The organism is Devosia sp. YIM 151766, assembly GCF_030285925.1.
In the GTDB taxonomy this organism is placed as follows: domain Bacteria; phylum Pseudomonadota; class Alphaproteobacteria; order Rhizobiales; family Devosiaceae; genus Devosia.
Genome location: NZ_CP127251.1, coordinates 2708546 through 2765431, shown reverse-complemented (window position 1 = coordinate 2765431; position 56886 = coordinate 2708546). Strand labels below are relative to the sequence as shown.

At 61.0% G+C, this 56886-nt stretch carries 56 protein-coding genes, 3 tRNA genes, 1 pseudogene and 1 other annotated feature (1 of these 61 running past the window's edge); of the genes and pseudogenes, 15 read left to right on the top strand and 45 right to left on the bottom strand.

The genetic code is table 11. From position 1 onward, the window contains the following. The 3 genes from O9Z70_RS13625 to O9Z70_RS13615 all read left to right on the top strand — a co-directional run. Positions 1-452: the final stretch of a mechanosensitive ion channel domain-containing protein gene (locus tag O9Z70_RS13625; RefSeq protein ID WP_286019987.1), read on the top strand. It extends 1687 nt beyond the left edge of the window; 452 of the gene's 2139 nt are visible here — the last part of the coding sequence; its start codon lies beyond the left edge, outside the window; its stop codon occupies positions 450-452. A 422-nt stretch (positions 453-874) separates the two neighbouring features. Further along, positions 875-2080 carry a lytic murein transglycosylase gene (locus O9Z70_RS13620; RefSeq protein ID WP_286019986.1) on the top strand — a complete coding sequence of 402 codons (1206 nt, stop codon included), beginning with the start codon at positions 875-877 and terminating at the stop codon, positions 2078-2080. 171 nt (positions 2081-2251) lie between these two features. Then, on the top strand, positions 2252-3250 hold the full coding sequence (locus O9Z70_RS13615; protein ID WP_286019985.1) for an alpha/beta hydrolase: 999 nt from the start codon (positions 2252-2254) through the stop codon (positions 3248-3250). Positions 3251-3336: 86 nt separating this feature from the next. On the opposite strand, the gene bfr is transcribed toward O9Z70_RS13615, so the two are convergent. From bfr to O9Z70_RS13595, 4 genes are all read right to left on the bottom strand, one after another. Further along, positions 3337-3822, bottom strand: coding sequence for a bacterioferritin (bfr, locus tag O9Z70_RS13610; protein WP_286019984.1), 486 nt, complete (start codon positions 3820-3822; stop codon positions 3337-3339). After that, positions 3788-4099 (bottom strand): (2Fe-2S)-binding protein, encoded by a 312-nt coding sequence (locus O9Z70_RS13605; RefSeq protein ID WP_286019983.1) that lies wholly within the window; start codon positions 4097-4099, stop codon positions 3788-3790. The genes bfr and O9Z70_RS13605 overlap by 35 nt, the downstream gene beginning before the upstream one ends. A gap of 64 nt (positions 4100-4163) precedes the next feature. Continuing rightward, on the bottom strand, positions 4164-4871 hold the full coding sequence (locus O9Z70_RS13600; protein ID WP_286019982.1) for a DUF599 domain-containing protein: 708 nt from the start codon (positions 4869-4871) through the stop codon (positions 4164-4166). 66 nt (positions 4872-4937) lie between these two features. Further along, positions 4938-5975 (bottom strand): aldo/keto reductase, encoded by a 1038-nt coding sequence (locus tag O9Z70_RS13595; RefSeq protein ID WP_286019981.1) that lies wholly within the window; start codon positions 5973-5975, stop codon positions 4938-4940. 212 nt (positions 5976-6187) lie between these two features. Here O9Z70_RS13595 and O9Z70_RS13590 point away from each other — a divergent pair. From O9Z70_RS13590 to proX, 3 genes are all read left to right on the top strand, one after another. Beyond that, positions 6188-6264 (top strand) — tRNA-Met (locus O9Z70_RS13590). A gap of 529 nt (positions 6265-6793) precedes the next feature. Then, positions 6794-7459, top strand: coding sequence for a cysteine hydrolase family protein (locus O9Z70_RS13585; protein ID WP_286019980.1), 666 nt, complete (start codon positions 6794-6796; stop codon positions 7457-7459). Positions 7460-7468: 9 nt separating this feature from the next. Next, entirely contained in the window at positions 7469-8476 is a 1008-nt protein-coding gene (gene proX / locus O9Z70_RS13580) for a glycine betaine/L-proline ABC transporter substrate-binding protein ProX (RefSeq protein ID WP_286019979.1), read from the top strand. Positions 8477-8876: 400 nt separating this feature from the next. Here the strand turns inward: proX and O9Z70_RS13575 are convergent, their stop codons facing one another. Beyond that, the gene (locus O9Z70_RS13575; protein ID WP_286019978.1) at positions 8877-10355 is read right to left on the bottom strand and encodes a SulP family inorganic anion transporter; all 1479 of its coding nucleotides are present in this window, start codon (positions 10353-10355) and stop codon (positions 8877-8879) included. A gap of 65 nt (positions 10356-10420) precedes the next feature. Further along, positions 10421-10476: a sequence feature (sul1 is cis-regulatory element that is thought to sense ions involved in sulfur or methionine metabolism; They are found in Alphaproteobacteria), on the bottom strand. Positions 10477-10595: 119 nt separating this feature from the next. Between O9Z70_RS13575 and O9Z70_RS13570 the strand changes: the two genes are divergently transcribed. The 6 genes from O9Z70_RS13570 to arsK are packed head-to-tail and all read left to right on the top strand — an operon-like array spanning position 10596 to position 14977. Next, complete coding sequence (locus O9Z70_RS13570) at positions 10596-10952, top strand: ArsR/SmtB family transcription factor (protein ID WP_286019977.1); 357 nt, start codon at positions 10596-10598, stop codon at positions 10950-10952. Next, complete coding sequence (locus tag O9Z70_RS13565) at positions 10945-11472, top strand: arsenate reductase ArsC (protein WP_286019976.1); 528 nt, start codon at positions 10945-10947, stop codon at positions 11470-11472. The genes O9Z70_RS13570 and O9Z70_RS13565 overlap by 8 nt, the downstream gene beginning before the upstream one ends. Before the next feature lie 43 nt (positions 11473-11515). Then, a complete protein-coding gene (gene arsB, locus O9Z70_RS13560) occupies positions 11516-12586 on the top strand; it encodes an ACR3 family arsenite efflux transporter (RefSeq protein WP_286019975.1) in 1071 nt (356 codons plus the stop codon). A 26-nt stretch (positions 12587-12612) separates the two neighbouring features. Further along, positions 12613-13035 carry an arsenate reductase (glutaredoxin) gene (gene arsC / locus O9Z70_RS13555; protein WP_286019974.1) on the top strand — a complete coding sequence of 141 codons (423 nt, stop codon included), beginning with the start codon at positions 12613-12615 and terminating at the stop codon, positions 13033-13035. Next, positions 13028-13735: an arsenical resistance protein ArsH gene (gene arsH / locus O9Z70_RS13550; protein WP_286019973.1), complete on the top strand. Its 708-nt coding sequence runs from the start codon at positions 13028-13030 to the stop codon at positions 13733-13735. Before arsC ends, arsH begins: the two co-directional genes overlap by 8 nt. Positions 13736-13741: 6 nt before the next feature. Continuing rightward, entirely contained in the window at positions 13742-14977 is a 1236-nt protein-coding gene (gene arsK, locus O9Z70_RS13545; RefSeq protein WP_286019972.1) for an arsenite efflux MFS transporter ArsK, read from the top strand. Positions 14978-15045: 68 nt separating this feature from the next. Here the strand turns inward: arsK and O9Z70_RS13540 are convergent. The 31 genes and pseudogenes from O9Z70_RS13540 to O9Z70_RS13390 all read right to left on the bottom strand — a co-directional run. Beyond that, a pseudogene (locus O9Z70_RS13540) lies at positions 15046-15210 on the bottom strand (arginase family protein); the annotation flags it as partial. Positions 15211-15347: 137 nt separating this feature from the next. Further along, positions 15348-15638, bottom strand: coding sequence for a hypothetical protein (locus O9Z70_RS13535; protein WP_286019971.1), 291 nt, complete (start codon positions 15636-15638; stop codon positions 15348-15350). Beyond that, positions 15635-16423, bottom strand: a complete 789-nt coding sequence (locus O9Z70_RS13530; RefSeq protein ID WP_286019970.1) for a glycoside hydrolase family 108 protein — start codon at positions 16421-16423, stop codon at positions 15635-15637. Before O9Z70_RS13530 ends, O9Z70_RS13535 begins: the two co-directional genes overlap by 4 nt. A gap of 79 nt (positions 16424-16502) precedes the next feature. Beyond that, positions 16503-16634 (bottom strand): hypothetical protein, encoded by a 132-nt coding sequence (locus O9Z70_RS13525; RefSeq protein ID WP_286019969.1) that lies wholly within the window; start codon positions 16632-16634, stop codon positions 16503-16505. Continuing rightward, the gene (locus O9Z70_RS13520) at positions 16621-16956 is read right to left on the bottom strand and encodes a hypothetical protein (RefSeq protein ID WP_286019968.1); all 336 of its coding nucleotides are present in this window, start codon (positions 16954-16956) and stop codon (positions 16621-16623) included. Before O9Z70_RS13520 ends, O9Z70_RS13525 begins: the two co-directional genes overlap by 14 nt. Before the next feature lie 119 nt (positions 16957-17075). Continuing rightward, entirely contained in the window at positions 17076-19781 is a 2706-nt protein-coding gene (locus tag O9Z70_RS13515; protein ID WP_286019967.1) for a DUF2793 domain-containing protein, read from the bottom strand. A gap of 9 nt (positions 19782-19790) precedes the next feature. Further along, positions 19791-23756, bottom strand: a complete 3966-nt coding sequence (locus O9Z70_RS13510; protein ID WP_286019966.1) for a baseplate multidomain protein megatron — start codon at positions 23754-23756, stop codon at positions 19791-19793. A 6-nt stretch (positions 23757-23762) separates the two neighbouring features. Beyond that, positions 23763-24227, bottom strand: a complete 465-nt coding sequence (locus O9Z70_RS13505) for a C40 family peptidase (RefSeq protein ID WP_286019965.1) — start codon at positions 24225-24227, stop codon at positions 23763-23765. Next, complete coding sequence (locus O9Z70_RS13500; protein WP_286019964.1) at positions 24224-25108, bottom strand: phage/gene transfer agent baseplate hub protein; 885 nt, start codon at positions 25106-25108, stop codon at positions 24224-24226. Before O9Z70_RS13500 ends, O9Z70_RS13505 begins: the two co-directional genes overlap by 4 nt. Before the next feature lie 3 nt (positions 25109-25111). Beyond that, a complete protein-coding gene (locus O9Z70_RS13495; RefSeq protein ID WP_286019963.1) occupies positions 25112-25738 on the bottom strand; it encodes a DUF2460 domain-containing protein in 627 nt (208 codons plus the stop codon). After that, the gene (locus O9Z70_RS13490) at positions 25738-27831 is read right to left on the bottom strand and encodes a phage tail tape measure C-terminal domain-containing protein (RefSeq protein WP_286019962.1); all 2094 of its coding nucleotides are present in this window, start codon (positions 27829-27831) and stop codon (positions 25738-25740) included. The genes O9Z70_RS13495 and O9Z70_RS13490 overlap by 1 nt, the downstream gene beginning before the upstream one ends. Further along, positions 27821-27961, bottom strand: coding sequence for a DUF7697 family protein (locus O9Z70_RS13485; protein WP_286019961.1), 141 nt, complete (start codon positions 27959-27961; stop codon positions 27821-27823). Before O9Z70_RS13485 ends, O9Z70_RS13490 begins: the two co-directional genes overlap by 11 nt. 80 nt (positions 27962-28041) lie before the next feature. After that, positions 28042-28497, bottom strand: coding sequence for a phage-derived protein YdaY family protein (locus tag O9Z70_RS13480; protein WP_286019960.1), 456 nt, complete (start codon positions 28495-28497; stop codon positions 28042-28044). Beyond that, entirely contained in the window at positions 28497-29435 is a 939-nt protein-coding gene (locus O9Z70_RS13475) for a phage tail tube protein (protein ID WP_286019959.1), read from the bottom strand. Before O9Z70_RS13475 ends, O9Z70_RS13480 begins: the two co-directional genes overlap by 1 nt. A 13-nt stretch (positions 29436-29448) precedes the next feature. After that, a complete protein-coding gene (locus O9Z70_RS13470; protein ID WP_286019958.1) occupies positions 29449-29886 on the bottom strand; it encodes a hypothetical protein in 438 nt (145 codons plus the stop codon). Between the two features lie 4 nt (positions 29887-29890). Continuing rightward, entirely contained in the window at positions 29891-30529 is a 639-nt protein-coding gene (locus O9Z70_RS13465; RefSeq protein ID WP_286019957.1) for a DUF6441 family protein, read from the bottom strand. Continuing rightward, the gene (locus O9Z70_RS13460) at positions 30526-30840 is read right to left on the bottom strand and encodes a head-tail joining protein (protein WP_286019956.1); all 315 of its coding nucleotides are present in this window, start codon (positions 30838-30840) and stop codon (positions 30526-30528) included. Before O9Z70_RS13460 ends, O9Z70_RS13465 begins: the two co-directional genes overlap by 4 nt. Before the next feature lie 12 nt (positions 30841-30852). Then, positions 30853-31218, bottom strand: a complete 366-nt coding sequence (locus tag O9Z70_RS13455) for a DUF2190 family protein (protein ID WP_286019955.1) — start codon at positions 31216-31218, stop codon at positions 30853-30855. A gap of 74 nt (positions 31219-31292) precedes the next feature. Further along, positions 31293-33350 carry a prohead protease/major capsid protein fusion protein gene (locus O9Z70_RS13450; RefSeq protein WP_286019954.1) on the bottom strand — a complete coding sequence of 686 codons (2058 nt, stop codon included), beginning with the start codon at positions 33348-33350 and terminating at the stop codon, positions 31293-31295. 13 nt (positions 33351-33363) lie between these two features. Further along, positions 33364-34914, bottom strand: coding sequence for a phage portal protein (locus O9Z70_RS13445; protein ID WP_286019953.1), 1551 nt, complete (start codon positions 34912-34914; stop codon positions 33364-33366). Between the two features lie 5 nt (positions 34915-34919). Continuing rightward, positions 34920-35126: a phage head-tail joining protein gene (locus O9Z70_RS13440; RefSeq protein WP_286019952.1), complete on the bottom strand. Its 207-nt coding sequence runs from the start codon at positions 35124-35126 to the stop codon at positions 34920-34922. Next, positions 35126-37117, bottom strand: coding sequence for a phage terminase large subunit family protein (locus O9Z70_RS13435; protein ID WP_286019951.1), 1992 nt, complete (start codon positions 37115-37117; stop codon positions 35126-35128). The genes O9Z70_RS13440 and O9Z70_RS13435 overlap by 1 nt, the downstream gene beginning before the upstream one ends. Next, positions 37104-37676, bottom strand: a complete 573-nt coding sequence (locus tag O9Z70_RS13430; protein ID WP_286019950.1) for an elements of external origin — start codon at positions 37674-37676, stop codon at positions 37104-37106. The genes O9Z70_RS13435 and O9Z70_RS13430 overlap by 14 nt, the downstream gene beginning before the upstream one ends. Before the next feature lie 156 nt (positions 37677-37832). Continuing rightward, the gene (locus O9Z70_RS13425; protein WP_286019949.1) at positions 37833-38558 is read right to left on the bottom strand and encodes a phospholipase D-like domain-containing protein; all 726 of its coding nucleotides are present in this window, start codon (positions 38556-38558) and stop codon (positions 37833-37835) included. Further along, a complete protein-coding gene (locus O9Z70_RS13420; RefSeq protein WP_286019948.1) occupies positions 38555-38749 on the bottom strand; it encodes a DUF7220 family protein in 195 nt (64 codons plus the stop codon). The genes O9Z70_RS13425 and O9Z70_RS13420 overlap by 4 nt, the downstream gene beginning before the upstream one ends. Beyond that, entirely contained in the window at positions 38749-40104 is a 1356-nt protein-coding gene (locus O9Z70_RS13415) for a site-specific DNA-methyltransferase (RefSeq protein WP_286019947.1), read from the bottom strand. The genes O9Z70_RS13420 and O9Z70_RS13415 overlap by 1 nt, the downstream gene beginning before the upstream one ends. Positions 40105-40190: 86 nt before the next feature. Continuing rightward, positions 40191-40264: transfer RNA gene (locus O9Z70_RS13410), tRNA-Met, on the bottom strand. A 445-nt stretch (positions 40265-40709) separates the two neighbouring features. Further along, positions 40710-41186 carry a DUF6362 family protein gene (locus tag O9Z70_RS13405; RefSeq protein ID WP_286019946.1) on the bottom strand — a complete coding sequence of 159 codons (477 nt, stop codon included), beginning with the start codon at positions 41184-41186 and terminating at the stop codon, positions 40710-40712. Positions 41187-41206: 20 nt separating this feature from the next. Next, entirely contained in the window at positions 41207-41908 is a 702-nt protein-coding gene (locus O9Z70_RS13400) for a helix-turn-helix domain-containing protein (protein ID WP_286019945.1), read from the bottom strand. 371 nt (positions 41909-42279) lie between these two features. Continuing rightward, positions 42280-42612 carry a hypothetical protein gene (locus O9Z70_RS13395; RefSeq protein WP_286019944.1) on the bottom strand — a complete coding sequence of 111 codons (333 nt, stop codon included), beginning with the start codon at positions 42610-42612 and terminating at the stop codon, positions 42280-42282. Next, on the bottom strand, positions 42609-42857 hold the full coding sequence (locus O9Z70_RS13390; RefSeq protein WP_286019943.1) for a helix-turn-helix transcriptional regulator: 249 nt from the start codon (positions 42855-42857) through the stop codon (positions 42609-42611). The genes O9Z70_RS13395 and O9Z70_RS13390 overlap by 4 nt, the downstream gene beginning before the upstream one ends. Before the next feature lie 369 nt (positions 42858-43226). Here O9Z70_RS13390 and O9Z70_RS13385 point away from each other — a divergent pair, with 369 nt between their 5' ends. Further along, positions 43227-43808: a hypothetical protein gene (locus O9Z70_RS13385; RefSeq protein WP_286019942.1), complete on the top strand. Its 582-nt coding sequence runs from the start codon at positions 43227-43229 to the stop codon at positions 43806-43808. 160 nt (positions 43809-43968) lie between these two features. Here the strand turns inward: O9Z70_RS13385 and O9Z70_RS13380 are convergent, their stop codons facing one another. Together O9Z70_RS13380 and O9Z70_RS13375 are read right to left on the bottom strand one after the other, a co-directional pair. Beyond that, positions 43969-45099 (bottom strand): glycosyltransferase family 4 protein, encoded by a 1131-nt coding sequence (locus tag O9Z70_RS13380; protein WP_286019941.1) that lies wholly within the window; start codon positions 45097-45099, stop codon positions 43969-43971. Between the two features lie 52 nt (positions 45100-45151). Further along, positions 45152-46429, bottom strand: a complete 1278-nt coding sequence (locus O9Z70_RS13375; RefSeq protein ID WP_286019940.1) for a glycosyltransferase family 4 protein — start codon at positions 46427-46429, stop codon at positions 45152-45154. 59 nt (positions 46430-46488) lie between these two features. On the opposite strand from O9Z70_RS13375, the gene O9Z70_RS13370 reads away from it, so the two are divergent. Beyond that, positions 46489-47484, top strand: coding sequence for an EpsG family protein (locus tag O9Z70_RS13370; RefSeq protein ID WP_286019939.1), 996 nt, complete (start codon positions 46489-46491; stop codon positions 47482-47484). Between the two features lie 20 nt (positions 47485-47504). On the opposite strand, the gene O9Z70_RS13365 is transcribed toward O9Z70_RS13370, so the two are convergent. The 7 genes from O9Z70_RS13365 to O9Z70_RS13335 form a co-directional block, all read right to left on the bottom strand. Next, on the bottom strand, positions 47505-48614 hold the full coding sequence (locus tag O9Z70_RS13365; RefSeq protein ID WP_286019938.1) for a glycosyltransferase: 1110 nt from the start codon (positions 48612-48614) through the stop codon (positions 47505-47507). After that, a complete protein-coding gene (locus O9Z70_RS13360; protein WP_286019937.1) occupies positions 48607-49644 on the bottom strand; it encodes an ATP-grasp domain-containing protein in 1038 nt (345 codons plus the stop codon). Before O9Z70_RS13360 ends, O9Z70_RS13365 begins: the two co-directional genes overlap by 8 nt. 15 nt (positions 49645-49659) lie before the next feature. Continuing rightward, complete coding sequence (locus O9Z70_RS13355; protein WP_286019936.1) at positions 49660-50853, bottom strand: lipopolysaccharide biosynthesis protein; 1194 nt, start codon at positions 50851-50853, stop codon at positions 49660-49662. Between the two features lie 98 nt (positions 50854-50951). Then, the gene (locus O9Z70_RS13350; RefSeq protein ID WP_286019935.1) at positions 50952-51986 is read right to left on the bottom strand and encodes an NAD-dependent epimerase; all 1035 of its coding nucleotides are present in this window, start codon (positions 51984-51986) and stop codon (positions 50952-50954) included. 24 nt (positions 51987-52010) lie between these two features. Beyond that, positions 52011-53312 carry a Vi polysaccharide biosynthesis UDP-N-acetylglucosamine C-6 dehydrogenase TviB gene (gene tviB, locus O9Z70_RS13345; protein WP_286019934.1) on the bottom strand — a complete coding sequence of 434 codons (1302 nt, stop codon included), beginning with the start codon at positions 53310-53312 and terminating at the stop codon, positions 52011-52013. Between the two features lie 215 nt (positions 53313-53527). Continuing rightward, entirely contained in the window at positions 53528-54895 is a 1368-nt protein-coding gene (locus O9Z70_RS13340) for a UDP-glucose dehydrogenase family protein (protein ID WP_286019933.1), read from the bottom strand. 253 nt (positions 54896-55148) lie between these two features. Beyond that, entirely contained in the window at positions 55149-56405 is a 1257-nt protein-coding gene (locus O9Z70_RS13335; RefSeq protein WP_286019932.1) for a tyrosine-type recombinase/integrase, read from the bottom strand. Positions 56406-56620: 215 nt separating this feature from the next. On the opposite strand from O9Z70_RS13335, the gene O9Z70_RS13330 reads away from it, so the two are divergent. Then, positions 56621-56745, top strand: a tRNA-OTHER gene (locus O9Z70_RS13330). Positions 56746-56886: the final 141 nt, after the last annotated feature.

Sequence of the window (56886 nt, the reverse complement as noted above, 5' to 3'; positions counted from 1 at the left end):
GCACGGTGGAAAAACTGACGATCCGCTCGGTCACCATCCGCGACATGAGCGGCACCATCCACCTGATCCCGTTTTCCTCGGTGGATCAGGTCTCCAATATGGTGCGGGGCTTCTCCTTCTATGTCGCCGATGTGGAAGTGGCCTATGACAATGACATCGAGGCAGTGAAACAGGCGATGCGCGACGCTTTCGAGGTGGTGATGCAGAGCGAGCACAAGACTGTCATTCTCGACGATCTCGATCCGCCGGTGCTGGTGGCCTTCACCCAGACCTCGATGAAGCTGCGCGCCCGCATCAAGACGCTGGCCGGCCAGCAATGGGGAGCGGGGCGGCTCTATTCCGAAACCGTCTGGCGGCTGTTCGCCGAACGGCACATCCGCAAGCCAACGCCGCGCGTCTCCTACGTGCCGGGCCTGCCGGCACCGTGGAATGCGGATGAAGGCGGCGATTGAGCACCATGATTGCCGGCACCTTCACCGGCCGCTGGCGCCTTCCTCCGAGTGGTGACAAGTCCCAGCGCTTCCGGAGGCGGCAGCTTGCTTTGGCGACAGGGGGCGGCGGTTCCTGCGCCTCCCTCCCCCTTGAGGGGAGGGATTGAGGGTGGGGGTGCCGGCGCGGGGGCGAGGCTACCGCTGTGGGACAACTTGGTTCGAAGTGTCCGCTATTAAACACCCCCAAGGGGATGACACCGGGAAACCATATCGGCGCCCCAACGCTTTCGTGATCGTGAACGAGGCCAGCCAAGCTTTGCCTTAAGGCGATCTTAATTGAAGCGGTTAAAATAGAGATACGCGCTGTGGGGGCGGCGGCGTCCACCATGTCGGCATGCGGGCCGGCATGACGTGACTTAGTCTTTGCGTATCACGAGGCCGAAATGTCCCTTTCGTTCAACGTCCCCGTCGCCTTATCCCGGCTGGCCCTTGCCGCGTCCCTGACGCTGGCATCCATTGTCGCCGTCCAGGCCAGCACCGCGGATTTCGTGCGCGGGCTCTGGCCCGAGGCCGAGCGGGCCGGCGTCAGCCGCCAGGCTTTCGAGGCGGCCTTTGCCAGCTATAGCCCCATTCCGCAGGTGATCGAGCTGACGCGCTCGCAGCCGGAATTCTCCCAGACGGTGCAGCAATATATCGACAAGCGCGTCACCAGCGCCCAGGCCAATAAGGGCAGGGCGATGCGGGCAGAATGGGCGCAGACCCTGGCCGGGGCGCAGCAGCGCTATGGGGTGCAGCCGGAAATCGTGCTGGCCATCTGGGGCATGGAAACCAATTTCGGCGGTTTCATGGGCGGCAATAATACTATCCACGCCCTGGCGACGCTGACGCAGAATGGCTATCGCGCCGATTTCTTCCGCAATGAGCTGGTGACGGCTTTGCGCATCATCACCGATGGGCATGTCAGCCCCAATGCCATGGTCGGCTCCTGGGCCGGGGCCATGGGCCATACCCAGTTCATGCCATCGAGCTTCATGCGCTATGCCGTCGATTATAACGGCGATGGCAAGAAGGATATCTGGAATTCGGTGCCCGACGCCCTTGGCTCCACCGCCAATTACCTCAAGAGCTTCGGCTGGCGGCCGGGCGAGACCTGGGGCTATGAGGTCAAGCTGCCGCAAAACTTCGACTTTGCCGGCGCCCGGCAATTGGACAAGGCGCCGCTCAGCCAATGGCAGCGCCTCGGCATCACTCGCGTCTCCGGCCGCGACTTCCCCCGCGCCGGCGACATGGCCCGGCTCTATCTGCCCGCGGGGGCCGCGGGGCCGGCTTTCCTGCTGCTGCCCAATTTCGATGTGATCAAGCGCTACAATAATTCCGACAGCTACGCGCTGGCCGTGGGTCATCTGGCCGACCGCATCATCGGCGGCGGCGATTTCGCCACGCCCTGGCCGGCCGGCGATTATTCCTTGACCAAGGCGCAGCGGGCCGAGGCGCAGACCCTGCTCAATCGCGCCGGTTACGATGCGGGATCCCCCGATGGGGTGGTCGGACCGAGGACGCGGGCGGCGGTGATGAGCTATCAGCAGCGCGCTGGCCTGCCGGCTGACGGATATGTGTCCGGTTTGCTGCTCGAACGGCTGAAACGTTAGCGTCAACGTTAACAATCTGTTAGCGAACTCGGCGCAAAGTGACGGCGCTTAAGCAGAGGGCAGGCAAGCGACCGCGAGCGGCGCGCCTGCCCTCGCCCATTGCGGCGCCATAATCTCCCCGGTTTGTTCCGCTATTCCCCCAGCCAGATTCAGCCATAGATTTTGCTCATCATGCCCGCTCTGCCTCGCGCCCTGGCCGCGCTTCTTCTCCTGGTTTTCCTTGCTCCCGGCGCGGTTTCGGCCGCCTCGATCATGGACCCGTTCAATATTCCCCCCGCCATGGATGCCGGCACCGCCAAGGTGGGCGACGGCATCGCCTATGCCGATGGCCTGCGGCACAAGCTGGACATCTATGCCCCGGAACAAAGGGGCGCGCCGGCGCCGGTGGTCTTCTTCATCTATGGCGGCGGCTGGAGCCGGGGCGACCGGGCCGATTATCAGTTTGTTGGCAGGGCCTTAGCGGCGCGGGGCTTTGTCACCGTCATCGCCGATTACCGGCTGGTGCCGGAAGTGCACTATCCGGACTTTCTCGAGGACAGCGCCAAGGCGCTGCGCTGGGTGCAGGACAATATCGCCAATTATGGCGGCGACCCCAATCGCCTGTTCCTCTCCGGCCATTCCGCCGGCGCTTACAATGCCGTCATGCTGGCGCTCGACCCGTCGTTCAGGCAGGATTACGGCGTAACGGTTCCCATTCTCGCCGTTGCGGCGCTTTCGGGCCCTTATGACTTCTATCCCTTTGAATATAATGAAGTTCGCGACGCGTTCGGCAATGCTCCCAATCCGGAAGGCACCCAGCCGATCAATCTGATCACCGCCGATGCGCCGCCGATGTATCTGGCAACGGGCACCAGCGACCCGATTGTGCGCATGCAGAATACCAATCGCTTCGCCGATCGGCTCCGGGCCCAGGGCGTTTGGGTGACGACGCAATATTACGAGGGTTTCGGCCATATGGAGCCGGTGATCGCCATGGGGGCGCTGTGGCGCTGGCGCATGCCGGTACTCGACGATATGGTGTCGTTCTTCCAGCGTTTCGGGGCTTTCCCGAGCGGAGTGCCCTATGCCGCAGTGGTGCCAGAGGCGCCCGAAATGCTGCCCGATTCGGTGATGCCGACCGACGAGGTCATCCGCCAGATCAACGCCATGTTCCAGCCGATCGAGGAATAGGACTCCGCCCGGCGGAATCGCAATGGGTCCTAACTCTTTGATTAATTGGCATGACGCCCGAACCGTGGGTCCGGGCGTTTATCACTTCATTCGGCTTCGTCGGCCGGGGCGGAATTGAGCTGGCCGTATTTCTCCACCCCGATCTTGTCGAGCAATTCGAGCTGGGTTTCGAGAAAGTCGATATGGCCTTCCTCATCGGCGAGGAGTTCCTCGAACAGGTTCTTGGAGACATAATCGCCGAGTTGTTCGCAGAGTTCGCGGCTGGCCTTATAGGCGGCGCGGGCATCGTATTCGCCGGCAAGGTCGGCCTCGAGCACTTCCTTGATCGTCTGGCCAATGCGCAAGGGGGCGACGCGCTGCAGGTTGGGATGGCCTTCAAGGAAAATGATCCGCTCGATAAGCTTGTCGGCGTGGTGCATTTCCTCGATGGATTCGGCACGTTCCTTGGCGGCCAGGCGCTTATAGCCCCAATCGTCGAGGAGCCGGTAATGGACCCAATATTGGTTGACCGCGCCGAGCTCGAGGAACAGGGCCTCGTTAAGCCGCTCGATGACTTGTGCTTCGCCTTTCACGACGTACTCCAATCCGTTGCTTTTTGAGCTTTTCGAGCCCGGACTGGATGTTCACCAGCTCAGCGGGCTCATGGGCTTGCTGTGCGTGGTAATTTTCGGTGACGCGCACGATAATGTCCACCACATTCGGCACACATCCGGAGCATTTCGCGCGGCGGTTGAGTTCGGCATAGACTTTGGCGGGAACGACCAATTGCCACGGATCGGCCTGGAGCAGGTCGAGCACGATGTCCTCGATCTCGGACGAGGTGATCATATTGCACTGGCAGACAAGCATAACGGGGCCAAGAAAGAGGTCTCAACGGGCCGGAATAAACGCCCATCATTCATGAATGTCAACGTCATAAATTGTCGCGTCGGGGGACCTCGGCGTCGCGACGGCGGCGGGCGGCGATGACCGCCGCGGACGCGGCGGTGCGGTGGGCGGAGGAAAAGAATTCCCGATGGGCGATCACCAGCACGGTGATGAGGCAGACCGCCAGGCCGACCCATTCGGAAACGAACCAGGCGACGGTGGAAATGGAGAAATAATAGGCGCGAATGCCACTGTTGAAATTCTTGGCGCCCAGCGCGTTCATGCGCGCTATGGCCTCTATTTCCTCTTCGGTGGTGCCATCGCGATCGAGGGCGCCGAGCATGATGCAGAAATGGTTGAACTGGCGCAGCGACAGGGTGAAGGCGAAAAAGGCCAGCACGAACATGGCCAACATGACCGCCAGATGAATCTGCACGTCGAGTAGCGAATAGCTGCGATAGGCGGATAGCGAATCCAGCGCCGCCATCAGCGCCGGCAATTGCCCGAAAACCGCAAAGACGGCGAGGACGAGCAAAGCCGAGGTCGAGGCCATGAAGCTGACCGAGCCCATGATATTGCCGGACAGGATGGCGTCGAACGGGCTTTCGCGCCGCGCTGCATTGGCGACCCAGCGGCGGCGCTGCATGTTCATGATGACCGAGAGCGAAGCCCGCCGCTTCTCCACCTGCGGCACGACGATATTGTAGGCGAAATAGACCAGGAGCGGAAAGAGAGAGGCGAAGAGCGTGGTCATGCGCAGGCGTTCCGGTGGCAACGAATGGGTCCGACTATATCGCCGCCAGCGCCGTTGACTACAGGTTCAGATCGGGCGGGGCAGCCGGCGATGCACCGCATCGATATCGGCCAGGACCTCTGGGGACAGGGTCAGATCGACGGCGCCGAGTACCTGCTGCAATTGCGCAGTGCTGGTGGCGCCGATAATGGTGGCGGTTGTGAAAGGCCGGCTGCGGCAGAAGGCGATGGCCATCTGCACGGGGTCGAGACCATGGCGCGCCGCCACGTCATGGTATTGTTTGGCGGCTTCCTCGGAATATTCGTTGAGCCGCCAGAAGCCCTGCTGGTAATCCTTGCGGCTGCCCTTGGGCGTGGCGCCGTCGAAATATTTGCCGGTCAGCAAGCCGCCGGCCAGCGGCGAGTAAGCCAGGAGCCCCACCTGTTCGTGATGGCTCAGCTCGGCCAGGTCGTGATCGAACATGCGGCGCACGAGATTATATTCGTTCTGCACCGAGACCAGGCGCGGCAGGCCATGCTGCTCGGCGAGGCGCAGCCATTGGGTGATGCCCCAGGTGGTTTCATTGGAGACGCCGACATGGCGAATCTTGCCCCCGCGCACGAGGTCGCCCAGCGTTTCCAGCATGTCGGCGAGATTGGCCAGAACATCGTCGGTGTCCTGCCGGCTGGGATCATAGGTCCAGTAATTCTCGAAATGATAATGACCGCGGCTGGCCCAGTGGATCTGGTAGAGATCGACATAATCGGTCTTGAGGCGCCTAAGGCTGGCCTCCAGCGCCTCGCGGATAGCGGCGCCGTCGGCACGCCTTCCGCCGCGCAGGAAACTGCTGCCGCCGCCGCCGATCTTGCTGGCCAGGATCCACTTGTCGCGGTCGTCATGGGTGGCGAACCAATTGCCGATGATCTCCTCGGTGCGGCCGCTGGTCGTGGGGCTGCCCGGCACGGCATAGAGTTCGGCCGTATCCATGAAATTGATGCCGGCATCGCGCGCCAGGGCGATCTGCGCATGGCCCTCGGCTTCGGTATTCTGGCTGCCCCAGGTCATGGTGCCGAGGCAGATATCGGTGACCTTGAGGTCCGAGCGACCGAGAGACTTGAATTGCATGCAGAAATTCCATTTGAGGCGGCAAGAAAAGCGGGCCGGACCCTAGACCAGCCGGGCCCGGCAGGGAAGGGCTCCAGCGGACTTTGCCGATGTTTCGTCGCCTCGATCTGCTATCTCTTCGCCAGACTGTCAAAAAACCTTCGCGGGGGGTTGAGGTCTGCCGCGTCACCCCCTATATAGCCCTCACACCCGGCGACAAGGCGGGTGTTTGACGCGGGATGGAGCAGCCCGGTAGCTCGTCAGGCTCATAACCTGAAGGTCGTAGGTTCAAATCCTACTCCCGCAACCAAAATTCCCCGCTTTATCAGTGGGTTACGGACAAGCCCCGGCTACGATGCCGGGGCTTTTCTTTTCAACTCAACACCACCTCAACATTTTGTCGCTCCATGAGGAAGGTGATTACGGCCGTGTTATTGCATTCGAGCTCGGCCTGAGATCTGACATTTGGTGCTGGACGCTGGCAGCTACCGCATGCGGACCAGATTGCGCATTTCGCCGCGGCAGACTGAGCAGCGCCAATGTCCGTTTGCGCCCCCGTGAGGCGCAAAGCCAACCGTGCGGATTAACTCGCCAAGAAGATTTGGTGCTTTGACGCCCAGCACCCGGGCTATGGCTTCGACCACATCAAGCGCGGGATTGCGCTTAGGACCGCTATCCTCCGAATTTTGACATGCCGGGCCATAATGCTACAAGCCCTGCAGGCCACCACGCGTTTCCCTCCCCGGTCGTGGCTTGGGGCATGAGCGTCTCCCTGAAAACATCGCTCTGTAAGAACATCGGAATTTGTTGGGAAAGGCGACACAAAGGACTTTTGACTTTTGACTAATACAAAAACGGCCCTGCTGGTCATCGATCTGCAGGAAGCCAATCGGCCAACAGGCGCTTGGCCGGTTTTCGACTACTCGGGGATCATTGATCGTTCAAAAACAGTGATCGAGGCGGCACGAGCGACAGGAATCCAAGTCATCTACACGCGCCATTGGCACGCTAAAGATGGATCTGACCTGCTCCGTTTCGAAGCGACCGGAGCCAATGGTGAGCCTACCCATTGCATCGAGGGTAGCGATTCAGCGCAAATCAGCCCCGAGGTCGCGGCCAAAGACGGCGACATCATCGTCGATAAGACCCGATATTCGGCATTCTTTGGCACTCGACTGGAAGCTGTGTTACAGCGCTTGGATATCGAGAACCTTATCGTCATCGGCGTCTGGACAGAAGCCTGTGTGGAAACCACGGTCAACGATGCGGTCTGGAAGGGCTATAAGGTCACGCTGGTAAAGGATGCCATGACGACCGCCACTCAGACGATGCACAAGTCTGCCGTTCTGAGCATGGCCAATTGGCTTTATGGCGGCGAGATCGTCACAGCCAAGCAGGCTGTCAGATCGATGAGGGGCGAAGCTTACGAGGGATGGACGTTTAAGGATCCCTCCCAGTTCCTTTTCGAAGCTGACACCATCGACCAACTTTACGAACAGATATAAGCGATCATCATGCACATCAATAGACGCGTTGGTGCCGTTGCTACAGCGGCGCTCCTCCTCAGTTCGTCTTACGGGCTGGCAGCAGAGATAAACCCCGCACGGGGAACCTGGGATTCTGGATGGTTTGACACCGAAGTCTATATCGCTGCATTGCGCGAACTGGGGCACTCGGTCAACGAACCCATAACGCTTGATGATGCTGTTCGATATCAGGCTCTCAGTCAACGGGACGCCGACTTTTCGGTGATGGAGTGGTTCCCACTGTTCAACGACCGCTTCGCAATGTTCGATAATCTCGAGATGGTCGGATATGTCATCCGGGGCGGCGCACTTGAAGGCTACCTGGTTGATAAGAAAACCGCCGATGAATACGGCATCACATCGCTAGCCGATTTTGCCGATCCCGAGATTTCGGCCCTCTTCGATCGCAACGGCGACGGCATTGCCGACATGGTAGCTTGTCCGCCGGGATGGGACTGCGGCCTTGTGATCGATCATCACATAACCGAGTTTGGTCTCGAAGAGCATATTGACCTTATCACTGCAGCTTATGACCCGGCGATGGCGGACGCCATAGCCGCTTACGAAGCTGGGGAGCCAATTCTTTTTTACACTTGGACGCCCAACTGGGTTCTCGGGGAACTGGTGCCCGATAAGGATGTGGTATGGCTCGAAGTTCCCTACTCATCTCTTCCTGAAGGACAATCAGAGTTCGAAGGCCACACGGCAATCGAAGGGGTCATTGGTTGTGCAAATGATCCTTGTGAAATGGGCTTTCCGGCCAACGACATCCGGCCAGTGGGCAATTCGGCATTCCTTGATGAAAATCCCGATGTCTACCGTCTCTTTGAAGTCATGGAGATACCGCTTGATGCGGTGGGCGAACAGAACGTTCGCATGAAGGAGGGTGAAAACAGCGCAGAAGACGTGCGCCGGCACGCCCAGGAATGGATTGCTGCTAATCGAGAGCTCTTCGACGGATGGATTGAAGAGGCTAAAGGCGCGCTTGAGCAGTAGTTCTGCAACAGCTCAGAACGAATGAGCTATGGCGGCTCCGGGGGTCACTCGGGGCCGTCGAGCGATGATTAGCATTGCTCCATATCCAGTGCCGGTTCGGAGTTGAGCACTCGCAAAAAACCAGAGATTGGCTCCATTGTTCCATGTACGGGCAAGACTCATCTAATCCCTTCTTGTGGCAGATGCGAAAGCACCGGCAGAAATCCATCCCACGCTTACATCATTCAGCAATCACAACTTGGCTGTGTCTGAGCCGTCCCGAACGCACCAAGGATTGCATATCAATCCATCATGGGAGCGGCAGAGGTCGACCCCATTCTTGCCGTTCGAGGACATCATTACCTAGCGTAAAAGCGGACGTTGCGAGCGATAAAGAGATCGCTCGCAACGTGGTCGGAAGCTAGTGTCCCAAGATCTTTTCCATCGCACCTGGCTGATCGTGTACGGCCAGCTTGTCCATGATGGTGGCACTGGCGTCGTTCATGCCGATTACCTCGACCACGGCACCGGCCCGCCGGAACTTGAGGACGGCCATATCGATGGCGTTGACGCCGGTCAGGTCCCATAGGTGCGCCGTGGTTAGGTCGAGGCGTACGGTGGACACCTTTTCCTCGAAGTCCATCGCGGCCAGGAAGTCCTCGGCGCTCGCGAAAAACAGCTGCCCTTCTACCCGGTAGGTGCGGACATCATCCTCTAGGGATGAAGTGACACGGAATATCTGGGAGACTTTCCAGGCGAAGAAAATGCCGGACAGCAGGACGCCGACCCCGACGCCGAGCGCCAGGTTATGGGTACCGACGACGGTCAAGACAGTCGCGAGCATGACGATGCTAGAGCGGCGGGGATGATGAACGAGATCGCGCAGCGACGACCAGCTGAAGGTGCCGATCGAGACCATAATCATGATCGCGACGAGCGCCGGCATCGGGATCAGGCCGACCCAGTCGCCCAGAACCAGCAGTATGAACAGCAGGATGGCACCTGCCGCGAAGGTGGACAGGCGCGTACGCCCACCGGACTTTACGTTGATGACCGACTGGCCGATCATGGCACAGCCGGCCATGCCGCCGAAGAAACCCGACGCGATGTTGGCGATGCCCTGGCCGATACTCTCGCGGTTCTTGTCGCTTCCGGTGTCGGTCATCTGGTCGACGATAGACGCAGTGAGCAAGCTTTCGAGCAGACCGACCGCCGCAACCGCGATGGAAGTCGGCAAGATGATCCACAACGTATCAAGGGTGAACGGGATGTTGGGCATTAACAGGGACGGCAAGGCATTGGGCAATTCGCCCAAGTCGCCGACGATGCGGGTGTCGAGGTTGAACACCATGGCTGCGACCGTCAGGGCCAGGATGCAGACCAGGGGTGACGGGATCACGCGGGTGACACGCGGGAACAGGTAAATGATCGCGAGACCTGCTGCGATCATGGCGTACGACTGCCAGGAGACGCCGATAATTTCCGGCAGCTGCGCCATGAAGATCAGGATGGCCAGCGCGTTGACAAAGCCGGTCATGACCGATCGGGATACGAACCGCATGATGTAACCGACGCGGGCAAACCCGGCTGCTATCTGGATGACGCCAGCCAGGATGGTGGTGGCGAGCAGGTATTCGACGCCATGCTCGCGGACCAGAGAGCCGAAGAGCACGGCGGTGGCAGCAGTGGCAGCCGAGATCATGGCCGGGCGACCGCCGGTGATGGCAATGACCATGGCGATTATGACGGAGGCGTAGAGCCCGACCCTGGGGTCGACCCCGGCGATGATGGAGAAGCCGATGGCTTCTGGGATGAGGGCAAGGGCGACGACGATACCGGCAAGGATGTCGCCACGAACGTTGGAGAGCCAGTTACGGCGAAAGTTTTCTATGAGTGTCATTGAGGTCCAGACGACAGGATGTTGCGGTCCGCTCGGAGCGGACGGGGACATGGTGCGTTTTTCTGGAGTGTCTGGCGGATTGGCGGCCAGAAGAGCCACCCGGGGTTTCACCGGGTCCATTTGAATAGTGGCTCAATCGCTCATTTTGCCGAGAAACGCAAGCGTCACCCACCGGGTCTGTCGCACACGCGTGTGGCATAAAGATTGACATATACTAGAAAAATCCATAAAGCTCGATATATGGAATCATCTCAGGCCATTGATGTCTTCGCTGCGCTGTCTCAGTCCACCCGCTTGGACGTGTTCCGTCTGCTCATGGAGCACGAGCCTGAGGGACTGGCAGCAGGTGAGATCGCCCGGCGCCTTGAAGTTCCGCAGAACACCATGTCATCACACTTGGCGATCCTGACACGAGCTGGCTTGATCGAAGCTGAGCGCCACAGCCGCTCGATCATCTATCGGGCAGTGGTCGAGCGTGTCCGAGAGATTGCCAGCTTCCTGGTCCAGGATTGCTGCGGTGGTCGCCCGGAACTTTGCGAACCCCTCGTCGCCGAATTCACCCCCTGCTGCTCTCCCAAGGAATCGAGCCATGTCTGATCGCGTCTATAACGTCCTGTTCCTGTGCACCGGCAATTCTGCTCGATCGATCTTGGGCGAGGCCATTCTCAATCACGTCGGTCAAGGCCGCTTCAAGGCATACTCGGCCGGCTCGGCGCCCAAGGGTGCTGTCCACCCGATGACGCTGGAAACGTTGACGAAGGTTGGCATTCCGACAGATAGCCTGCGCTCCAAGGCTTGGGACGAGTTCGCTGTGCCAGGCGCCCCGCAAATGGATTTCATCTTCACGGTGTGTGATAGCGCCGCCGGCGAAAGCTGCCCGATCTGGCCGGGTCAGCCGATGACAGCGCATTGGGGCATTGAAGATCCGGCCGCCGTCCAGGGCCCAGAGTTCAAGCAGCGAGCTGCGTTCGAGGACGCCCTGCGCTTCCTCCGCAATCGTATCGGCGCATTCATCAATCTGCCGATCGCCAGCATCGACCGCATGGTACTCAACTCCAAGCTTGAAGGTATTGGCGAGATGGATGGCACGACCACAAAGTCGTCCAAGGTCGCCTAAGCGGGCTCGCTTCAGCCTTATCCATCATACCCAGGAATAGCTTATGTCCATCATCGCAGCGCCCGGGCGCCTCTCCTTCCTTGACCGGTACCTTACCGTCTGGATTTTCGCGGCCATGGCACTTGGTCTGGCCTTGGGGTCATTGATTCCGGGCCTACCTGGTGCCCTCAATTCGATGTCGGTTGGGTCGACCAACATCCCGATCGCCATTGGCCTCATCCTGATGATGTACCCACCGCTTGCCAAGGTGAAGTACGAGGCCTTGCATGAGGTCTTTGCCGACAAGCGCGTACTGGCGCTCTCTCTGGTCCAAAACTGGATTATTGGGCCGGTGCTGATGTTCCTGCTGGCGGTGATCTTCCTGCGTGGCCATCCCGAATACATGACGGGATTGATCCTGATCGGGCTGGCCCGTTGCATCGCCATGGTCTTGGTCTGGAACAAGCTGGCAGGCGGCTCGAACCAATATGTCGCCGGGCTCGTCGCTTTCAACTCGATCTTCCAGATCCTGTTCTTTTCAACCTATGCCTGGTTGTTCCTGACCGTGCTCCCGCCCCTGTTCGGTCTCGAGGGCAGTGTCATCGATGTCGGGTTCTGGACCATCACGGAAGCGGTGCTGATCTATCTGGGCGTACCGTTTCTCGCAGGCTTCCTGACGCGGTTCTTCCTGATCCGAGCCAAGGGCAATGAATGGTATGAACAGGAATTCCTGCCCAAGATCAGTCCCATCACCCTGCTGGCGCTGCTGTTTACAATAGTGGCCATGTTCAGCCTCAAGGGTGGAGATGTGGTGCGCCTGCCGTTCGACGCTCTGCTGATTGCCGTGCCACTAACAATCTATTTCCTGATCCAGTTCACCGTCAGCTTCTTCATGGGTAAGTGGATTGCCAAGGATTATCCCCGGTCCACGGCTATTGCTTTCACCGCAGCTGGCAACAACTTCGAGCTGGCTATCGCTGTCGCAATTGCTGCGTTCGGCCTGGCATCCCCGGTGGCGTTTGCCGCTGTCATAGGTCCGCTTGTCGAGGTGCCAGTACTCGTTGTCTTGGTGCACTTAGCCTTGTGGCTGGGCCGCCGCTATTTCTCGGGTTCAGCCAAGCCGGCCACCACCTGAGCCTCACGCACAGTCCGGATTATCCCATGACCGTCACCATCTATCACAACCCCGACTGCGGCACGTCCCGCAACACCTTAGCAATGATCGTTCAATCGGGTGTGGAACCGACCGTTATCGAGTACCTCAAAACACCGCCAAGCCGCGAGCGCATCACCGAACTGGTGTCGACCGCCGGCCTGTCGTTGCGGGATGCCCTGCGCAAGAAGGACACGCCCTATGAGGAGCTTGGTTTGGCCGATCCAGCCAAAACTGATGACGATCTACTCGACGCTATCGAGGCGCACCCGATCCTGCTGAACCGACCGTTCGTTGAAACTCCAGTCGGCACCCGTCTGTGTCGGCCGTCTGAGGTCGTGCTCGACATCCTTGAGAACCCGAACATCGGGCCGTTCACTAAGGAAGACGGAGAGGTCATCATCGACAACGAAGGGAAGCGGCTTGTCTGATCTGCCCAATATCGTCGGCGATGCATTCCAGGTCCCGGATTTCTCCCAACTGACCGCTCCCAACCTGCCGCATAAGCCCCGCATCCTGATGCTCTATGGCTCATTGCGGGAACGCTCCTACAGCCGATTTTTGACCTTGGAGGCGCAGCGTTTGCTCGAAGCTTTCGGCGCCGAAGTCCGCATCTTCCACGCCAATGGCCTGCCGCTGCCTAACGATGCGCCTGACACTCACCCGAAAGTCCAAGAATTGCGGGAGATGATGCTGTGGTCTGAAGGTCAGATGTGGACCTCACCTGAACGGCATGGTGCTATGTCGGCCGTACTGAAAAGCCAAATTGACTGGATCCCGCTCCCTGGAGGTGCCATTCGACCAACGCAGGGCCGCACCTTGGGTCTGATGCAGGTGTCAGGCGGGTCGCAGTCGTTCAACGCTCTCAATCAGATGCGCATATTGGGCCGCTGGATGCGGATGGTGACGATCCCGAACCAATCTTCAGTCGCCAAAGCTTTCCAGGAATTTGACGAAGCCGGCCGTATGAAGCCGTCAAGCTATTACGACCGCGTAGTCGACGTTTGCGAAGAGCTCGTGAAGTTCACTCTGATCAACAGGGGAATATCCGGCTACCTGACCTCCCGTTACAGTGAGCGCAAGGAGGCGGCAGCCAAACTCGAGGAGCGGGTCGGCCTCCAGTCGATCTAGGTTACGATGGCCGATACCCATTCCAACGCCGGCGCCATCTGCGCCCTCGGCGTCACCCAGATTATCGGGTACGGCACGCTTTATTACAGCTTCAGCATCCTGGCACCCGGCATCGCCGTCGACCTGAACGTCGCGGTGGAATGGGTCTATGGGTGCATCTCGTTGGCCCTGTTGGCAGGCGGCCTGATCTCGCCATGGGCCGGCGGCTTGGCCGACCGACTTGGTGCCGGCAGGGTGATGTCTGTCGGCTCGATCGGCGCGGCGGCAGCGCTGGCGGTCTGCGGCCTGGCGGGCAGCACGATGACTTTCCTGGCCGGCATGATCCTGGTCGAGCTGGCGTCGGCCTTTGTGCTCTACTCGACGGCGTTCGCCTTCTTGGCGCAGACAACTGGCACACGGGCCAAGCGCAGCATCACTTACCTGACCTTGATTGCGGGGTTCGCCTCGACGATTTTCTGGCCGCTGACGACCTGGCTGCTACACGCGATGGACTGGCATCAGGTGTATTTCCTGTTCGCCGGTCTCAACCTGGCGGTGTGCCTTCCGTTACATCTATGGCTATCCCGCTTCGCTCGGATCGTCGCAGCGCGACCGGTGGATACCGTTGCAGACGTGGCCCGGGTGACCGTCGACAACGCCAACCTCGTCTTTGTCCTGATCGTCCTTGGCTTTTCCCTCGCCGGTTTCGTATCAGCGGCAACGCTGTTCCACATGGTACCCATGCTCGGACTGCTCGGGCTGGGGACCGCCGGCATCTGGGTGGCGTCCCTGCTCGGACCCGCTCAGGTGGCAAGCCGTCTTATCAACATGGGTTTCGGCAATGACCTGCCGGCGACGGTTCTGGCAGTAGTGTCTGCGATCACCATGCCTCTGGCGCTGGTCACGCTGGCAATCACGGCGCCTGCGACTGTTGGTGCCATCGCGTTCGCCATCGTGTTCGGCCTGGGAAGCGGCCTGTTCAGCATCGTATCGGGCACGCTGCCGCTGGCGATTTTCGGCAGGGCCGGCTTCGGCAAGCGGTTGGCTGGATTGGCATGGGACGACTGGGATTGTCGGCGCTGGCACCGTTCGCGCTGTCGGTCGCGCTCGGTGCCATTGGGCCCAAGCCGTCGCTGTGGATACTGGCGGGAGCCGGCACGCTATGCGTTGCCGTTTTCGCTGAGGTGTGGCGGCGCTGCCGACCCACTCGCCAGGCTACATTCGCACTGGAGAAGTGACCTAACCGAAACGACCCTGGATTGAGCGTCAGCTTCCGTATCGATCGCGCTGTTACCGGACAGTCCGAAATCCACCCCACAGCTGCCAGTTGCCTAGCGCTGACGGACAATGACACCGATGGTGTTGACGAGGACACGCGCAGCGGTGAGCGCCGATAACCCGTCGAGATCGGCCGGCGGCAATAATTCAACCAGATCCATTCCGATGATGCGTCCTCGTGTCGTGGCCCCGGCAATCAGATCAATCGCTTGAGTGTATCGCTCAGCGTCCGTGACAGACATCCAGCTTGTCATAGTGGTTCGCCAAATCGACGGACCACTGGTCGACGGTGGGATCCTTAGCCTGCTGCAGCGCTACTACTGCCGCCCGCGGTGGCGGCGCCAGGTTCGGACAATTACTCGTCACGCGCACGCTTGTGCAGCCGCTCAAAAGCATTGTCAGGATCCCGAGGCCGAGAATCGATTTCATCGTAGTGCTCCTTGAGATAGTCGCGGCGCTTCTGATCTCGCCGCTCAACTTCATCGCGGCCGTGCTGCCGCCCCTTTGCATAGATGCTCGAGCCGAGGCCGAGCGTGCCCACCGCCAATGCGAGCCGCCATCCGCCATAGCGCCAAGCGATGGCCACTGCCGCTGCCCAGATCACCAGCCACCAGTGCTGCAGCATCCACCAGAGTGCCCCGATCATGCCGGGTCCGCCTGTTTGCGTGAGAGGACGAAACGCCAGACTAGAACCCCGATCAGCGCCACCGCCGCGATCTGCAGAATCGGTTGGTCAGCCATGGCGCCGAGTAGGGCTGCAAAGCCGGCACCAAGACCGGACAGCCCGCCGGGATCCTTGACCAGCGTGTCTATGACAGAAGGTCTTTCCGGATTGGCTTTGCCCGGGGCAGGCTGGGGCAGTATCATGCCGGGCGCTTGCCCGAGCGCCAGCTTGGTCGCGCGATCCACCACGCCGCTGTCCGATTGTGGTTGGATTCCCATCTGCTCGCCCCAGATGCGACGGCGCCATCCGTTGCCGAATGTGGCGAAGGTCGAAAGGCCCTGCACGAAAGCCCAGCGCCGTGCGCACAATCGACTGACCAGGCCGGCAATGTCATCCACGCGGCGGATAGCCTCGAGCGTGATCGATCCGATGATGCCGTCAGCGCTAACGCCAAGTTCACGTTGCAGATCTTTGGCCGCGCGGGCCGGACCGGAATTGACGGCATAGTCAAACACCGCATAGTCAAGCCCAGTCGGCAGGAGGTCACCGCGTACCGTATCCCAGTACTGGGCTCGGTATATTTCCAGCGCCTCAGCCTTAGTGAGTGACCGGACGTCCGCCTTGGTCACCGAGCGGCCACGCCAAGCCGTGAGCGTCTTATGGGTAATGCCCATGTTGGTGGCACCGCCCGGATCGCGGGGATGGTCGACATAACCACCCTCGCTGGCGATGATCCATCGTTGAATATCCGCAGAAAACTCCGCCATGGTTGCTCTCCTTCGTTAGGCAATGAAAAAGCCGCCCGGAGGCGGCTTGGTGAAAAGATCGGTTTCGGTCGGAAGTGCCCTATCGGAGCAGGACCGGCAGGATGATCCAGAGCACGATGAAGATCACCAGCCCGACACGGATGGTATGAAGCGCATCGCGGTCTGCGTCGGACTTTTGCCGGCGCAGCAGACGTTCCTCATTTCGCATCATTTTCTCCTTCGACCTTTTTGTCGATCATGCGCTCGATGAGCGTCACGGCGATCAAGCCCACGAGAAAGGCCGCGGCGCAAAGCGTACCGAGTGCGCCGGTCATTTCCTCGGGCAAGTCGCCGATCCACGGCCGGAGCACTACAGGAGCCAATACTCCGACCCCGAAACTGGTCCCAGAGCCGATGAAAACGACGCGCATACCTTCGCGCCAGGTCGTTTTCAGGGTTGCGGATCGAACGGCGCCGCCAAGGGCCCCGAAAAACGCCAGCAGAGCACCCCGCTCGTTGAAGATTTCCCTGAACAGACTTGGTTCGTCACTCACGAATGCCCCCGTGTACCTTCGAGCGATGCCAGAGCACGCTTATGACTGGATTGCTCAGCTGGGTCGGCCAATGGCGATGACATGGTAGCGCCGCGGTAAGACGTCTCGTCCGATGGCTGCTATGCGGTAAGCAATACCGGATAGTCCGAGCGGGTTACGGCAATGTCATAGACCCGGCCGCTCACATTTACGGTCTGGCCTTCAGCCGTGGTTTGCAATTGCACCGCGACAAGGATCGGCCCATCAATACCGGCTGTGCCTGCCTTCCAAGAAATACTAGTCCGGCCGTTCCCCGGATCGGTGAAAGGCATGGCTTCGCCGTCCACACAAATTCTGACGCCGGGGCCGTTAGCGCGAATATTGCCATTGCCGGACATCTTTAAGGTCAGCCAGCAGTTTTGCCCGCCAGCGAACCCCCAGATGCCAGAGCCTGAAAGGTCCACATATTTGCCAAACGCATCCGTGTTAGTCGCCACGGCGATGTCGTTTCGGGTGGCGGTCACTCCGGCGATGGTGCTTGCCGTGACATCGGCAAATACCGGCCCGACGCGGCCGCCGTTACTCAAAGCAGGAACCAGAGGCTGGGCAGCAGCGGCGATGGCGGCCAAGGTCTTGGGGGTGCTATCGATAGTCACCGTGCGACTTCCCTGCACTTTCAAGGGAAAAGAACGGTAGCGCGCCGTAAACTGGCGGGTGATGTCGCTGTCATAGGGGATCGGTATGCCCGTGCGAGCGGACAGCAGATCGTCCAATGCCCGATAGCCAATGCTGTCCGGATGGATGAAATCACCAGAATAAGTGCCCGCCGACAGATTGAGGCCGCTGACACTCGAGTAAAAGGTCGCGGCATAGGCGGGGATATCCGCGTCATTGCGGTTAACACCATCCCAATCCAGTACCCATACGCCATTGTCGTTCTGGGCGAGTATGTCCGCCTTCAACTGATTAAAGGCAGTATGGTAATTCGCATTCCCGGCATCGTTGGGCATGATGAAGTGCCCGGCCATTTCGATCGCATAGATTACCGGGACGCCCGCCGTCCGGTAGCCGTCGAGTAGATCACCCAGCGCGGTCGCGAAATCGCCGCCGCGCACCCATCCGCCAGCAGAGGCAAGGGTGCCGGCATCATTGACCGTATGGGTGATGATAACCAGATCGAGATCGGGAACACCATGCCAGGCGGCAATGCCGTTGCCGCCGTCGATGGCGATCCCGTCGACTAGGCTGCCGGTCTTACTGCGCAGCACCACGGCATCGCGTAGGGTCGAGCCGCCGAGGGTGAAATCCTCAACTTCGACTCCGACGGCCAGCGTGTTGCGGCAAAGATGGCGCTCGATGTAGCAATAGCCGCTGGGTGGCGGTGTGATGATCAATTCGTGGGGGCCGAGCGGAAGGTTGAAGCGGGCCATCTGGCCATATGCCTGTGCACCTGCCGCGCCGACCGAGTGTGAATTCCCATCGATCGTCACGGTGAACTCGGCGGCGTCCATTTCCTGGGACCAGAACAGGTCGAGCTGATCTCCATAGACAATTTCACGGATCGGCACCGAACTGCTTTGACCACGTAGCCGGATGTGCCCTGCGCCGCCAAAATATTGGCGATACCAGCCCTGAAACACACCATCATAGGTGCCCCCTAAGCCACCATAAATCTGTGATTGTGAGCCAGCATCGCCCCATTTGTTGCGGACGGTTTCCTTGAATTTTTGAAACGTGCCGTAATCCCGCTGGGCCAGTGAGGTTCCGAACAGACCGATGCGATAGCGGCCAGTTAGTGCCTTGCTGAAGTTGAATGGATCACCCATGTCGTGGCTATTCCCGCCGATATACTCGACGACTTCGATATAACCAGCGGATCCCGCGCCACCGGCTTGACCCATGGCATTGTCGGCCACGGCGCCGCCGCCGCCGCCGGCACCATGCCCGAGGCCCTGCTGGCCGGTCGCGTTGCCGGAGAATGCTTGCCCGCCCGACCCAAATGGCGAGGCCGCCCCCGCGCCGGCGAGGTTATTCTGGGCATCCAGGCGAATGCCGCCAGAGCCGGGTTGACCGGCGACGTTCAGATCCCCGCCGGAGGCATTCTGGCCGTAACCACCCTCCACGACCTGTGCCATGTTGCCGGTCGTTTGCCCGCTTCCACCGGTTCCACCCTGCGCTTCGAGGGTCCAATTTCCATCGCTTATGGACGTCACCCCGCCGGCCCCGCCGTTGCCGCCTATTGATGCTCCGGCCGAGCCGCCAGCGCCGATGGCGAACGTCAAGGTCGCTGCGGAGACACCGGTCTTAAACGCCTCGACGTAGGCGCCGCCAGCACCACCGCCCCCGACCGCGCCACCCCCAACGCCGCCTTGAGCACCACCGCCGCCGCCGCCGCCCCCGACAGCCTTGATCAGCACGGCCGTGATGTCCGAACCCAGGTTCAAACTCGTTCCGGAATAGAGGCGGATGATAGATTTGAGTGCATATCCCTCGCTACCACCGCCTCCGCTGGTCACCGGAGCCCAGGCCGACCCGTCGAACGCGAGTAGCAAATCCTCATCAATCACCCAGCACAGCCAGCCTGGGCGGGGATGCAGTTTCATCCAGACGCCATCGGCACGATAGGCGATGTTCCAATCCCAGCCCATCCACGCACCACTGCCACCCGACGCGACAAGATATCGGTCGCCGTCAGATGGGGAGCCAGGCGGCTCCGCCAAATCGCGATCCTTCACCGCGAGTTGGACCATTCCGTCGAGCAACCGGATCGACTCATTGTGGGTGACGTGTTTTTGCGCTTGGCTCGCCGAGATGTACGGCAAAAGCAGGTTGGCGGAGTCGCTCATGACGGCCCTCTAGAAATGAAGCGTGGTGATAAAGGGTGATCCCCGGCCATAGGCCGGCGAGAACTGGTAGATGACGATGTCCAGCGCCGCGCCGGTCCCCAGTGGCGCCCCCCAATCGCTGGATTGTTCGGCGCCGGTATAAACCACCGAGGGGCTGGCGCTCGAAAGCGTCCGCAGGACAGATGCACCATCGAGAATGTCGACCTCGTAGGCTTCGGCCTCTTCGCCCAGCGGAATCTCGATCGCCTCCCAATTGTCGCCATCGAGCGCGCGAGTGCGTCGAAGCCATGTGATCGCGAGATCGCCGGGAACCCGCGCATAGCGCCAGGGCTGACGCACATGGTCGCCCGAGAAGGGCCGAAGCCCCACGCCATGCGCGGCGAAGCTCTGCGCCACGAAAGCCGGATCGGTGTGCGGCTGGACCGATGGCCCGATGCGCCAATTATAGTCGAGGCCCACCTCGGCGGCAGTGAGCGGCACCGGCATCAAGGCGGTATCCAGCACCACGACGCGCGCGCCGGCAGCGGTCGGGCGGCCCATCGCCCCCTCGGTACCGCGCAGGCCGCGCAGCAGGCGGGTGAGCCGGTAGTGCCCCGCGGCCAACAACTCGGCTTCGGCGAACTGAACGACTTCCCAGACGCCGGGTTCACTCTCGATGGCCAGCGCATTGGAGCCGCCCAGCACCTGCACATCTGAGAGAGACTGCAGCGTGCCCGAAAACAGATCGACATAGAGCTCGTTGCCCAGGTCCCACCGCCCGGTCGGACCTGAATAGAAGTCGAACGCCACCTCTCCAAGCCGCGCCGAGCCGGTGAGCGTCATCAGCCGCGTAAAGCCGTCCTCCTCGGGTGATCGATAGACCGCCAGCGCGCCAGGCCATGGCGCGGCATATCCGGCCAAGAGCGGCTGATGCGCGGCCTGCTCGGCCCGCAACTGCGGCACGTCGAGAAACGCCACCACCGGCGGGCCGAAGGTAGGCGGGCGAGGGATATGTACCTCGCGGTCACCCCCCGATGGCACGGCAAAGCCTGCCCGATCCTGCCGCATAGCGGTCAGCGTGCGCACATCCGCATCGTTGGCCGACAGCAGCCGGAACTCGTAAATCCGGTCGTCATGGATGATCTCGACCACGTCACTGGGATCCAGCGCGAGGCGCGAGGGGGGCAGGCGGAACGATGATGTCTCGCGACCGACCCATGCCTCCATCAGCGCGCGATTGACGCGGCGCTCAGCCTCCTCGGGCGGCACCGAAAACGGGAAGCTCTCGGCCACGATCCGCGCCGCATCGGCGGTGCGCCGGCGTGCCTCGACCGTTGCCGCATCGTAATTCTCATCCGAGCGCGCGATCGTCCATTTGAGCGAGAGCGGCAATTCGGTTTCCTGCGCCCGCTCGAACTCGATCACGTCGCCACGCTCGCCCTCTGCCGCGACCAGATCGGCAAGCTCGAGTTGGGCTGCAGCCTTGCGGCCCCGCATTCGGAAAACGATCTTGCCGCCGCTCTCCACCGCGTCGAACCCGAAATGCCGGGCGAGCTGGCCCAGCGAGGCGCGGGGCGACTCGAGGGCACTGATGCTGTACCCCTCGAGGCTTCCCCAGACACCCGAGACATCAATGCGATTGGCCGGGAGATCCGCCCGCTCGCAAAGCGACCGGATCAGCGCCTGCAGAGAGACCGAGCCCAGCCGACCGTTGAGCCAATGGCCCAGCCGCCAGTTGGCCCCGTCGCTCCACACATCGGCGAGTGCCGGGAACCATGGGTAGGGCCGCGCATCCCACGTCCATGCGGCGGAATCCGCGACTTGGATCATCCGCCCGGAATAGACGCTCGAGGCGGGATTATTCGCGTTGTCGCCCCAATAGAGCAGGGTCGCCTCGAGATAGGCACGCTGCACCCCGTCGTCGCGCCATCCGCGCGAGAAATACGGCACGAACGATTCCGAGGATTTAGGATCATAGAACACGTTGGGCTGGTTCGGCCCCATGTCCACCGCCGGGCAGCCATACTCGGTGAACCGGAAGGGCTTGCTTTGGGGAACCCACGCGGTCGGCGCGCCGGACTCGATCCCGCCGGGCCGATGATAGTGCCGATTGTTCCACCAGGACCGGAGATCCTTGTAGCGGAAAACCCAAGGCTTACCGGCACTATCGGTGATCGGCGTCCGCTCCTGCGCGTTCCGGTCAGCAGCGTCGGCATAGTACCAGTCGAAGCCTTCACCGCCCTCAATGTTCGATTGCAGATAGTCGCGCTGGTAAATCGCATCGAACTCCTGCGCATCGGCATGGTCGAAGCCCGGACGCCAGTCCGATAGCGGCATGTAATTGTCGATGCCGATGAAATCGATGTTCCCATTCGCCCAGAGTGGGTCGAGATGGAAGAACACGTCCCCCGAGCCATCGCTGGGCTGATGGCCGAAATATTCGGACCAGTCCGCGGCATAGCTGATATCCGTTCCCGAACCCAGGATGGCCCGACAGTCGGCAGCCAGCGTGATCAGATGGCTCACCGCCGGATAGGCCGACCCGCTGCTGCGCACGGTGGTTACCCCGCGCATTTCCGAGCCGATCAGGAAGGCATCCACCCCGCCGGCCGCCGCGCACAGATGCGCGTAGTGCAGCATCATGCGCCGCCACGACCACTCGGTAGGACCGTGATAGGAGACGTTCGTGCCGCTGACAGCGAAATCGGTCCTGGCAGCATTGCCGAAGAACGCAGCGATCTGGCTGGCGGCGGCGCCGGTCTTATCGACCGTCCCGGCAAAGCCGGCGGCAGGCGAGCAGGTGATGCGGCCGCGCCATGGGAAGGCGGGCTGCTCGCTGCTGGCGGCATTATCGCTATAGGGATTAGGTAGATTGTTGCCGGGCGGGACGTCCATCAGGAAGAACGGATAGAAGGTGACCCGCAGACCGCGCCGCTTGCACTCCTGAATGGCTTGCACAACGCTGAAATCGGCAGGTGTACCACCATAGATTGGACGATCGTCGTCGTCCCGGCTCACCAGATGCGCCGCCGCCCGTCCTACACCATTGACCGACCAAGGCCGGCTTGACGCCTTGTTTCGGACCTCCACACCAGGCCGAAGATCACAATGCCCGGCGCGCAGGTCATCGCCGAACCAAGAGACGACCAGATAGACGTGCTGGATAGCGGGCACGGACGCCTGCAGTCGATCGAGCGCGATGCGGAAATCGGCTTCATGGGTGGCGTTGGTATTTTCCGGAATGGTTTCGCCCCGCCCGCCATCCCGGGTGATCTTTTCGGTGGCATAGATGAACTCGCCGCTGGCCGGAATGACGGTCACCGCGTTAACGAGGCCCTCGGCGGTGTTGGAATCCGCCAACGGCCGGAACACCTCAAAGGTGAGCTGCGGGATGCGGTTGCCGAAGCGCTCGAGCGGCAAGTCCTCGAACACCACATAGGCCGTGCCGCGATAGGCCGGCGTGCTCGGACCGGAGCGCGACACGATGAACGGATCGGGGCTCTGGCTCTCGGTGCCGCGATGCAAGCGCCAGGTGACGTTCTGCAGGTCCATGGGCTTGCCGTCCGCCCAAATCCGTCCGATGGCCCGGATTGGCCCCTCGCAGACCGCCACCGCGAACGACGCGTAATAGAGATATGTGGTCGTCTCGATAGTCCCGCTGCCACCGCCCCCCTTGCCGCCGCCCTGCCGCTCGGTCACAACCTCCTCACGGAAGTCGGTAGCCCAGATGACGTTGCCGCCGAGGCGATGCCGACCGAACACCCGGGGGATCACTGACCCCTCGCTCGAGGTGGTAATGCGCGCGGCATCGAGCCGTGGCCCTTCGATGCGCTGCGTATCTGGACCGAAAAGCTGGCTGATGACCCAGCTATCGACCATCGAGCCGATGCCCGCGCCGATGGCCCCTCCGATGGCGGCCGCCGAGATGCCAAGAACCGTACCGCCGATGGCCCCGCCGAGAGCGGTCCCGGCGATGCCCAGCGCGATAGCCGCCATATCTCTCTATCTCTTGGTTTTCGCCCGCGGGCGGATTGGATAAACAAAGGCGAAGGCGATCCGCCGCCGCCAGGACTCGGTCATCGGCTCCTCGACCACGCCAATGCGGTCATAGGCATGCACGAAGGTGTCATCGGTAGTGAGGATGCCGCAGTGCTTGGCGATCGCGCCGTCGCGCATCCGGAACAGCAGCATCGCGCCGGGCCGCAACAACTCGAGCGGCAGCGGCACCATCCACGCCAAAGCGCCCGTTGCCAGCACTTCAACCGCGCCGGTCTCGCCCCAATCGCGAGTGTACGGCGGGATCCGCGTCGGCTCCGGCCCGACGACCTCCCGCCAGACACCGCGCGCAAGCCCAAGGCAATCGCACCCCACATCCTTGACCGACGCCTGATCGTGGTAAGGCGTACCGATCCAGCTTCGGGCGGCGGCGATGACGCGGGCCGCGGCCGCGCCGCGCGGCGCCTTCACAGCACGCCCCCGCTATGGCCGCCATCCTTGGTCGCATAGCGCAGGATAGCGTCATGGCCTGGAATGGTGGGGAAGCCCCGGAAATTGACCACGTTACTAAACTTCGTGCGGCAAGTTCCGAGGGCCTTGTCGCAACCGGCGCGAATGAGGAAGGTATCGCCTGCCTCGATGCCGCGCACCGGTTCCTCGAGCAGCGCGACAGACACCACGCCACCGGACACCGAATGGCTTGCCGCGTCTGCCCGCCGGCCGTTATTCGCCCCGCTCGTCCACTGGATCGTGCCGAGAGAGAACAGCTCCGAGGCAAACGAGCCCAGGCCGCTCGCTGTGAAGGCCCGCCCGCCCGAGAATGCGGCCACCGCTCCGGTGCCGCGATAGGCGCTGGATTCGAGGTTTATCTTGCAGCGGCTGTCGCCCAGATCGGCGTCGCAACTCGCCTGATAGACCCGGCCCACCGTCTGGTTGAGCACATGGGCCAGCGAACGCATTTCAGCGACGAAGATCGAACGCCCCCGGCGGACCTGTCCGATATTGCCCTGCCGCATAAGAACGCGCTGGGACACGTTGCGCCAATTCACCCGCCATACCTCGACCACTGCATTGTCCCACCGGCCGTCAAGAATATCGGTCTCGGTAATGCGGTCCGAACTCAAGACGCCTTCGGCATCCTGCGCATCCACTGCCAGATCGCTGCCGGTGCGAATTTCCGACGCGATGAAGCCCGAATCCGGCTCGAAATCGGTCCCGAGGAAGGCCAAAACCCGGTCGTGATCAGTGAAGCCGTGCACCACTCCATCACTTCGGGTGATCCGCCAGCACCAGGCGAGTGTGGTGGCTCCCGAGTCCAGATGCGCCTGGAGACCGGACGAAATTGCCTTCATCGTCTAAACCTTGATCTCGAGCAGTTGGATGGCCGGAATCGAGCCGAGGCGCTCGAAATCCAGCGTGATGTCGAGCTCGTCCGACTCGAAGCGGACCGGAACATCGAATTCGAAACCGGCCGTAACGCCCTGGCCGCTGCCCGGAGCCGACGAGAAGGTGACGACTCCGGTGGGGGGATCGACCGACCAGCCGCTGATGCGCTGGGCCCCGTTCACTGCAATCACGACTGAGCCGGCAACCGGTTTCCGGATGGTGCGCCAATAAGACCAGAATCCGCTGCGATACTCCTTGCGCAACTGAAACGTGGTGGCTGATCCGTTGCCGATGCCCAGCACCTGATCGGTTGGCGCTGGCCCTTGAGAGGGGAGACACGACTTGTAGTCCGCCCAATCCTTCCACCGGAAGCCATGGAGCCGGCCATTGCGCGCTTCAAAGAACGCCTTGACGGCGGCAAGATCGTCGGCCCGGCGGACCCCATAGGACGCATCATACGCATGCCGCGAATCCGCCCAGCGCGCGTTGCGTTCCTCCCGCCCGGAATCCAGCGTGACAACGTCCGTCCGGCGGCGCGGACCACCGTGCGCGCCCCGCGAAATGTTGTCGGGAAACCTCACCTCATGGAACGCCATTACCGTCCCCTCGAACCCATGGCGACGGCGCGCTGAATATCGGACCCGATCTGGGTCCGGCTCCGCCGGAAACTTTCGACATCCCGCGCCTGGATGGTGACGTAGACGGGTGGCACCTCGCGCTCGCGAGGGCGGCTCGAACCGCGGGTCTCGTCAATGATGCGCTCGCGCGGATGCACCAGCGCCATATAGCCGCCCTTGCCGTCGAGCCCGCCAACCCGAGGACCGTAGCCCGTGTGCCCACCGCCATCGAAACTCGGCATGGACAGGAACGGCAGGTTGACCCCGCCAAGAATTCCGTCGAGCGCATTGGCGATAGGCCCGAGGATGAACCGCCGGGTGGCAAGCCGGGCCAGGTCAGCGATGAAGGAGGTGATCATGTTGGAGAAGTCGAGCTTGCCGGACTTGACGAAATCGGCGATCGCATCCTCCGCACCCCGAAAGGCCGAGACGATGCTGTCCCCAATATTGCCAGCCATATCCATGGCATCGCTGGCATATTCTCGGATCGTTTCGAGGGTCTTTGCCCAACCGGTCGCCGCTACCTCGCCGCCTACCTTGATCAGTTTACCCGCGGCGGCGCCGGCTTTCCCGGCCTCGTCGAGCGCTTCCGTTACGGCATCGGCGGCCGCCCTTGTGTCGTCGAGCGCGCCCTCACTGTCCTCGCCTGCGCGGGCCACAACCTCAACGAGACGGCCGACCGCATCCCGAACCTTGTCGAAACCCTCGCTCACCAGCCGCCCGGCTTCCTCCTTTAGGGCGGCCGCATCCCGCTCGGCAGCGTTCGCGGCCGCCCCCAGCTCATAAAACGCGGATCCCGCCGTTACCGCCGAGCTGTAAACCGCGAGTGCGGCATCCTCTATGAATGGTACCGACCGCATAGAGTCGGAAATGTTGTGAAGGAAATTGGCCCATCGCTCGGCCAACCCCTCCATCATCCGGAGGAACCCACCGCGCACCGTTGCCCAAATTGACTGCAAGCCAACCGGAATCGCCTTTGCCGAGGTGACAATGCCGTCCCAGACCCCGGCCGCAACTTCACCAAGCAACGAGAGCGCCGCGCCCAAACCGCCGGTGGCGCTCACCACCCGTCCGAACCAGTAAATCAGTTCGCCGGCGGCGACGACCAGAGCGCCAAAACCCGTGCGGATCAACGCACCGCGCAGAAGCGTGAGCGCCGTTACAAGATTGACTGTACTCACTCGCGCGGCAACGAAGGCCCAGACCCATCGCGTAGCCATGAATGTGGCGAAGGTCGCGGCATAGGTGGCCAGACGGCCGATATTGTCGAACACCAGCTTTATGGCCTGCCCCAGCGGCCCCGAGCGGGATGCAATTGCCGCCATAGCTTCAGCGACGGATTCGAGCGCTGGCGCTACCGCAACCGCCAACTGATTGGATATTCCACGCCAGATCAGCCCCATATATGAAAGAGCCGTGTTCGTGCGCTCAATTTGAGCGGCGTCCTGATCGGATACCGCGATGCCGAAATCACGCACATCCTCTGCGGCTTGCCGCAGGTTTTCGGTATCGAGACGCGAAAATGCCGTCCAGGACTTATCCCCGAAAAGCTGGCTTAGCAGCGCAGCCCGCTCCGCATCTGTGGCGTACTCATCCAGCGCCTCATTGACCGCAATCAACCGCTCGTCGATCGGCAGGGTGAGCAATTCGGTTGCGTTGAGCTTCAGCTGATTGAGGGCTTTAGCCGCCGGGCCGCTGCCATCTCTCTCGAAAAGCGACAGGCGACGAGTAAAGCGGACAACGCCAGCCTCCGCCTCGGCCATGGACGCGCCAGTGCGATCTGCAGCACGATGGAGGATTTGCACCGATTCGACGGTGGTGTTCAGCGGGGCCGCGCTCTTGGCCTGCGCATCAATGACCCTCATTCCATCGCGGACCATGGCCCCCGCTGCCGCGACGGCGGCCGCTGCAGCCGCTGCCAACGCTACCGTTATGGCCCGCCCCATCGCCTGTGATTTTGCCTCGATGCGACCGAAGGCCTTCTCCCCGGAATCCCCAATGCCATCGAGCTCGGCTTTGACGATCTCGCCATTTTCGGCGACCAAACGGACACCGACCTGCTTACGCGCCATGGTCGCTACTCCCCCGGTCGATTTGCTCATTCAGTTTCGATGCCATTTCAGCCTCAATCTCCGGCAGCAACTCGGCCACCGCGCGCACGTCGATTCCCAGCGCCCACGCAAGAGCGAGCGCTGCGTTCATGTCCCATCCGATGATGGCTCCTGGCGCGACGCGGAGCTGGCCTCCGAGCCGCATGGCCAAATCCCAGACCTGCTCGCCCTCTAGGGTTTGCGGCGCGTTGATTTTGGCCGGGCACTCTTCGCAGAGCCCTTTGCAGGCCGCGCAGTAGCTATCGCCCCCGCCGAAATGCCAATCGGCGAGGGCGCGGAGCCGTTTTTTTCCTGATCCAGCAGAAAACCCGACGCCAGATATTTGGTCTGGAAGGCGTCGAAAAGGACCCAGATATCGAGCAGCGCATTGATCCCTTCCGGGGATACTTTGAGCGCGACCCCATCCACATCACCGACGCCGGACCAAGCGCGAACAACACGGCGCGCAACGGCCTTAGCCATGACGATAGCCATATCGTCTTGGGAAGTGTCCTCGGGCAGTTCTCGGACCGAGGGATCCTTGCGGGCAGCAGCCATCACCGCCGTTGTCAGTGGATCGCACTCGAGCCGGACACCATGTCCCAGGTCGACCCAGATAGCCTGACGTTTGAGATCGAGCCGCAGCATCAGTATTCCTCGACTTTGTTGACGAGCCTAGCGGTACACATGATGCCCGAGGCGGGATCCTGCGCGGCCTGCCATTCGAAGGTAACCTGGACGCCCTGCGGCCCAGGAATTTCGACCCGGGGCCGCGGCAGGTAGATTGCGTGCGTCACCAGCTCGAAGGCGATCTCGCCGAACGCATAAGCGAACTTCAGCTCGCATGGTTGGCCATTGAGCGCCTGCTCGAGCAGCGTGGTGTCGGCGAACCGCATGATGGTGCTGCCGGTCAGCGCGGCCAGCGAAGGGTCCGCGCCGTCGATCTTGCCATCGGCCCGGATCGTTTCGATGCGGTCGAGATTGTTTGAATAGGTGATGTTGGTCGAAACGACATTGCCGAGCGATATCCCTTCGCGGGAGATCGAGCCGTTGAAGTGCCCGAAGCGGGATAAGGCTATATTTGCCGGTGTCCCTGCCTGCGACGTCATGGCAGCGTCTTCGCCCTGCGCGATAATGTTGACCGTCGACGTGAGAAGGCCCGAGCGCTGCATCTGCCAAGACAGCGAATTGATCATGCAGCCGGCGAACATCTCGAAGCGCGGCACGTCCGGGAGACCCTTCTCGATGGATAGCGACGGCAGTACCCATGCTCCCGACTCGAATATATGGGTGAAGATGCCATCGTCCTCAGTGGTGACCGGCTCGCCGAACGCACCTTTGAGCCAGAATCCCCACGCTTCCGCGTCGATGGGAACGACGATATCGCCATCGGCGGTCACCGCATCCTTGATCGGTGCCAGCGGATCGCGGCCATAGCCGAGCAACTCGCTCGCGATCAGCGGCTGGGCCGATCCGAGCGTGGTCGACGCAAAAGGCAGCTTGGTGTACCCGCTCGACGGCGGCGTGCCGTAAACAGTCTCGAACGCGGCCGCCAGCTGCGACCGCGCGCCCTGGGCGCGTGCCATTCCAAAATCTCCTTTAGAGCAGCGGGTCCGGCGACCCGTACATAAGCACCACCGGAATGGTGGCGGCCTTTAATCCTTCGCCGCCATCGATCGGCAGCAAGACAGGCGCGGGCGATTGTCCGAGGACATAGTCACACAATCCGCCGAGTGTGCGATCTGCGGCGATGGCGCCACCCACCGCCTGTTTGAGCGTGTCAAAAACGGCCTCCCGCACCTTGCCGGGACGGTCGACGATGATCTCCACCTCCGCCTCGTGCTCGTAATAATAGAGCGGCGGCGACATCAGCACCTCGGGCTCGCCAGGCGTTCCATCGCGGACGATGATCAGGCCACCGGCTGGGATCCGGGCCGGAAGGATCGCATTGCGCAGAACAGTTGCTCCGGCCGGCTTTGCAGTATTGATGGCGGAATACAGAGCCTTAAGCCGCTGCTCCATGTACGAATCTGCCATCGCTCTACTCCGGCCAGTTTTTGACGATCAGGTCCGGGATTCTGGTCGCCCATGTGTCGATATCGCGGGTCAGGTCGAGCTTTTTCGGGAGCGTGACCTGCGGCACCAGCCAGAAGATTACCGCCGTCACCGCTCCGCGCTGGGTGCCATCCGCTCGAACCTTGGCCCGGCTCATGACAGCTCGCCCCCGCGAATCGAGGCGCGCTCCATCCGCCACCAGCAGGCTCGGGCCGTTCTCCCGATAGACGAAGCGAAGACGCAAACCGGTCCGCTGCTCGTAGCCGCCAGGCGTGATGCGCGCCCGGCCAACACCCTTGTTGCCTGCCTCCGGCGTCGGGATTGCAAGCCAGAAGCCGTCATTTGACCGGATCGTTACACCCCGGTCGAACGCACTGATGATCTCCGGCGCATTGGCCCAGACGAGCGCGGCGGAATTCATCGAATTCTGACCGATGGGATAGGACCGCGTCCGGATAGTGCGCGGCAAGCGCAGCCCGAGGCCTGCCGTCATGATCTGCGAGCGCCAGCCGTCCTGAATGCCCTTGCCCGCCGCCGACATGGCGGATTTGACGGCCTTCTCGCCGGCGGCGAACTCCTCGCGCATGATCTTAGCGATATCGCCGACCGTCACCGCGCGGATCATAGCTCGCGCACCTCAGCCGCCCAGCAGAGCCGCTCGCGATCCCGCACCGGATCGGAGCGGACCTCGAGCAGATCACCGGTAATCTCGAAAGTGTCCCCCGTTTTGAGAGCCGGCACGTCAGAGACACGCACATCGACAAAGATCGTGTCCGTGACGAACCGGCCATCGCCCCAATTGGCGATGCGGTCCGGCGCGCGGAAGATCACGCGCACCGGAACGCCAGCGCCAGCGCCGCCAGCACGATACAATGCTGCCATTGCCATGTTGGGATCGGCGAAGATGGCATTGATGCCGGCGGCGAACGCGCTCATGGGACCGGCCCTTTAGCTGCCGACCGCCACGACATTGCCGACGCCGGCGATGCCATTGAGCCGCACCTTGCCTGCCGTCAGGCCTGCGCCACCGCCGACCGCTTCGATCGCGCAGCCGATCAGACGGTTTCCCGTCGCCGCGGTGGTGCAGCGCTTGTTGCCCGCATCCCAATGGACGGCGGCGCCTTCGGTCCATGCTTGAGAACCTGCCTTCGGCAGATCGTAGACACCGGACAGCTTGATCGGACCCTTTTCGCCATTGGCGATGTCGTTCATGGCAACGCCGAAGATGGTGCCGACCACGACACCCTCGCTGGACTTAATATCGGCGGTGGCCGTGATCTCGATCACGTCGCCATGTGCAAGAAAGTTCTTCATTTGAGGTGCTCCTCGAGAGTAGAGAGAAGGGAACAGGCAGGTTCGAAACCCCGCCCACGTAGCTCACCCGGCGCTTACACAGGATCCGCGCCGGCGTTCTTGTAGAGGCCGCGCCAGTCGATGGCGGCAGCAGCGAAGTCGAGGCGCGCCTTGATCTCGACGCCATCCACTTCGAACCCGTTCCGGGTCTCGGTGAACACCCCGTCCTGCCCGTCGAGGTATGCGTATTCGACGGTGTCGATCAGGCCAGTGCTGGCGGCGAGAAACCACGGCGCCTTAGCGCTTCCGGTCGGCATCAAACGCCGCTCCTCGACTACGGTCAGCCGATTGGCGAAGGTGTTGACGTCCTCGGTGTTTGCCGGAGTCGTCGACGTCAGGAGCTTGCGGGCCTCGACCGCGCGCTGGCCGGGAGGGACGAGGATGAACTCGGGGCTGACATCGATGGCGGTGCCATCGATATCCGTCTGCGCCGCGAACGCCTCGTAAGCCTCGATCAGCGCATGCTCGCCGATCACCGCAGCGGTGCCGAGGTTGCCGTGGTTCGCATGGAACAGGGCAGTACCATCCGCCATCGCCGGGTTCTGCAGGAGGATGGCATACACCAGGTCGCCCTCGAGTTGTGCGGCGCGAGCCCCGAAGCTGTTGGCAACGCGGGTGAAGGCACCCAGGTCGTCGTTGATTAGCATCTGACGGCTGAACGCGATGATCTTCCCATAGGTCGCCAGCGCATACTGCGTCGACGCCTCGCCGAAGGTGCCGTACTTGAATTCAGCGCCCTCGGGCACCTTTTCAAGCTGCGGCGCGTTCGACACCTGCACGCGAGTGGTGGGCCGGAAGTCCGACAGGGTGGCCCGGCGTGCCCAGGCCGCGAAGGTGCGTGGCGTGGCGCGGTAGGCTTCCCGCAGGGTGAGGTTGCCGATATTGGCGAGCACTGCCGGGAAATCGCCGGTAGTGTGATAGCCCGCCGCACGCTGGCCAAGCGCGGCGGCCGCCATCTCCATCCGGCCCATGCCGCGCGTATTGACGCCCGACCGTTCGAGCGCGTGGCGCGCCAGCTCCATCAGCGACATGCCGCGGAACTCGCGGCCGCCATCGGAGAGATCGGTGCCGGGAGCGTTCGCGCGATGCAGTAGCGCATTCGCCATAGCCTCCCGATATTGCACACCCTCCCGCTCATCGCGAGCCAATGCCGGGGCGGGCTCGCTGGCCCGGCCATTGAGCGGATCGGCATCCGCGATCTGGTCGAGGATGGCCGCGCGGGCATCCTCGAGCGGCACGCCACGAGTGATCAGATCATGGCGGAACGCGTCATCGAGGCCATGCCGAATGCACAGGCTGGTTATCGTGGTCACACGCGACCGCTCCTCGGCGCGAACCGCCTCGGCGTCCAGCGCCGGCGTTTCGATCGGGGTGGAAGCGGCCGGACCCGAGGCTGCGGCGCGAGTTTCCATCGTCTCCACGGTTTCTCGGCGCTCGGTCTCATCGGCAGCCGCCTGCTGGTTGTTGCGAGACATGGTTTTATCTCCTTCGGATTGTGCCGCAGGGGCGGCGGTAACGTCCTGGCGGACCAGGACACAGGGTGCGAGCGCTGCCGTCCGGCTTGCGCCAGAGCGGACCTGCGATCCCGGGTCAGCGGGAATAGGCACCGCCGATATTTCGAGCGGTTCCCAATCGACGGCGCGCCAGTGCTCCCGCGCGCCTTCCTTGCGGGTGATTTCGTACTGGTGGACGCGATAGCCGACCGAGACGAACCGCAAATTCTTCTCAAGGATGCGCTGGACGATGCCACGCGCGTCCTCGGCCGCCGTGAGCTGGATCATGGCGAAGCCTTGTCCGCCTTCGATCCTGACCGAACCTGGCACCACCGAGCCGAGCACCGACTCCGCCCTCCAGGCACTGTGCGCATTAAGGAACGGAGCACCGGCATTGAGACGATCGAGGCGAACCGCATTGCCGGAAACGACCAGCTCCTCATCGTATTCGATGCGATCATCCCAGCCTTCCCAGCGCACCCGCTGCACTGTCGCGCCGGTAGTCCAGACGATTTCGACAGTACGCTCCTCGGCATTTACCGAACTTGGCACGACTTCGGCGGCCCGCCCGATAAGGGGTAGGTCGATGACGTTCTCCATTGTCCTGACTTTCCTAAGCTTTCTCGTGACCAGGCGGCGGATTGGCGGGGTCCGCATCGACATCGAGCGGATCCTTGGCCTGAGCGAGGCCCGCGTTGGTGACCTTCCGAGGGTCACTGTCGAACACGAGGCCCAGCCTGTCCGCTTCCTCGACGAACTGTGCCTGTTCCCCGAGCACCTCGAGCGGATCATAGCCGCGCTTGCCGATCATCTGCGGCGTACTGGCGAAGCCCGCCCGAACCTCGAGCAGATCGGTTTGCGCATCCTGCAGCGGGTTGACACTTTCGAACCGGGGCGGCGCCCATTCGGCAGGCACGTCCGCGGACGAGATCAGGCCGGCGGTATAGGCCGCGTCGATGAACCAATCCCAGATGCGCTCACAGAGCATCGGGATGACGATCTGCCACTGCACCTGCTCGATCATGCGGCGGAACTCGTTGAGCCCGACGCGGCTGCTCGAAAAGTTGGCCTGCGATAGATCGCCGGTCATCAACACATAAGGCACCCGGAAGCCGGCCGCGATGATGTGCATCTGCACCAGATTCCACTCGCGGATGCCCGGCGTAGCCGCCGGCTGGTTGAACTTGATGTCCTTCCCGCCCGACGCATAAGCGATCAGACCAGGCTCGAACTGCTCGATGGTTCGGCCTTGATCATCCTTGATCGTCGGCGTGGCCGACAGTTCCTGATCATCGCCGAACACGATGCCGACCATGCAAGACTCGGTTTTCTTGCGGACCATCTCGGCGACCTGCCAGTCCCCGAGATCGCGAAGTGCAGTCAACGCCGGTGTGCCCCAAGGCACCCCGCGCGACTGCACCCGCTGCCGCTCGAACAGATGCGCGACCATATCGGATGGCAGCCGCACCGAATCCAGCCGCCGCGAGAAGGCGAGGGAGACGTCACCGGGATGATCGGGATACATCCAGTACGCCTGCCGGCGCCCGGAGCGGTCGTACTCGATCCCCTGCTTGATGCGCCGCCCACCGACCTCCTCGAGGAACTTTGACGTGTCGAGGTGATCGGCCTCGCGCAATTCCACCTGCATCGGCACTCCGCCCTTAGCCTCATCGCGCCGAAGCGGCCGCTTGAGGGCGAACAGGTCGCCACCCTCGAGCATTTCGCGGACGGCCAGCACCTGCAGGCCATAGAAATCGGTGTGGCCATGCGCATCGGCGCGCTTCGACCACTGCTCGAACAGCTTGTCGACCTTCTTATTCAGCGTCTTGTTGCCCGAAGCCGCCCGAGGCCGGATGCCATAGCCGACGAGGTTGTTGACCAGCACCTGCACCGCCTGCGCGGCGAGCGCGTTGTTGCGCACAAGGTCCCGCATCCGGTCTCGCAGAAGCGAGCCGGCGGCACCAATCTCGGTGTCCGCCGCGGTGTTCGCCGTCCGCCAGCCATCTGTATGCCGCCCCTTTTGTGCGCCTTCATAGCCGCGCCGCATGTTGGCAATGGAGACGCGGGCGGCATAACGTTTTGCGGCCGCGCGAGGCGCGACCGTCGCCAGCGCACGATCCATCAGACCCCAACGGACACCCTGGGGCTGGGCAGTTTTCGCCATGTCGGTCAGCCCCTCCGGAAGCTCGCGTAGCCTGCGACGGGGAGGGGCGTGCCCGCATCCGCCGCAAGGGACGCCTCGATGGTGGCGATGATCTGTTTCATCTCGGCCAGCGAACGGTACTCGGTGGTTTTCCCATCATAGGAAACCCGCGTGATGCCGGAGGCATAAGCCTCCTTGATCGCCACCAGTTGCGCCTGCGTAAAGCCCGCCATCAGAACCAATTCCCGCGAGGCCGCCCGCCCATCCAGTTGGAAGGACGGCGCGGCGCCTGTTGCTGTTGTGGCCGGTTCGGCACGCCCGCAGGCGGTGCGTCATCCTGACCGGTGTTGTGCTGCGCTTCGAGCTCGGCCCAGCGCTTCTCGTCCCAGCGATCGATGCCCATCAGCCAGGCGGCCGCGCGGGCATAGACCCGGCAGTCCAGCGCCTCGTTGCGGTCCCGGGTCTTTTGCCACTCGAGCTTTTGATAGCCCTGCCGCGTCTTGATGCTCATCAGTTGCTCGGCGGTGGCCTGTTTCATCCATTCCGCCGTGACACCACCGCGCGGGATATGGACGTAGCCGGCCGGGAAGCCCGAACCGTCCGCCAGATCCTCGTCGGTCGGCGGCGAGAGCCGCAGGAACCGATAGAACTCCGACTTGAACACCGCGCCCGCGACATTCCAGAGCTGCGCGCCGCGCTTGAACTTGCGGCCGCCCTCGGTGACGTCCACATAGGTCGGCCCGTCGACCGGCATCGACCGATCGAACCCGGCCCGACCCTTGACCGCGATCACCTGCCCACGGCCCATCTTGCGTACCCAGGCATAGATCGCGTCGGTGTGCATGCCGTCGCCGGTGTCCACCGCGAGCCGCGCAAGGCTCATCTCCGCGCCCGATGCATGCGGCCATGTCTGCCCGAGCAGATCGGCCAGCTTGTCCCACACCTCGGTGCCCGCCACGTCGCCATCGATAACGATGTGGTCGACCAGCCAGCTCTCGATCCCCCGGCCCCAGGCCCAGACGTCGACCTCGATGCGGTCGCGCTGAATGTCTGCGCCGGCGGTAAGCACCAACCCGCCATCCGGCACCTGCCCGAGGTTCCACCGTTCGCGGCGCTCATAGAGCCGCTGCCAGTCCGGAGCCTCGCCCTTTTCCTGCCAGGTCTCGCCCAGCACGGTATTTTTCAGCGTCTTTAGAGACGCATCATTGCCCTGCGCCGCCTCCCAATCCCGGGCGATATCCTCCCAGGACAGCCACCCGAGGGGGGAATACAGCCCCGAGATATGAAAACCGACGATGCCGGCGGCCGCTGCCTTCTCGATCATATCGGGCGGGGCCGTCGCGGCCCACTCGGCCCCGTTGTCCTCGTCCATCATCCACGTCTTGTGCCGCTCGGCGATGGGGGCCTCGCAATGCTCGCAGACATATCGGACCGTCTCGGGCTGGCCCGCTTCCCAGCGCAGCCGCTCGAATTTGAGCCATTGCAGCGCGCCGCAATCCGGGCACGGCACATGATAGCGCTGCTGGTCGCTCAACTCCCATTCCCGCTCAATGCGCGACCACCCCTTGATAGTCGGGGTCGACGCCAGAAAGATTTTCGCCCGGTGCCCGAACGAAATGGTCCGGGCTTCCGCGAGCGCGATGGGATCGCCTTCGCCGTCGACGTCGCCGGGATAGGCATCGACCTCGTCGAGGAACACCCATCGCGCCGGCATCGAGCGCAGGCCCACCGCGCTGTTTGCACCGGTCAGGATCAACTGACCGCCGGGAAAGCGCTTTCCCAAAATCGTGTTGCCCGAGTCCCTCGAACGCGACGGCGTCACCAGATCGCGCAGCGCCGGACTATCCTCGATCAGAGGATCGATACGCTGCTGCGACAGGCGCTTTGCCAGATCGACGGTCGGCTGCACCGCAAGGAACGGACCGGGTGCCCGGTGCATGCAGTAGCCGACCCAATTATTGCCGCCTTCGGTCGCCCCGACCTGCGCGGCCTTCATGAACACCACGCGCCGGGCGGGATCGCTCGGCGAAAGCACGTCCATGATCTTGCGCATGAACGGCGTGCGCGCCGTCCGATACGGCCCCGCCTCCGAGGCACCCCTCGAGGACAGGATCCGGTGGCGGTCCGCCCATTGCGAGACGGTCACCGCCGGGTCGGGTGCGAGGCCGGCGAGCCAGGAGCGGCGAATTTCGTCCGCACCCTCGAACGATTCAGCGGAGATCAATTTTGACCTCGGCCAGTTCCGAGAGGTGCTGACGCAGATACTTGTCGAGCACTTGCTCCATGGCGTGCGCCTCGATCCCCAACTCCGCCGCCATGTTCGCGGCGATCCGGGGCGGCCAGTTCAACCAGGCATCCCGCTCGCGCCGAGCCAGGTCGAACACCGCCGCCGTTGCCTTCGAGCGGTCGACCAGCTCGCCCTTCATCTTCTGCAGGCGAACCCGCGCGGTCTGCGCTTTCAGAACCTCGTTCGCCATGCGGGCGCGCACGAACGAGACCTGCCCGCCATCGCCCGGCTCGGGCGGAACCTCCCCGCCGTCAGCCGCGTGATCGCGCATGGTCTCGTTGACCGCGTCGATGGCGGCATTCGGCACCGGCCGCGTGACGGCCTGCGCCTTTGCCGAGGCGGTCGCCGCTGCCGTCTCGTTGCCCAGCTCCTGCGAGTGGACACCGCGCTGGCGAGCCGGGTCCGTCTGCGCAGCCCACTGCGCGTCCGCCCTGACGGGATCAATGGTCCCATCCGCCTCGACCGATATCCGGCCTGACGCAATGGCCTTGCGCACCGCAGTATCAGAGACGCCACGGTGCGCCGCATATGCCCGCCGTGACAAACCCATGCGAGACTAACACCCTTCCCCAATTCACCTAAACGGCTGTTCTTATTCTGTTTCCAGCGCCTTCGCGCTTGCCTGATGGGAGCGCGGCTCGGCAGCCGCCTCCTACTCCCCGATCAGATCCGACAGATCAGACATCGAGAACTTCGCGTCCCGCAGCCTGCCCACCGTCTCCCGTTTCGACTTCGGAGGATTGGCCGGCCGCTCGGTGTCCTTCGGGCCGTCGACCGCCTCGGGATCGGCCAGAAACCGGTCATAGACCGCCCGGATGATGGTCCGGTTGTCCTGGCTGCGCCCCGACTCTTCCCAGAGCGCATCGAACCAATCGGTGTAGAGCCCGGCGACCTCGTCGCAGACGTCGATGTCGAACTGCTCGGTGCGCAGGTTCTTGTTCAGATTCATGCTCGAGCGCATCACCGCGTTGCCGCGCTCGCCCGAGACGATGACGACCTTCGCGTGAACCGACACGCATCGGAACGCATCAATGCCGAGCACCTCGATCAGCGGCCCGGCATATTTGGGCGACTTCTCGAACGTGCCCCGGTCGAGCAACATACGGATATCGGTGATACGCCCCCGAGTCCGGATATCCCGCGCCCGGCGCACATCGTAGATGCCGGTGGTCCACGTCGACACCCGCACCGCTGCCGGCCCCAGTTCGTCGACCATGTGCTCCATGGCGTCGATCGCCGAGAACTGCCCGGCGGTCAGCCCGGTTATCCGGACGCCCGGCTCAAGTCTGCCGATAACCTTGGCCGCCGTGCCGGTCCGATGTACCACGCGCCGGACCTTGCTGGTGGCAAAGCGCAGCGCGCGCGGCCGCTCGGTCATCGTCCAAACCCGTTGAACACGCGCCGAAGCGTGTAGCTGCGGGCGATCGACACTGCAGTGAACACCGCGCCCAGCGCTAGGTGCTCGCCGAGGCTGACCTCGAGGCCGAACCAAGGAAACACCACGATCTGGGTGCTCGTTGCCACACCAAAGCCGACCGCAACGTTCGTGATGGCTTCGACCAACGACATTACGCGGCTTTGCATTGCGCTTCCACCACATCGAAAGTGCGGTCGTCTTCCTCGAGCCGCGCCTCGAGGCCCGTGTATTCCTGCCACCGGCGGACGATGACATCCGCAAACTTCTCGTCGAGCTCCATCAGCCGAGCGGATCGGCCCGCGCCATGGCAAGCAATCAGCGTGGATCCCGAGCCGCCAAACGGATCGAGCACTAGGTCGCCGCGCTTGGTCGAGTTCTCAAGCATCTCGAGAATGAGCCCGACCGGCTTCATGGTCGGATGCTCGGCATTGCGCGCCGGTTTGTCCGCGCGCAGAACCGACTGGTCGAGCGTCTCCACCGCCAGTTTCTCGCCCGAGACGATGATCACCTGACCGCCAATGTCGATCTGCAGCGTCCCGTCCGGCATGATCCGCAGGGGAGGCCGTTGATCTTCGATCACGGTGGTGCGGGTTCGACCGCCGTACCACTTGTGCGGCCCGCCGACCTTCCAGCCATAAAGGATCGGCTCGTGACGCCACTGGTAATCGGACCGCCCGAGCACAAGGCTGGGCTTCACCCAGACCAGGCACCCGGACAGCTTGAACCCGGCATCCTTGAACGCGGCCCGGAAATTCTGCCCCTCGGTGTCGGCGTGCGCGACATAGATCGGCCCGCCCTTCTTCATCACCGAGGCAGTGGCCCCGAAAGCCTCGACGAGGAACCGGCGGAAGTCCGACGACGCCATATTGTCGTTCTGGATTTTCCCAGCCGACCCCTCGTAATCCACGTTGTAGGGCGGGTCGGTCCAGCAAGCGTCGACCAGCTCGGAACCGCAGAGCGTGGCCATGTCCGCCTTGGACGTCGAATCTCCGCACATCACCCGATGCGCACCGAGCAGCCAGACATTGCCCCTCTGGCTGACCGGACGCTTCTGCACCTCGGGCACATGGTCGGGATCGCCCAGCGCCGGCGGTTCGCCCGCGTCGTCGAGCCCGCCCAAAATTTCCTCAAGCTCGGTCTCCGAGAACCCGACGATGTCGAGATCGAAGCCATCCTCGCGCAGCGTGGCCAATTCCTGCCGCAGCAGCTCCTCGTCCCAGCCCGCGTTTTCAGCGATCTTGTTGTCGGCGATCACCAGCGCTCGGCGCTGCCGCTCGTCGAGGTGGTCGAGGACGATCACCGGGACCGTCTCAAGCCCCAGCCGCTCGGCGGCGAGCAGGCGCCCATGGCCAGCGATGATCACCCTGTCGCGCCCGCACAGGATCGGATTGGCGAACCCGAACTCCGCAATCGAGGCGGCGATCTGCGCAATCTGCCACTCCGGGTGCGTCCGCGCATTGCGGGCATAGGGCACCAGGTCGGCGACTGCCAACATCTCGATTTTCAACAGTTCCTCCGAAAGATTGCGGCCGCCCAGACCCTCGGGGAGGATCGAGAGGCTGGGCGGCCTGACCGGTAGCGTCCCACCGGGTCTGGTCGCGGAGGCCGGAATCGAACCGGCGTGGCCCTGATTATGAGCCGGGGTGGGAACCAGCATCCTCTCCGCAGAACTTGTGCGCCGTCTGCAGCCGACGACTTCGCGGAAACAGCGGCTCAAGCCGTGCCCGGGCCGCGCGCCCGTCCGGCATTTCAGCCGGAAACCTCGATCAAGCGGTGCCAAGAAAAAGGCCGGAGCTCGAAAGCCCCGGCCAGTTGGCCTCTACCGCAACGCCTAAAACGATGGGTGCGAACCGCGAACCCAAAGGTGCGAACCTTGGCCGCGAACCCCAAAAAAACCTTTGTGACTAGCGGCTTGGCGCGCAAAGCCCCCCCGCATACGGTCGCCGCCCGGAAGGACCCGAAGCGGGGAGGGGCTGGGACGGGGCGCTACGAAGTCTCAACTCTGACAACTAACCGCGTCGTTGCTCTCAGCCGCCAGCTCTCCCGAGCATATCCAGAATCTGCCAGATTTGACCCGATTATGTCGCGCCAAAAGTTCAACGTCCCGCGCCGTTACAACAACGTCCGAACCACGTCGGGAGCCGGTTTAACCACGCTTTCGCCCGGCGCATTTTTTGCTCGGGACCGCGCTTCGCCAGCTTTGTGCTTTTTATTCAGGCGCTTAGAGATGGTAATCAGCGCCGCAGCCCAGCGCCGCCATGCGGTCTGCCGAACACAGCCCATTCGGATCCCGATCTGCCGCCAACGCCTGCCTTCGGCGCGCAGCCAGACGATCCGAGCATCTCCAGGCTCGAGCCAACCCAGCCACTCGAAACATTCCTCCATGGCCCCAATCTCTTTGGGGCTCGGCACCATCCGGACGCGGGCATCGTGGTAGCCGTAGGACTGTCCAGGATCATTGGCATAGTCCGGCCATGAGGACGTATAGCCTCGCGGCGTCGAGCCCCGCGGGTTGGGCAGCTGCCGCAATGTGCGGACGGCCTGTTCGAAGCGCTCCTCGATCCATGCTGGTGTGAACTGGTCGGTCATCCTTCGTTCCTCCTTGCAAGCTATTTCCGATGATCCCGAACCGCTCCTGCCGGTGCGGGCTGGTGACGGCCCTGGCGCAGCGCGCCACCAGATCGCTCGCCTGCGTCCTCAGCCAGATCTCGGGGTGGACGGATCAGGGCGGGATATTTTCGGGCCATCTCAGCGACGATCGCGGCGCGCCGGGTGGAGCATTCGGGCGAGTTTTCCACAGGTGTGGAAATCGGCGCTCGCGCCCGCGAAGGTTCTTTTACTGGTTCTATTACAGGATCATCTCCACTCCACTGGAGATGGTTGGGGGCCGAATTTGGAGATGGTTGGCCCCCGGATTTGGAGATGGTCAGCGAGTTATCCACAGACTTATCCACAGGCGTTTTGAGGGGATTTTCAGCGCGAAAACCATCTCCATTTTGTGGAGATGGCTCTTGTGTCAGATCGCGATCGCACCCGAGGATGTAGTAGGTCGGCCCGCGCGTCCCATCCGCATTCCGGGTCTGCCGGCGGCGAATGAGATTGGCCACCTCAAGCGCGTTGAGAGCATTGTTCAGTCCGCCGTTCGACAACCCTGTTGAAGCACGCAACTTCTCCTGACTCGGGAAACAAGCGGTCTCCGGATACCGCTGAGAATTGTGGGCATCGCAGAGATGGAACAGCACCCGGAAGGCACCGTTGGTGATGGCCTCTGCCGGAATGGTCGCCAGCCAATGTGAGGCCTTATGGCTCATAATACTGGTCCCAAGAAATGCGAAATCGACTGCATGAAGATCTCCTCTTCTGCCAGGCAGCAGAGGATCACATCGCGAGGGGTGGCAGCATGGCGGTGGGTGGCATTGATCATGCCACCCCTGTGCCGTTGCCAAGATGTTCTGGTGGAAGTTTAAGCCTTGAGCCGAATTGCCGGCGTCGAGACGATTGTCGAGTGCGATGCCATCACAGCATCGTCAGCCACGGCTATGCTCTCCGCCAAGCAAATAGCGCAATCGTCCCGTTGTGGTAGCGAGATGCAGAAAATGGCGCGTTACTATACGGCGAGCGTCCGTCCACGCGGAACCGAGTTGCTAGCAGTCAGACAAGGGGGTCGGAAATAGCAATTTCACTAAAGCATTGCCTTGATTGCGTTAAACAACAAGGACGCGAGCACCGCAGTGCCCAGCGCTGCTGCGGCCAACACGTAGAGGGCGAGCATCGCCGCCTGCCACTTGCGCCGCCGCAAAGCCCGAAGCGGCGGCGATTGCGCCGGCTCAAAGCCTGCAACGATTCCCGATTGCTGCAATGCCAAGACCATTCGCATGTCAGCGGCGGTACCGTATGCAAATAGCACCTTGCACGCCTTGACGATCTGACCGCCACCGAAGAGATCTGGTGTGGCGATGATCTCGCGAGCGCGCTCAAGGGACATGGTGGGAAAGTCTACTATCTCGGCGCTCATGATCGAGCCCGGGTTCGGCTAGAGGTGCGCTCTTCCGCCCGACGGAGCCAATCTTGCACCGCGCCGCGGCGGTACAGCACCCGACGCCCGATCCTTATACATGGCGGGCCTATGCGCTGGGTTTCCCATCGCGAGAGCGTATCCACGGACAGGCTCAACTCCTCGGCAAGTTCTTTGCGACTCATCCAGTCGTCGAGCAGACCAGATGCCAGCATCGTTTCGGTCGGGGCGGTCGCCTCAGTCATTTTAGCGCTCCAAGGTCCGTTAGGGGCCGAAAACACCAGTCTGAGACTGTATGAACTAACTGGGTGGCGGGAAGGCAAAGGGTGGCGCTACTAGCAAGAAGGGGCGCCACCCATCGTTTTATTTTGTTGAGGAAGCAATCTGGCTAGGAATCGAAAAGCTGGTGCTTTTTGCGCCGAAAATGACACTGCCCCTTTAGTTCGGAATACTCGTCACATTGGCTATCATTGCTCTTGGATGCCCGATTCGAACGTACAGTTGCCCAGATGGCTTAAAAAAAACGGAGCTCTTTGTAGGGAAAACTAAACAAGGCCACTTCATCGTTTCTGGGACCAAACGGGCTCCGCAATGACTTTGAGGAGGAAACTACAATGACACTGCCACCGCGAGTGTTTTTTTCGAGTTTCGAGGCCGCTGCACGTTGGGGATGCACCCCAACAGATATTGTCGAGTGGGCGGCAATGGAACGCCTGCAACTGACGACTAGCGCGCCCTTTATCCAAACGAGTAATGGTCCCTTGTCCGGTCTGATCGAACTGCACGCAGCGGACCTGATGCCGATGTTTCGTCGCGACGGAACAGGACCGACCGAAGTTCCTATCCACCGTGTTCGGCCTCCAGGCGAAGCTACTTGGGCTTTCATCATGTCGCCGCAGGGCCTTATGGTCGCTCGACCCGACATCCTGATCAGCGCGATAGAAAAGGCTAGATTTGAAGAGGAAAATGGGCTCGCGCGCCGCACGGCCAGTGGGCGGCCCAACCATAAATATGATTGGGAGGCAATGTTCGTGGCAGTCATCAAACGCATACACGAGCGCGGCCTCCCAGACACACAAGCCGAATTCGTACGCGAGTTTCAGGAGTGGTTTGCGCGCCGCGACGAGAAGGGCGAGGCACCTGATGAGCGCTCGATACGCCGGCGTTTAACGCCCGTCTGGAGAGCTCTTCAGTAGGGGGCTTAAGCAGTTCTGACGCCCATCTGCTAGTGAGTGCCAGGACCGAAGCGTAAAGACCTCAGCAACTTAGTGCAGTATCCAGTCGATACTATGCTGAGGTCGTTCTGCGTCCGCGTGGTGGCGCAGAGGGCCTTGCCACGTTGGAACGCATGTGAATTCACCGTGCGGAAAGCCCCATTGCTGCAATCATTATTGCATTGATGTTCTTAACGTTAAACCGTTCTTCCGCCATTTTGCGGCTCTCTATGCCCATATGCGTGATCCGCTGAGGCTCATCGATGAAACGCTCCATTGCTGTGGCAAGAAGGGCGGGGTCGCGGGGCGGAACGAGGAAGCCGTTTCGCCCGTCTATAACGGTTTCACGACATCCCGGAACATCGGTCGTGACTATTGGACGAGCCATGGCCATGGCTTCCTGCGTGCTGCGTGGCACGCCTTCACGGTAATAAGAAGGGAGGACGAAAACGCTTGTTTTTGCTAGCCATTCTCGCATATCGACATGGCCGGGCCATTCGACAATGCCTTCTTCCACCCACTTATCGAGTGTTGCCTTCTCGATCGCCTGAGGGTTGGTGTCGATCTGGCCGAGCAAAACGAAGCGCACGTTGTCGCCTTGTTTTGCCTTGATTATTCTAGCCGCTTCGACGAACTCGATGACGCCTTTGTCCTTGATGAGGCGGGCGGCAAGCGTGAAGGTGATGGGAGCGAGGACCGGGGGAGCGGGGCGCCATTTGTCGAGCTCGACGCCGATGCCGCTTAGCACCGTGATTTTATTGGCGGGCGCAATGCGCATATCCACCAAGTCGTTGAAGTCGTCGGAGTTTAGCACAAAGATGCGCTCGGCGAAAGTGAGAGAAAGGCGATAGAGAATTCGGGCCAGGGCCCCGACGGAACGGCGCTTCAGGCTGGATTTTCCGTCCCGTGTGAAGGCGTAACCCAGACCTTCAATCAGAGCCACCCTGTGGCGAGTGTTCGCCATGCGGGCTGCAATCGTTCCGTATATTACTGGTTTGATGCTGAAGGATAAGGTCATATCCGGAGATATTCCCTCTAGTTCCCGGCGCAAACGCACAATGTCTGAAAAGTCCCTGAATGGATTCAGCCCTGTGCGTGACAAAGTGTAGTCTAGCGGAACGGCGCCAACCTCACGCAGTTTTTCTTTGGTATCATCGTCATAATCTGGAGCAAAAGCCAGAACCTTGTGACCGAGCGCAATTATATCTTGAATAAGAGGAGCGCGAAAATTGAGCATGGAACCACCAGCGTTACCGATGATGGCGATGCACATGTGCGATTTCGTTGCGGTTTGGGGCTGTTGTTCGTGCATAATTTTCCAGAATTTATTGCGTTCGGACCGCGTCGTCCGGCGCATCCCGCCAGAGCGCCTCGTAACGGGCGACCATGGTGGCCAGAGAAAAGTTATCCTCTATGCGGCGCCGCGCGTTATCCTGCCTGTGCTGCCATAAAGCGGCATCCGCCATTGTCTCGACGGCGCGGGCCGTGGCCGCCGCCAGAGCGTCGGCATCGCGCGGGGGAACGATCCAGCCGGTCTCACCAACGATCAAGGCCGCATCACCCACATCGGTGACGACGCAGGGCGTGCCGCAGGCCATGGCCTCGGCCACCACATTGGGGAAGGCTTCGCTGCTGGAGGAAAGGATATGGAGATCGAGCGCATTCATCACCGCCGGAACGTCATCGCGCCGGCCGGCGACGATGACACGGCCGGAAAGCCCATGATGGGCGATGGTGCTCACAAGCTCGGCGTTATCCGCCGTGCAGCCGGTACCAACTAGGAGCAGGCGGATATCCCGCCGGTCAGCCGCGAGCCGCGAGAGGGCGGCAAGAAGATTGGAGTGATCCTTTTCCTTGTTCCAGCGGCCGACGAGGCCAAGCAAGACGGTATCGGGACCGACTCCTATTCCCCGCCGCAAGGCGTCGCGTGTCGCGGCATCGGGCCGGAAGCGCGCAATATCATAGCCATTGGGGATGACGGTGAACTTGCGCGCATCATATCCCTCAGCGATATGGACGGTACGGGCGCGCTCCGCGCAGGCGACGATTCCGGTGGGCACGAAACGGGAGAGACGTGCGCAGAGGCGGGACACCAAGCGGGTGCCCCTTCCATATGCACCGGGGGTGAGGTCGGCATGCCGGATATTCCAGAAAACCTTTCGGCATCCGGTCAGCCTCGCCACTAACCCGCCAACAAGATTGGCATGATACATCCAGGTCTGTACGACGTGGGGACGCTCCCTCCGCAGAATGGAAAACAGTTTGCGAAGGCCGCCAAAAGTGAGACGCCCGCGCGGCATATTCAGGTAATGTACCTTTACGCCGCACCTTTCCAAAAGAGGGCCATATTTGCCTTTGCCAGAGAGCGAGATCACCACATGATTCTGGGGATCATGAAAAGCGACAAGCCTAAACAGAACTGCTTCGGCCCCGCCATCGCTGAGGCTGGTAATGATATGGACGAAGGGCTGACTCATGGCGCTTATACTGGCCAAACTTCGATACGAGGAGCTACTATTTGGCGCAAGATAGGACCCTTTGATATACTCTTTTAAGTGGGCAGCTATAGGAGAAACGGCGTTCAAGAATATGACGGAATCCATTCAGACCGTCCAATGCCAGCCCTCATTAACATATCCTAACGTCACGGACTGAGCGCCGCATGCACAATTCTCTGAGATACGGAAGTCATAAAGTTGACCATCGACAGCCCGCTCATACTATATTTGTCTGTTTACTAGCAGCATTATTATACGCATTGCCAATTTCTTCTATTCCCTACTACTCCATGAAAGATCATGCGAACTACGTTGGGCACGTTCTAAATGGCATGCAAATTCTAGGCGCCTATTCTGGGTTAAATATTCTTCTTCTACCTTTTCAAGAGCCACTATGGTTTGCTGCCGTGAGCCTTCTTGGACGCATTTTAAGTCCTGAGGCAACGATTCAAGCAATGAGTATTGTTCCTGCATTCATAACGGCAGCACTAGTCGCCAAGGCTCAACCGAGAAACTATATTGCGATTCTACTTATCCTTACCTTTCCTCTTGTACTGAAAAACAATACAGCACAAATTCGCCAAGGCGTTGCAATTATGTTTTTCCTTGCTGGGCTCTTATCAGAAAGGCGCCAGATCAAGATCGTGCTAATGGGGTTAGCTCCACTCATACATGTTGGATTCTACATTATCGGCGCAGTCTGGATAGTCACATGGGCTATTTCAAGGATGCGCCTCTCCTCGGAACTGAAAGTGGCATCAATTGCAACAATATGCTGCTTAATAACCATAACCATTCCGCTAATGGCGGTTCTTACGGAAGCTAGGCAAGGCAACGAATATCAAGCTATAGACCCTCAGGGGTCTGGCCTCGCCGCGATATTCTGGGCAGGAATACTCGCTATATTTATCTCAGGCGGAAGGGAATATATAAACAATAACTTATTTTCCATAGCTCTACTCGTAAGTTACCTTGCCTTATATATCTTTTCGCCCCTAGCGGGCAGGATCTGGGAGGCAGGTGTCCTTTTCGTTCTTCTTTCGGGATTTCGCTTACCTGGATGGCAAAAAGGGACTTTCGTGCTAGCTATTGCCGCTTACTCTCTTCTGCTATACGCCCGCGCCTGGGGCCTACCTTGGCCAGGTTATGGGCTAGCATAGTGCCAGAATTTCAAGATGTCTTAACTACTCACAGACACACCTAGATTAAGTCCCAAGACAGAAGCATACTTTTCCATAATTCGCCCCTTCCGGAAGTCCTCCACTCGTTGGCGTACATTGGGCAACAGTTCGTCGGCTAGCGCCGCCTGCAATGCAGCAGCTAGGCCTAAGCTGTCCCTCACCGGAACTAGCCTGCCCCATTTGCCGCCCTCGAGGATTTCGGACGGACCGTTACGACAGTCGGTACTGACAATAGGGGTGCCACAGGCCATGGCTTCAATAAGAGCGTTTGGAAAGCCCTCCCACGCGGAGGATAGGACGAAAAGGCGCGAGGCCCGCATCCACACATATGGGTTAGCGGAAAAACCAGGCATCAAAACACGCTCCGCAATCCCGAGGCTCCTGGACAACGTTTCCAACTCCTCGCGCAGTTCGCCTTCACCAATTATGACCAGGTAAAGCTCTGTTCTGTCCTTTATGAGGGCGAATGCGTGAAGAAGCGTGGGGACATCCTTTGCTGCAGTGAGGCGCCCTGCAGACAATATGAAACCACGATTCCTAATATTCTCATCAACGATCAGGGGTTCTCTGGAGAGAGCCTGCACCCGCTCAAGGTCGACAGGATTATGGATAGTAACGACATTGGAATTTTTGGCGATAGCGCGAATATCGTCTGATACGCCTTGCGAAATGCCCACGACACTATCGGCTGAATTATAAGCCCACTTATAGAGAAGCAGATTCAAATAACCCGGAATTCCAGGAAAATCAGTTTTATCGACCTTGCTGGCTTCACGCAGGACGAGCCGCGCGTCGGAGCGCGTCAGCCTGTGGGCAATCGTGGCTGCGACATTGGCATGTCGCAGCGTGGACAGAAGTGCTTTTGGTCTTTCTTTCCGCAGGTATTGCATAAGCGGGAGAATGCTTTTCAGGATGCGGGGGGACTTCAGATCGACTATGCGGACCGCGCTTGAAACCTGTTCAACATAAGGCCCCTCTGCCATTGCAGCCACCAAATCGACGGAAATTCCGCGCTCAGCGAAGCCATTGGCGAGCGTCACCATTACGCGTTCAGCGCCCCCGCCGCGCAGGGAGGGCAAGAAAAGCGAAATGTCGGTCAACCTAGCCAAGAAGCTCTCCTGCAAATGAACTTTGTGTAAGTAAGTCCTCAATCATAAATATTTCAGGACGGACAGGCTGATCATGCCAATTAAGATCCGAGTCCCACCAACCGGGGCAACCATAATATGCCGGCGCAGTGAAGGCATAACTGATCTCCACTATTTTCCAACCTGAAACGTCCCTTACAAAATCGAAGGCGCAAGCCTGCGCTGAGAGTGCGCTGGTGGTCTGAAACGCGAGGGCAACACAATCTAGCGGTATTTCCGCGCGGTCATACTTGAGGACACCACTGCCCGACGCCCGAAAATCCCCCTCGCGCACCATACGGCGAATGCCGAAGGCGCGCTTACCAATGACAACGACGCGGATATCGCTGTCATTCTGCGGCACAAAGTCCTGAAAATAAACGTAGTTGCGCTCTATGGGCAGATTGCGATCTTTCTCGTGGGGCACGAACGTACGAACAATTCCTCTGCCAATATCTACAAAGCCGCGCAGGTTCGGTGTTTTGCGGAAATGCCACAGACGCTCTCTTAACGCGTGCAAGCGGACCGGCTTCCACCCCCGACCGAACGAGCGGGCGACGATCTTTCGCGCCGCCGCGAGAGTGTGCACCAGCCGTACATTCTGCGAACCTGCTCCACTGCGCAGCTTCCACACCAGCGGAAACTTTGCCTGTTGCAACCACGCCAAAGCGGTGTCGCTATCATAGAAGACATGGGTTGGAATGAGTGGCGCGCCAATCGCCTCAAGCAGATATTTCTGACCCAGCTTGTCATCGTAGTGCCAAGACGTTGGCGTGTCTGGAAAGACACGCACCCCCATTGTCTCAACAGAAGCGATCAATTGGCGGGCCGATAACGCAGCGCGATAGTCATTATGCCTCCAATGCCAAAGCAGCGCTGTGCATCCGCGCAGCTGCTCCATGATATTGCTCGCAAAGCAATCGACTTCGCGGAAGGGAATGCCGTTTTTTCTACAATAGGCAACCCAGGAATTGGCAAAGCCACCCGACTTAACGTGAATTGCAAGCATCATTATTTCTCAACTCATTTAAATCTGTTTGGGTAAGGCCCTGGCCCTAATCGCAACTGACGCCATCAGCAGCAGTGCAGAGACTGCCCCAGCCAAGCTGAAAAGCGCGATTGTCCAGAGGTCATCGACCAGAACATAAGCGCCGACATAAAGCGCGATGATCTTGAGGATCAGTGCAATCACCCCCTGAGCCAAGAAGACTCTCTGCATGCCCATGACCGAGGTGGCCCCAAGAGAGGGGCGATTGGCGAGCATGAGGAAAAGCCAGAGCGATAAAAGACTGGCATACACACCCGCCCGATACCAATCTTCACCGAAAACAAAGGCAAAAAGCCATGGGCTTGCCAGCGCAATTGCGCCAAAGAGCGGCAATCCGATCGCCGCGAGTGCGCTCCAGGCCCTGAGCAGGAGTGGCAAAAGCGGACGCGAGGCGAGCGCCTCGGCGTTGAGCCGGGGATAAAAGACGCTGGCGACGCTCTGGCCGATCAGTTCGACCGGGAGATAAAGCACCGTCCGGGCAAGGGCAAAAAATCCAGCTTCTGTCGGACCAAAGGCGGCAGCGAGAACCAGCACGGGCAGCGCATTAGAAAAAGCGCTCAACACCGATTCCGGCGCGCGGAATAGAGGGAAATCCTTGTGTTCGCGCGCCTGGGTCCTTATGGCATCCCAGGTGTGTCCCGGACGGGGTGCAGCCTGCCTCGCGTGTCGCCCGCTCCACGTTTGCATTGCAGCGTGCAGCCCGATACCGACCGTAGTTACCGCGACCAGCATGGTGGCCGTGGCGCTGATCATGCCCAGACCAACGCGCGCAGCGTTGACGAGGAACGCCTGGACCATTGCGATGCGCGCGAGCGCGGTGAACCGTTCCTTGCGGATCAACCATTGCTGCGAAGACTGTTGCCATGCTGACGCCAGCACAACCAGCGGCAGCAGCCAGAGAAAAGGCGCCATGGCACCATCACCGAGCACGCTGGCCAGCGGATCAAACAGCAACAGCAAGACAAGCGCCAGCAGCGCCGCGATGCAGCACGCGACGAGGATAGAGAGGCGCATCAATGCCCGGGCGTCGCTATCTGTGCGCGGCAGTACGATAGCGATCGGATAGGCCAGAGCCGACAGCGGCGCGGCAATCGATACAAGCGAGAGGAATATGCCCTGCACACCAAAGGCTTCAGGACCGTAGATCCGGGTTATTACCGGCGCGAAGGTCATGGTAATCGCCTGAGCCGCGGCAGTTCCGCCTGCCACGGCCAGGACATTGCGCACGAAAGGACGTCGCGAGAGCGCACCGATAGCGTTGCGCAAAGCCCTCACACGTGTGCCGTGTGGCCGTGATAGTTCAGATACCACTCGACGAAGCGGCGGACGCCTTCGGTGACCGGGGTGGCGGGGCGGTAGGCGACGGCGGCTTCGAGCGCTGTGGTGTCCGAATAGGTGTCGGGCACGTCGCCGGGCTGGAGGGGCAAGAGGTTCTTGATCGCCTTTTTGCCCAGCGCCTCTTCAATGGCCTCGATATAGGCAGAGAGCTTAACCGGAGAGGAATTGCCAATGTTGAACAGGCGATAGGGAGCGTTGGAGGTGGCGGGGTTGGGGGTTGCGCTGTCCCAGGTCGGGTCGGGCCGGGCTATGGCGTCCGACGTGCGGATCACGCCTTCGGCGATGTCGTCGACATAGGTGAAGTCGCGCGTGTGGTTGCCGTGGTTGAACACGTCGATCGGCTCGCCGGCGAGAATGTTGCGCGTGAACTTGAACAGCGCCATGTCGGGCCGGCCCCATGGACCATAGACGGTGAAGAAGCGCAGGCCGGTGGTCGGCAGGCCGAACAGGTGTGAATAGGAATGGGCCATCAGCTCGTTGGCGCGCTTGGTCGCGGCGTAAAATTGCAAGGGGTGGTCGACACCGTAACGCTCGGAAAAGGGCATTTTCGTGTTGGCGCCGTAGACCGACGAGGTCGAGGCATAGGTGAGATGGCCGACCGTGTGGTGGCGGCAGGCTTCGATGATGTTGGTGAAGCCCACGATGTTGGACTGCACATAGGCGTGGGGATTTTCGATGGAGTAGCGCACGCCGGCCTGGGCGGCGAGGTGGATGACGCGATCGAACTTGTGTGTCTTGAAGGCGGCGTTGACCGCTTCGGCATCGGCAAGATCGGCCTCGATGAAGGTGTAGTCGGCGCCCTGGCGGAGGCCCTGTTCGGCGAGGATCTCGAGGCGTCTGCGTTTCAGGGCCGGGTCATAATAGTCATTGACGATATCGAAGCCGACGACGCTATCGCCGCGCGCGATGAGGCGCTGGGCGACGTGAAAGCCGATGAAACCCGCGTTGCCGGTGACAAGAATTTTCATGGGTGAATGGCTATCCCTATCGGTTCATAGGCGCAGGTCGCTCTCGTCGGCGCCCAGCACATATTTGAGATCGTAAAGCACATGGCCGGGTTTGCCCAGCGCGCGGATGGCAGAAGCGCCCATGGCCCGGAACTCGTCATGGGCGACGGCAAGGACGATGGCGTCATAGGCGCCGGGCTCGGCCTCGGCAACCGGGCGGATGCCGTATTCGGCCTCGGCGGCCTCGGCGTCGACCCAGGGGTCGAGCACGTCGACACGGGCGTTGTAGTCGGAGAGTTCGCGCACGATGTCGATAACGCGGGTGTTGCGCACGTCGGGGCAGTTCTCCTTGAAGGCGAAGCCCATGACGAGAATGCGGGCGCCGTCAACATGCAGGCGTTCCTTGAGCATCTTCTTGACCAGCTGCGAAACAACATAGCCGCCCATGCCGTCGTTGAGCCGGCGGCCGGCGAGGATGACTTCAGGGTGATAGCCGACCGTCTGGGCCTTCTGCGTCAGATAATAGGGGTCAACGCCGATGCAGTGTCCGCCGACGAGGCCGGGGCGAAACGGCAGGAAGTTCCACTTGGTGCCGGCCGTTTCGAGAACCGCCTGGGTATCGATTTCGAGCCGGTTGAAGATGATGGCTAGCTCATTGACTAGGGCGATGTTGAGGTCGCGCTGGGTATTTTCAATGACCTTGGCGGCTTCGGCGACCTTAATCGAGGGCGCGAGATGGGTGCCGGCGGTGATAATTTCAGCATAAAGCCGATCAACAAGGATTCCGACTTCGGGCGTAGAGCCCGAGGTCACCTTTTTTATATCTGGTAATCGATGCGATTTATCGCCCGGGTTGATCCGCTCGGGACTATAGCCGACGAAAAAATCCTGATTGAAGGTAAGGCCGGAAACTCGCTCCAAAACCGGGACACAGTCGTCTTCAGTTGCGCCAGGGTAAACTGTTGATTCATAAACCACCAAATCGCCCGGTTTCAGGACCTTTCCGATAGTCTCACTTGCATTAAGTAAGGAGGCTAAATCCGGACGTTTAGTTTGGTCGATGGGCGTGGGAACCGTAACTATGAACACTTTAGCTGCAGATAAATCTTCGGCGTCGCAAGAGTATCGTAAATTGCGCGCACTTCTGAGGTCATCGTCTGCGACTTCAAGCGTCAAATCCTTTCCAGCTCTCAGTTGCTCGATGCGGTGCGAATTGAGGTCGAAACCAATTACTTTACGCTTTTTGCCGAACTCAACAGCTAGTGGAAGCCCCACATAGCCAAGGCCGATGACCGCAATTGTCGCGTCTTCCAGGGTCTGAGGAGCGGCTGGGGATGCAATTGCCATTTTGAGTTTTTCTCGCGTGTGTACATCAGAATATCAAAGCAGAAATGAGTATTGCTAAGATCCTGCAAGTTAATAAATTGGCCAGGATAAAACGTGTTTCATCGCTGCGCTTTTCACCCTTGACGATGTTGTGCCCTCAAGGGGTGCACCGCGCTTGATCTGCCGGCACATGACGCGAAAGCCGATAAAACCGGCGCTGCCTGTAACGAGGACTTTCACGAGAACTTCTCGACTGCTTCGGGGCGGGCAAAGGCTGGGGTGCGACCGATGCTGTAATAATTCCAGCCGTCTGCCCGCAGACGGTCCGGGGCGTAGATGTTGCGGCCATCGAAGATCAGGCGCGCCGCCATGCGGGCGGCCATCTGGTCAAAATCGGGAGCGCGAAATTGCTGCCATTCGGTACAGATGGCAAGCGCATCGGCTCCGGTCAGCGCGGAGTATTGATCGGCAGCCAGCGCCAACCCAGCGCGATCACCATAGAGGAGGCGGGTTTCATCCATGGCCACCGGATCATAGGCGGTGATGGTGGCGCCTGCCGAAAGAAGGGCCTCGATCAGCACCCGCGAGGGCGCTTCGCGCATGTCGTCGGTGTTGGGTTTGAAGGCGAGGCCCCAAAGGGCGATCCGCTTGCCGGCGAGCTTGTCTTCCCCGCCAAAATGGGCGGCGATCTTGTCAAACAGCGTCGTTTTCTGGCGGTTGTTGACCGCTTCGACGGCTGCGATCAGGGGTGCATCATAGCCGATCTCGGTGGCGGTACGGCCCAGGGCCTGCACATCCTTGGGAAAGCACGAGCCGCCATAGCCCAGGCCCGGATAGATGAAGTGATAGCCGATGCGCGGATCAGAGCCGATGCCGCGGCGCACCTCTTCGATATCGGCCCCAAGCCGCTCGGCAAGGTTGGCGATCTCGTTGATGAAGCTGATCTTAGTGGCGAGCATGGCGTTGGCGGCGTATTTGGTCAGTTCGGCCGAGCGGACGTCCATATAATGGGTGCGATCGTGATTGCGGTTGAAGGGCTCATAGAGCTCCTTCATCACCGCGCGGGCCCGATCGGTCGCCGCGCCAATGATGATGCGGTCGGGCTTGAGGAAATCATTGACCGCCGCGCCTTCCTTGAGGAATTCGGGATTGGAAACCACGTCGAACCCGTGACCCGCGCCGCGCTCAGCGAGGACCTCATTGAGTTTGGCACGGACCTTGTCGCTGGTGCCGACAGGGACGGTGGATTTGACGACCACTACTTTGTGATCGTTCATGGCAGCGGCGATGGATTGGGCGACGGCGAGCACATATTGCAGATCGGCCGCGCCGTTTTGGTCAGGCGGGGTGCCAACGGCGATGAACTGCACCTGGGCATGGGCGACGCCGCGGGCCACGTCCGTGGAAAACTCCAGATTGCCGGCCGCCACGGTGCGCTCAACCACCGCTTCGAGACCCGGCTCGTAAATCGTGATCTCGCCCTGCTCCAGCCGTGCAATCTTTTCGGCATCAATATCGACGCACACCACATGATGCCCGACATCCGCCAGACAGGCGCCCGTGACGAGGCCGACATAGCCCGTGCCGAAAATGGTGAGTTTCATTAGTGAGCGCTCTTTGTGTATTCGCAGATCATATAGCCCATCATTCATCCGGGATGAAGCCACGGAGGTCTTCCTGATGGCAATATTGTCCTAAGTTCGGCGAGATCTGGTCCATTTTGGTGGCCGCTTTGCTGTAAAGGCTAAACAATGCCCGGGGTTGCTTTCGAAGGATGGGGGCATCGTGCGCGTCGTCAGCCAGCCCATGAACTTCTCAGATGAGGCTTTCGGATCGCTCTCTCGTCCCAATTAGATATCAGCGCTCTTGTTCAGCCCCGCCAATCACCCTCAGGCGCGGTTTCACCATATCTGCCACCGCGTTGACGCCGGCGCGCAGAGGGCCATCGAGGAGGTGGGCATAGCGTTGGGTGGTCCGGTATTGGGTGTGACCCAACAGCTTGCCGATCATTTCTAGCGAAGCGCCACCGCTGACCAGCAGCGAGGCAAAGGTGTGGCGCAGATCGTGGATGCGGACATCGGGCAGGTCCGCATCCTTCTGAATATTTCGCCAGAACCGTTTCAAATCCTGAACCGGCTGGTCCTTGTCGGCGGCGTCGCCGGGAAAGAGCCAGGCGCAATCCATACCCACCGCTGTGCGGCGCAATCGCACAATAGCAGCGACCTCTTTGGAAATCGGCAGGCGATGGATGCGGCGCTGCTTGGTGGTCGCTGCGGGTTTGGACCAGGATAAAAGGTCCAGGTTGAACTGCTCGAAACGCGCGCAGCGCACTTCGCCCAACCGAGCACCAGTCAAAAGGCATAGCCTGATGATGGTTGCCCCGCGCTGGTCTTCAACTGCGGCCAGGGCCTCCGCGAGTCGGCTGATTTCATCAGGCGAGAGGAACCGCTCGCGTTCGATCTCGATGCGCTTGCGGAAACTGGTGGCCGGGTTGTCGTCGCGCATTTTCCATTGAACCGCGAGGGTGAACATTTTCCGCAAGACCTCGCCGACGCGATTGGCGCGGATAGGTGTCGGTTTGGGCTTGGCCAGCGGCTTACTGCGCTTGCGCTTCGGATTTGCCTTGTGCGGGCGTGCACGGCCCTGGGCAATTCTGGTCAGCAGCTTTTCTACGTCGGCTGGGGTGATGTCCTCGACCAGCCGGCTTTTCCACTCCGGCTCGATCCTGTTGCGCAGCATGGATGTCTGGTCGGCCGCATTTCGTGGCGCGAGGCGAGGCAGGTGCTCCTCGATATAGCGGTCGATCAAATCCGAAATGCGGGGCGCCTCGCGGACTTGCTGCCGCTCGTCCATAGGGTCGGCACCCATGTCAATTGCGCGACGTAGTTCCTTGGCGCGTTCCCGGGCGGCCACAACGCTCCAGTCTGGCCACCGCCCGATGACAATGCGCCGCTGCCGACCGCTCACGCGATAAGAGAGGTTGAATGCCTTGGTGCCGGATGGATAGATCACCAGTGCGAAGGCAAGCACTTCATTATCAAAAATCTGATAGTCGCCCGAGCGCGGTTCAGCTGCGCGCACCAGTTTTTCGGTCAGGCGGGTTCGCGACGTCATGCCCTACCTCCTCCCGTCGTCCCCTCGGGACCATTGACCCATTCCCCCGACGGAAAAGCAAGGGCGGCCCGGAAACATCGATTGGCACCTCGCTAGCGGTTGGGCCGGGTGCAAAATTCGCGTGGACGCCGCGCGTAAACTCAACGCCACCTCAACAGCCATACGCCGTTTCAACCCTATTTCACGCCATCCGATGCAGTTGAGTGCGGTCGGATGCGGAGATGAATGATAAATGATATCAAGAGCTTGTCGGGTAAGTTCTTGAATTTTATAGATTTTCAAAAAACCACCGGGCTAGGCTCATAACCTGAAGGTCGTAGGTTCAAATCCTACTCCCGCGGCATTGCCCGTCGGAAACAAACGGGATGGGGCCGTAGCGCACACACGTCGCCCACTAAGGTGGATCAGGAAGCGGTAATGAGACTTGGTTGTCGGCTTTTTGTTGGTCAGAATGTGTGGGACCGTGAGCAGGTCAGACCAT

Bases quoted from the DNA above. Each gene is read 5' to 3' on its own strand.
- O9Z70_RS13600 (WP_286019982.1), bottom strand. From the start codon at position 4,871: ATGACCACGCTCTTCGCCTCTCTCTTTCCGCTCCTGGTCTATTTCGCC.
- O9Z70_RS13450 (WP_286019954.1), bottom strand. From the start codon at position 33,350: ATGGAGAACGTCATCGACCTACCCCTTATCGGGCGGGCCGCCGAAGTC.
- tviB (WP_286019934.1), bottom strand. From the start codon at position 53,312: ATGGCAATTGCATCCCCAGCCGCTCCTCAGACCCTGGAAGACGCGACA.
- O9Z70_RS13595 (WP_286019981.1), bottom strand. From the start codon at position 5,975: ATGCAATTCAAGTCTCTCGGTCGCTCGGACCTCAAGGTCACCGATATC.
- O9Z70_RS13360 (WP_286019937.1), bottom strand. From the start codon at position 49,644: ATGATGCTTGCAATTCACGTTAAGTCGGGTGGCTTTGCCAATTCCTGG.
- O9Z70_RS13400 (WP_286019945.1), bottom strand. From the start codon at position 41,908: ATGAGCCATAAGGCCTCACATTGGCTGGCGACCATTCCGGCAGAGGCC.
- O9Z70_RS13420 (WP_286019948.1), bottom strand. From the start codon at position 38,749: ATGTCGTTGGTCGAAGCCATCACGAACGTTGCGGTCGGCTTTGGTGTG.
- O9Z70_RS13490 (WP_286019962.1), bottom strand. From the start codon at position 27,831: ATGGCGCGTAAGCAGGTCGGTGTCCGTTTGGTCGCCGAAAATGGCGAG.
- O9Z70_RS13340 (WP_286019933.1), bottom strand. From the start codon at position 54,895: ATGAAACTCACCATTTTCGGCACGGGCTATGTCGGCCTCGTCACGGGC.
- O9Z70_RS13575 (WP_286019978.1), bottom strand. From the start codon at position 10,355: ATGACACTCATAGAAAACTTTCGCCGTAACTGGCTCTCCAACGTTCGT.
- O9Z70_RS13335 (WP_286019932.1), bottom strand. From the start codon at position 56,405: ATGACGTCGCGAACCCGCCTGACCGAAAAACTGGTGCGCGCAGCTGAA.
- arsB (WP_286019975.1), top strand. From the start codon at position 11,516: ATGTCCATCATCGCAGCGCCCGGGCGCCTCTCCTTCCTTGACCGGTAC.
- O9Z70_RS13375 (WP_286019940.1), bottom strand. From the start codon at position 46,429: ATGGATTCCGTCATATTCTTGAACGCCGTTTCTCCTATAGCTGCCCAC.
- O9Z70_RS13370 (WP_286019939.1), top strand. From the start codon at position 46,489: ATGCACAATTCTCTGAGATACGGAAGTCATAAAGTTGACCATCGACAG.
- O9Z70_RS13500 (WP_286019964.1), bottom strand. From the start codon at position 25,108: ATGAAGGCAATTTCGTCCGGTCTCCAGGCGCATCTGGACTCGGGAGCC.
- O9Z70_RS13395 (WP_286019944.1), bottom strand. From the start codon at position 42,612: ATGAGCGCCGAGATAGTAGACTTTCCCACCATGTCCCTTGAGCGCGCT.
- O9Z70_RS13405 (WP_286019946.1), bottom strand. From the start codon at position 41,186: ATGACCGACCAGTTCACACCAGCATGGATCGAGGAGCGCTTCGAACAG.
- O9Z70_RS13515 (WP_286019967.1), bottom strand. From the start codon at position 19,781: ATGAGCGACTCCGCCAACCTGCTTTTGCCGTACATCTCGGCGAGCCAA.
- O9Z70_RS13460 (WP_286019956.1), bottom strand. From the start codon at position 30,840: ATGAGCGCGTTCGCCGCCGGCATCAATGCCATCTTCGCCGATCCCAAC.
- arsK (WP_286019972.1), top strand. From the start codon at position 13,742: ATGGCCGATACCCATTCCAACGCCGGCGCCATCTGCGCCCTCGGCGTC.
- O9Z70_RS13390 (WP_286019943.1), bottom strand. From the start codon at position 42,857: ATGACTGAGGCGACCGCCCCGACCGAAACGATGCTGGCATCTGGTCTG.
- arsC (WP_286019974.1), top strand. From the start codon at position 12,613: ATGACCGTCACCATCTATCACAACCCCGACTGCGGCACGTCCCGCAAC.
- O9Z70_RS13495 (WP_286019963.1), bottom strand. From the start codon at position 25,738: ATGGCGTTCCATGAGGTGAGGTTTCCCGACAACATTTCGCGGGGCGCG.
- O9Z70_RS13455 (WP_286019955.1), bottom strand. From the start codon at position 31,218: ATGAAGAACTTTCTTGCACATGGCGACGTGATCGAGATCACGGCCACC.
- O9Z70_RS13445 (WP_286019953.1), bottom strand. From the start codon at position 34,914: ATGGCGAAAACTGCCCAGCCCCAGGGTGTCCGTTGGGGTCTGATGGAT.
- proX (WP_286019979.1), top strand. From the start codon at position 7,469: ATGCACATCAATAGACGCGTTGGTGCCGTTGCTACAGCGGCGCTCCTC.
- O9Z70_RS13535 (WP_286019971.1), bottom strand. From the start codon at position 15,638: ATGATCGGGGCACTCTGGTGGATGCTGCAGCACTGGTGGCTGGTGATC.
- O9Z70_RS13525 (WP_286019969.1), bottom strand. From the start codon at position 16,634: ATGATGCGAAATGAGGAACGTCTGCTGCGCCGGCAAAAGTCCGACGCA.
- O9Z70_RS13470 (WP_286019958.1), bottom strand. From the start codon at position 29,886: ATGGCAGATTCGTACATGGAGCAGCGGCTTAAGGCTCTGTATTCCGCC.
- O9Z70_RS13530 (WP_286019970.1), bottom strand. From the start codon at position 16,423: ATGGCGGAGTTTTCTGCGGATATTCAACGATGGATCATCGCCAGCGAG.
- O9Z70_RS13565 (WP_286019976.1), top strand. From the start codon at position 10,945: ATGTCTGATCGCGTCTATAACGTCCTGTTCCTGTGCACCGGCAATTCT.
- O9Z70_RS13380 (WP_286019941.1), bottom strand. From the start codon at position 45,099: ATGTGCATCGCCATCATCGGTAACGCTGGTGGTTCCATGCTCAATTTT.
- O9Z70_RS13465 (WP_286019957.1), bottom strand. From the start codon at position 30,529: ATGATCCGCGCGGTGACGGTCGGCGATATCGCTAAGATCATGCGCGAG.
- O9Z70_RS13355 (WP_286019936.1), bottom strand. From the start codon at position 50,853: ATGACCTTCGCGCCGGTAATAACCCGGATCTACGGTCCTGAAGCCTTT.
- O9Z70_RS13620 (WP_286019986.1), top strand. From the start codon at position 875: ATGTCCCTTTCGTTCAACGTCCCCGTCGCCTTATCCCGGCTGGCCCTT.
- O9Z70_RS13440 (WP_286019952.1), bottom strand. From the start codon at position 35,126: ATGGCGGGCTTTACGCAGGCGCAACTGGTGGCGATCAAGGAGGCTTAT.
- O9Z70_RS13510 (WP_286019966.1), bottom strand. From the start codon at position 23,756: ATGGCGGCTATCGCGCTGGGCATCGCCGGGACCGCTCTCGGCGGGGCC.
- O9Z70_RS13570 (WP_286019977.1), top strand. From the start codon at position 10,596: ATGGAATCATCTCAGGCCATTGATGTCTTCGCTGCGCTGTCTCAGTCC.
- O9Z70_RS13350 (WP_286019935.1), bottom strand. From the start codon at position 51,986: ATGAAAATTCTTGTCACCGGCAACGCGGGTTTCATCGGCTTTCACGTC.
- O9Z70_RS13605 (WP_286019983.1), bottom strand. From the start codon at position 4,099: ATGCTTGTCTGCCAGTGCAATATGATCACCTCGTCCGAGATCGAGGAC.
- O9Z70_RS13480 (WP_286019960.1), bottom strand. From the start codon at position 28,497: ATGCTGCGGCTCGATCTCAAACGTCAGGCTATCTGGGTCGACCTGGGA.
- O9Z70_RS13385 (WP_286019942.1), top strand. From the start codon at position 43,227: ATGACACTGCCACCGCGAGTGTTTTTTTCGAGTTTCGAGGCCGCTGCA.
- O9Z70_RS13615 (WP_286019985.1), top strand. From the start codon at position 2,252: ATGCCCGCTCTGCCTCGCGCCCTGGCCGCGCTTCTTCTCCTGGTTTTC.
- O9Z70_RS13475 (WP_286019959.1), bottom strand. From the start codon at position 29,435: ATGGCACGCGCCCAGGGCGCGCGGTCGCAGCTGGCGGCCGCGTTCGAG.
- O9Z70_RS13425 (WP_286019949.1), bottom strand. From the start codon at position 38,558: ATGACCGAGCGGCCGCGCGCGCTGCGCTTTGCCACCAGCAAGGTCCGG.
- O9Z70_RS13485 (WP_286019961.1), bottom strand. From the start codon at position 27,961: ATGAACGCAGCGCTCGCTCTTGCGTGGGCGCTGGGAATCGACGTGCGC.